Source organism: Salinivibrio sp. MA607 (assembly GCF_001996245.1).
GTDB classification, from domain to species: Bacteria; Pseudomonadota; Gammaproteobacteria; order Enterobacterales; family Vibrionaceae; genus Salinivibrio; species Salinivibrio costicola.
Genome location: NZ_MUFJ01000003.1, coordinates 115,343 through 173,013, shown reverse-complemented (window position 1 = coordinate 173,013; position 57,671 = coordinate 115,343). Strand labels below are relative to the sequence as shown.

Here is a 57,671-nt window from a genome sequence, read left to right as displayed (position 1 = left end):
AGCAAGTTGAGAGTAATCCGCAAGGCATCGTGGATGTCCTTTTAGCCCCCATTGATGGCTTTTATAATCACCAAACCTATGAAGCGGCGGCCATTGATGTCTCCCTGTTTATTCTTATTATTGGCGGCTTTTTAGGGCTGGTGACGAAAACGGGCGCCATTGATGCTGGTATTGAGCGGGTCACCAAACGCTTGGAAGGGCGCGAAGAGTGGATGATCCCTATCTTGATGGGCCTATTTGCCGCAGGGGGCACCATCTACGGGATGGCTGAAGAATCACTCCCCTTCTATACCTTGCTTGTGCCTGTGATGATGGCCGCACGTTTTGATCCTGTCGTTGCCGCTGCCACCGTGCTACTTGGCGCAGGTATTGGCACATTAGGCTCAACCATTAACCCGTTTGCGACTGTGATTGCTGCCAATGCCGCAGGCATTCCTTTTACCGACGGTATTCTGCTGCGCCTCGCCATTTTGGCCATTGGTTGGCTCATTTGTGTCGCTTATGTCATGCGCTATGCTCGGAAAGTACGCGCTGACCAAAGCCAATCCATTGTTTATGACCAGTATGAAAGTAATAAAAAACATTTCCTTGGCGAGCACGATGATAATCAAAGCTTAGACTTCACCGCCACACGTAAGGTCATCCTTACCGTTTTTGCCGGTGCATTCGCAGTCATGATTTATGGCGTCTCCTCGCTCGGATGGTGGATGGCCGAGATCTCAGCCGTGTTCTTAGGGGCCGCCATTATCATTGGTCTTATTGCGCGCATGAGTGAAGAGGAAATCACCACCAGCTTTATAGATGGGGCGAGAGACCTACTTGGTGTAGCGCTGATCATCGGTATTGCGCGCGGTATTGTGGTGATCATGGACAAAGGCATGATCACCGACACCATACTGAATAGCGCGGAAAGCCTAGTATCGGGCTTGTCGTCATTTGTGTTTATCAATGTGATGTATTGGCTTGAAGTACTTCTGTCTTTCTTGGTGCCCTCATCATCAGGACTGGCTGTTCTAACCATGCCAATCATGGCGCCCCTCGCTGATTTCGCCAACGTCGGTCGCGAATTAGTCGTCACCGCTTACCAGTCAGCCTCTGGCTTGGTCAACCTAGTGACTCCGACGTCTGGCGTGGTCATGGGCGGCTTAGCCATTGCGCGTGTACCCTATGCGAAATGGATAAAATGGGTTGCTCCCCTGCTTGGCATTTTAACTATCATGATTATGGTTATGCTCAGCGTCGGTGTCATGCTGTAAACACTATCACCGCAACACACGCGCACTTGCGATAAGCAAGTGCGCTTTTTTTTGCCTAAAAACGACCTTGACCTGCTTTATTTTTTGTCGCTTTGTATTTTTCACAATAAAACAACATTTTTAACAACAAGCCGTATAATAATGATCACCGTCACAATTCAAACCAAAAAATCGCCTGTACTTGTTAAATTAAAAAAAATCAAAAGATAGTCATTCATTAATGACGCATAAGCTTTAATACACGCAAAATAAAATAGGCATAAAACAAACACAAAGTCCGCGCAAACTCTGAAGATAAAAAAATAAAAACGCTAAGCAATCATTAAAAGTGATTAATTATTAAAGACCACGTAAATCATCTGCCATAAATATCATTAACACAGGGTAAAAACCGCTCTCTAGGATGTATTGAGTCAATGTGATCCAACTTCCAGTTCCATTATCACGCCGCGTTAGAATGAATTTGTACCCAATAATAAATCTGCACTTTTTATTTATCCCTTCCGATGAAAAGCCAAGCAGAGATATACGGAGAAAGAAAGATGAACAACTTCTATGTCGGCTCAGAAATTGGTCAATTACGTACAGTGATGTTACACCGTCCTGAGCGTGCTTTGACACACCTCACTCCCTCTAACTGTCACGACCTGCTTTTCGATGATGTACTTTCCGTTGAACGCGCAGGTGAAGAGCATGACAAGTTCGCACAAACGCTTCGAGACCAGGGTGTGGAAGTCTTATTGTTGCAAAACCTGCTGGCTGAAACGCTGGATGTCCCTGAAGCCAAAGCTTGGCTGATGAACCTAAAAATATCTGACTATACCTTTGGTCCGTCGTTTGCGAACGATATCCGCTGCTACTTAAATGATCTTCCTCATCATGAGTTAGCGTCGATGTTCTTAGGCGGGCTCGCCTACTCTGAGCTTCCGCTGGCGACAACATCGATGTTGCAAGCGATGCATGCCCCTTCAGACTTTATTATCGATCCACTGCCTAATCACTTATTTACGCGAGATACCTCGTGCTGGTTATACGGCGGCGTATCGATTAACCCAATGGCTAAACCGGCGCGTAAACGTGAAACCAACCATCTACGCGCCATTTATAGATGGCACCCACGTTTCGCCAATGGCGACTTTATTACCTACTTTGGTGGCGAGAACATTGATTATGACAATGCCACTATCGAAGGCGGCGATGTCACTGTCTTGGGTAAAGGCGTGGTCCTCATTGGGATGTCTGAACGCACCACGCCGCAAGGGGTAGAAAACCTCGCATCCAGTTTGTTCAAACACGGACAAGCCAAGCAAGTGATTGCGATGGAGCTCCCTAAACACCGCTCATGCATGCACCTTGATACCGTGATGACCCATATGCGCGAAGATACCTTCTCGGTATACCCAGAAGTGATTCGCAAAGACATCAAATGCTGGAGCCTCACCGGTGATCGCACTGGCAAACTCAATGTTCGCGAAGAGGATTACTTCCTGACCGCGATTGAAAAAGGACTTGATGTCGGCCCACTGAATCTGATTACCACAGGCGGTGACAGCTTTGAAGCCGAGCGTGAGCAATGGAATGATGCCAACAACGTACTCACCGTTCGTCCTGGTGTCGTGGTGGGCTATGAACGGAATACCTATACCAACGAAAAATACGATAAAGCGGGTATCACTGTCTTGTCGATTCCCGGTGACGAATTGGGCCGCGGCCGGGGTGGCGCGCGCTGCATGAGCTGCCCTATCCATCGTGATGGTATTTAAAACGCATTGGGCTGAGCCTGCTTGCGCTCAGCCCCAACGACTGTAGAGAGTATGATTATGAATAAACCCACTGTCGTGGTTGCATTAGGTGGCAACGCCCTCCTGCGTCGAGGCGAACCTTTAGAAGCCGACATTCAACGTGCCAATATCGCCAAAGCGGCAAAAACCATCGCGGCGATTGGTGAGCAATATAACGTCGTTCTGGTTCATGGCAATGGCCCACAAGTCGGCTTATTGGCACTGCAAGGGTTAGAGTATAAATCTGTGACCCCTTATCCGTTGGATGTGCTCGGCTCTGAAACCCAAGGCATGATTGGCTACATGCTGATGCAAGAGCTACATAACTTAGCACCGGATCAACATGTGTCTTGTATGCTCACGCAAATGACGGTTGATCCCAAGGATCCGGCATTTGCCAATCCGACCAAACCGATTGGCCCCGTGTATGACCAACAAGAAGCGAATCAGCTTGCTGACAAATATGGCTGGGATATCAAACCGGATGGCCAATATTTCCGTCGGGTGGTACCTAGCCCGCAACCCACTGGCATTATTGAGGATGATGCCATTGCCAGCTTGATCAAACAGGGGCATTTAGTGATTTGTACCGGTGGTGGCGGTATCCCAGTCATTAAAGAAGGTGATCAACTCAAAGGCATTGAAGCGGTGATTGATAAAGACATGTCAGCCGCATTCTTAGCCCGCCAAATCAATGCCGACGCTCTGCTGATTTTGACCGATGCCGAGGCGGTGTATCTCGACTATGGTCAACCCAATCAACGGGCCATCGCCGAGACAACGCCCGAGGATCTAAGCCAATACACCTTCGATGCAGGCTCAATGGGGCCTAAAATTGATGCCTCGTGCGAATTTGTGCGCCAAGGTGGAAAACTGGTTGGCATCGGCGCTTTAGAAGATGGTTTAGCGATTCTAGCCGGTCAGGCGGGCACGCGTATTCGTCCACATTCAGTGAATAAAAACAATATTTCTCACGGCCAACCTGCTCCTGCACAAGCCTGAGACCAATAACGAAGAGGATTTCCCATTATGGCTTTTAACCTACGCAACCGTAACTTTCTGAAACTACTGGACTTCACGCCTCGTGAGATCCAACACTTTATCGACATGGCTATTGAACTCAAAAAAGCCAAATACAACGGTTATGAAACGCCGCGTCTAAAAGGTAAGAACATTGCTCTGATCTTCGAAAAAGCCTCAACACGCACCCGCTGTGCCTTTGAAACCGCTGCGTTCGACCAAGGCGGCCAAGTCAGCTACATCGGCCCAACCGGCTCTCAAATTGGTCATAAAGAGTCGATGAAAGACACCGCTCGCGTACTCGGCCGCATGTATGACGGTATTGAATACCGTGGCTTTGGACAAGACATTGTCGAAGAGCTCGGTGAGTTTGCCGGGGTACCTGTATGGAATGGCCTGACCACCGAGTTTCACCCTACACAAATCTTAGCCGATTTAATGACCATGCTCGAACATGGCCGTGGTAAGCAGCTTCATGAAATGCGCTTTGCTTATCTAGGCGATGCTCGCAACAACATGGGAAACTCCCTGATGGTCGGTGCAGCGAAAATGGGGATGGATATTCGCTTGGTTGCACCAAAAGCATTCTGGCCGGAAGACGCATTGGTGACACAATGCCGTGAAATTGCAGAGCAAACCGGCGCGCGCATTACGCTCACCGAAGACGTACAAGAAGGCGTTAAAGATTGTGATTTCTTGTATACCGACGTCTGGGTTTCCATGGGCGAGTCTAAAGAGGCTTGGGACGAGCGCGTCGCGATGATGAAACCCTATCAAGTCAATATGGATGTAGTGAAAGCAACCGGTAATCCACATGTAAAATTCATGCATTGCTTGCCCGCGTTCCATAATAACGAAACCACCGTCGGCGCCGAAATAGAACAAAAATACGGCCTAAAAGGGCTAGAAGTCACCGAAGATGTGTTTGAGTCAGACTGCTCTATCGTTTTTGACGAAGCAGAAAATCGCTTACACACCATCAAAGCGGTGATGGTCGCCACCCTCGGCGATTAATCCCCTAACAGGGCGTCACACGGCGCCCTGCTTCTCCTCTTGATACCACGCAGTGACACGCATCAAGGTTTCCCTTTACGGCAACTGATAGCATATGCGATTGAATCGCTAATCATCAGTTTTATCTACTGATATTAAAGTAAAGTGCCGTTAATTATAAGGGGTTGCCCGTGGTTGATGATGCAATTCTATCGGTAACAGCCGCCACACCAGAGGACGATATCCTTTCAACGTGCCGGCATTTACTCCAAACCCAAAGCTTTACTACCCAAGATGCTGTGCGTCAGCAACTGGTGGATCTTGGCTATCTTGATGTCAGCCAATCGACTGTCTCTCGGTTATTATCCAAGCTGGGGGTCGCCAAAGTACCCAATGCGCATGGACAAAAAGTCTATACGCTGAGTGGCGAGATGGAGCCTGTGTATGCGATCTCTTCGGTTGGATCACAAATTGACGCGATCACCTGTAGCCACGCCATGGTGGTGGTAAAAACACATCCAGGCGGTGCCCAACTGATTGCACGCTTAATCGATCTTCACCGGCACCCCTTAATTTTAGGCACGGTAGGCGGCAACGACACCATTTTGGTCGCCCCTCGCCGCTTAAGCGATCTCAGTGCCTGCGAGCAAGTGGTCCGTGATCGCCTTGTCCCCGTGTAAACGGCTTTACCTGGCTGGATAACCGTTGCAGACTATAGGTGTTGCGTTTTAACAAAGGAATAGACAATGATCCAAGTACTGCAAACTGAACAAGCGCCAGAAGCGATCGGTCCTTATTCACAAGGGGTTGATCTTGGCAATATGATCCTTACTTCTGGCCAAATCCCGGTTAACCCGGTAACTGGACAGATTTCACCAGAAATTACGGCGCAAGCACGCCAGTCGCTGGATAATGTTAAAGCGGTTGTCGAAGCGGCAGGACTGAAAGTGAACGATATTGCTAAGCTCACTGTGTTTGTGAAAAACATGGAAGACTTTGCCGATATCAACAAAGTGTATGGTGCATTCTTTGACGAGCACGGGGTAGAAAACTATCCAGCACGTTCGTGTGTTGAAGTGGCACGCCTGCCCAAAGATGTTGATATTGAAATTGAAGCCATCGCAGTACGTAGCGCTTAAAGAAGAAAAGCGGCGTCGACGACGCCGCTTAATTGTCACGCAGCCAATCTCGGTTTATATCTGCGAGGCGGTTGGCAACTCAACCATCGCATGAATCCGGGTCAGTACCTGCTCAAACCATGCTGTAAATCGCTCAGGGCTCTCTGCGACTGCCTGCCTCACCTCACTTTCCGGCCACCAGCGACAATCTTCTACCTCATCTGGGTTTAAGATCATATCGACGCGATTCACCTCACAGGCAATGACTTGATCCAACTCGTGTTCAATCAACCCATTGCCCAGTTCTGCGCGATATTCAAACCAAGGTCCCATCATAAAGTTGAGTGGACGCGCAATACCTAACTCTTCGTAAAGACGCCGCTTTGCCGCTGCGGCAATCGGTTCATCCTGTTTGGGGTGTGAACAACAGGTGTTAGTCCACAACCCGCCACTGTGATATTTATCTGCCGCCCGACGTTGGAGTAGATACTCACGTTCCCCATTGGCGTTGCATCGAAATAACATAACGGAGAAGGCCATATGCAGCCATCCTTGCTGATGCGCCTCCAACTTTTCAGCGATCCCTTGTGGTTCACCATTAGGTGATACCAACACAACATGGTGGCGCTGGGTTGAAGTCATAGCTGAATCCTCAATTAGCGGTCGCGTTGATTACGTTCCGCAACTTCTGCATCAAGCTGTTCTAACTTGCTTTTCATCACCTGGTGGCAGTGTTTAGCAAGCGCACGAACATTGTCTTTATCGTAGCCCTCAGATGAAATCGGTGCCATCACTTCAACAATCACATGACCATTGTTCCAACGATTGGCTTTTAAATGATGCGTTGAGCTACATACGATCGGGATCAAAGGCACGTTGGCACCGATGGCGGCGTGAAACGCGCCGGTTTTAAAAGGCAATAACCCACGCCCGCGAGAACGTGTCCCCTCTGGGAATAACCATACGCTCAGTTGCTTGGCACGGATCTTTTCCGTCACCTGCGCAATGGTCCCCATCGCTTTACTGCGGTTCGCTCGATCAATCAATACGTTGCCGGTTAGCCAATAAAGCTGGCCAAAAATCGGTACCCACAAGAGGCTTTTTTTACCAACGGTGACCGCGCCAGGCATTAATGCATTAGATAAGGTCACCATATCCCAGTTACTTTGGTGGTTGGCAATACAAACACTGGCACCGGGCTCGCGCGGTGCGCCTTCGGCAAATCGCAGTTCCAAGCGAATCCCAAATAAACGAGAGAGGCGCCCAAACCATTTACTGATATGATAGCAATTACGGGGGTTACGGGGGCTTAATAAGCAGTAAAGCCCGCCAAAGACAAACAGCAACACAGCGGCAATTAATAATGCCAGCAGTCGCACGACAAAAATCATTTCTCTCTCCAAAGAGCCAGCCTAGAAGGCGAGTCAGTATACGGATTCAGCACAAAAATGCACCCACGCCGCCCTTGATCACAAGGGCGGACGTTGTGTTATTCATCAGTGAGAATATCTATCTCATCGACGCGCTGAAGGCCTCGAGGCAGCATACTCCCTCGACGACCACGCTCGCCACGATAATGGGCTAAATCGTCTGGCTTTAACGTTAATTTCCGTTTACCTGCGTGCAGAGTAATCCCTACATCGTCGGGCACAACGTAGAGCTGACTTAACACTTCTTCACGCGATTTCGCGCGTGCGCCAGGGATATTAATGATTTTATTGCCTTTGCCTTTGCTCAACTGGGGAAGTTCATGCACAGGAAAGACCAGCATTCGCCCTTCATTAGAAATAGCCACAATCAAATCCGTTTCTAGCTGGCTGATTTGACGAGGCGGCATCACCTCTGCATGCGTGGGCACCGTTAACAAGGCTTTGCCGCTGCGGTTTTTTGACAACATATCGGCTTGTTTACACACAAAGCCATAGCCCGCATCGGAAGCCATCAGCATAAACTGGTTTTCATCTGCCATGAGTACATGACGAATCGATGATCCTGGCGTGATATTAATTCGACCCGTAATCGGCTCGCCTTGGCTTCGTGCTGACGGCAAGGTATGCGATTCGATCGCATAACTGCGCCCATCTGATCCCAAGAACACCGCAGGTTGATTACTCTTACCCGGTGCGGCATCGAGGAATTGATCCCCGGCTTTGTAATTTAGGCTGCTGGCATCAACATCATGGCCTTTGGCATGACGAATCCAACCTTTGTCAGATAACACCACAGTGATGGGCTCACTGGGGACTAAATCACGTTCCGTTAACGCTTTGGCCTCGGCACGCTCGATCAAAGGAGAACGGCGGTCGTCACCATATTTTTCTGCATCCGCTAGGATTTCTTTTTTGATCAAGGTGTTTAACCGACGATCTGATCCCAGCAATGTTTCGAGTTTGTCGCGCTCTTTGCTCAGCTCATCTTGCTCACCGCGAATTTTAATCTCTTCTAACTTGGCCAACTGGCGCAACTTGATCTCAAGAATGGCTTCGGCCTGTTTCTCACTCAAACCGAAGCGCTGAATCAACTCCGCCTTTGGCTCATCTTCACTGCGGATGATCTCAATCACCTCGTCAATATTGAGGTAAGCGGCGAGTAAGCCCTCCAAAATATGCAGGCGAGCGAGCACTTTTTCCAAGCGATGCTCAAGGCGACGTCTTACGGTTTGGCGTCGGAAGGTTAACCATTCAGACAAAATGCCGTGTAAGCCTTTGACCTGCGGCCGACCGTCCAGGCCAATCATATTGAGGTTAACGCGATAGCTTTTCTCTAAATCGGTCGAAGCGAATAAGTGATCCATCAGCTGATCACAGTCAACACGATTCGAGCGCGGAACGATGACAATACGCGTTGGATTTTCATGATCCGATTCATCGCGTAAATCATCCACCATCGGCAGCTTTTTCGCTCGCATCTGATTGGCAATTTGCTCTAATAATTTGGCACCAGAGACTTGATGCGGCAACGCTGTGATCACAATTTCATTGCTTTCTTTATGCCACAAGGCGCGCATCTTGATGGATCCGCGTCCGCTGGTATAGAGCTTTTTCAAATCTGATTTTGGCGTGATCACTTCAGCTTCGGTCGGATAGTCAGGGCCTTGAACATACTCAAGCACGCCGTCTAAATCCATACTGGGCTTATCAATCATCGCCGCCAGCGCATTGGCGAGTTCCCGGGCATTGTGCGGGGGAATGTCGGTGGCCATACCCACTGCAATCCCAGTAATACCATTTAATAAAATATGCGGTAAACGTGCCGGTAAGGTCTTCGGCTCTTTCATGGTGCCATCAAAATTGGGGCCCCATTCAACCGTGCCCTGGCCAAGCTCTTGCAGCAACACTTCTGAAAAGCGTGAAAGACGTGATTCGGTATACCGCATCGCAGCAAAGGATTTAGGATCGTCCGGTGCACCCCAGTTCCCTTGCCCATCAACCAGTGGGTAGCGATAAGAAAACGGCTGCGCCATTAACACCATGGCTTCATAGCAAGCCGCATCCCCGTGGGGGTGGTATTTACCCAACACATCGCCAACGGTACGGGCCGATTTTTTATACTTTGCGGAGGCGGAAAGCCCCAACTCGGACATCGCGTAAATAATCCGGCGCTGCACTGGCTTTAAGCCATCGCCGATAAACGGCAGTGCGCGATCCATGATGACGTACATCGAGTAATTGAGGTAAGCGTCCTCAGTGAACTGGCGAAGGGCAAGCTGCTCTACGCCATCATAAGTCACCTCTGTCATGCGAATAAGATCCCGTTATAGTTATTTAAATATCGATAAGTTCGGCCATATCGCCTTTTTGCTGCAGCCAATGGCGGCGATCTTCCGCTCGCTTTTTCCCCAGCAACATATCCATCAGCTGTTGCGTTTGCTCTTCGTCATCGATAGTGAGCTGTACCAAGCGCCGAGTATTGGGGTCCATGGTGGTCTCACGCAGTTGTAAGGGGTTCATTTCCCCTAACCCTTTGAAACGTTGAACATTGATCTTGCCGCGCTTATTACTTAAACGCTCCAAGATCCCGGCCTTTTCATCCTCGTCCAATGCATAAAAGACCTCTTTTCCACAATCAATCCGGTACAAAGGCGGCATCGCGACATAAACGTGGCCACCTCTGACCAACGCGTGAAAATGTTGCATAAATAATGCGCATAGAAGGGTCGCAATATGCAGGCCATCTGAATCCGCATCGGCCAAGATACAAATTTTATCGTAACGCAGGTGAGATAAATCGCTCGAGTCCGGATCGATCCCCAGCGCGACCGAAATATCGTGTACTTCTTGCGAGGCGAGTACTTGGTCTGCTGAGACTTCCCAGGTATTCAGGATTTTTCCTCGAAGCGGCATCACCGCCTGGAATTCTCGATCGCGCGCTTGTTTGGCCGACCCGCCTGCAGAATCCCCTTCGACCAAAAAGAGCTCGGTACGACTGGAATCTTGCATGGCACAATCCGTTAACTTGCCAGGTAATGCAGGGCCAGACGCCACTTTTTTACGCACCACTTTCTTGGCAGCACGCATCCGTCGATGGGCGCTGGCGATACAGACTTCTGCCAAGCGCTCAGCCAAATGCGGGCGCTCATTAAGCCAAAGGCTGAACGCATCTTTTACCACGCCAGAGACAAACGCCGCACATTGGCGCGATGACAAGCGCTCTTTGGTTTGTCCGGCAAATTGCGGGTCTTGAATTTTAACCGAGAGCACGTAGGCACAACGCTCCCAAATATCGTCCGCGGTCAGCTTGACCCCGCGAGGCAATAGGTTGCGAAATTCACAAAACTCCCGCATTGCTTCCAACATACCTTGTCGTAAGCCATTAACGTGGGTACCGCCCTGTGGGGTTGGAATTAAATTCACATAACTTTCGGTGGTTAACTCTCCCCCATCTGGGAGCCAAATCACCGCCCAATCAGCGGCTTCACTTTGGCCACTAAATTCACCGATAAAAGGCGTCTCGGGCAGTACCTCATAACCTTTCACACTGTGTGCTAAGTAGTCTTTGAGCCCGTCTTCATAGCACCAAGTAATGGTTTCATTGGTGTTTTTATCCGTCAGGTTCACCGTCAAGCCCGGACACAATACAGCCTTGGCTTTTAAAATGGTTTTCAAGCGCGTAAGCGAGAACTTGTCCGAATCAAAAAATTGGCTATCGGGCCAAAAATGAACGCGGGTACCTCGATTACGGCGTCCACATGTTCCGGTGACAGTCAAGTCTTGTACTTTATCGCCATTTTCGAACGCGATGTCATACACCTGACCGTCGCGTTTAACGCTGATCTCGACCCGATGAGACAAAGCGTTAACAACCGAAATACCCACCCCATGCAGGCCGCCACTAAACTGGTAGCTTTTATTGGAAAACTTACCGCCAGCATGGAGTTTACATAAAATCAGTTCGACCCCAGAGACGCCCTCTTCTGGGTGGATATCAACCGGCATCCCTCGCCCATCATCAATCACCTCTAATGACTGATCTGCATGAAGAATGACATCAATTTTACTGGCGTGACCGGCTAGCGCTTCATCGACACTATTATCGATCACTTCTTGCCCCAAATGGTTGGGACGGCTGGTATCTGTGTACATACCCGGACGTCGGCGCACTGGCTCGAGCCCATTGAGGACTTCTATCGATCCTGCGTTATAGTTTTGTTCTGTCATAATCGATTAGCTTAATAAATGTGATGACATGGTCAGCAAGGGGGATCCGCTTGTCAAGCGCGACCCCAGATTGCCACGAGTTTCTGTGAACTGCCATCCGAGTCATAGTTGGTTTAAGTATCCGCTTAGCAGAGCGCTTTGGCAGATAAACATGGGTGGACAAGGCATTGGTCAAAGCATGAGTGGACAAGCATTGGCGTGGTAAGCAGATTAGACGCCGAGAAATTGCAGTATCTCCTCGCAATAGCGTTCAAAGCCAATAAAACTATGATCGCCATGAGGCTCAACGGTCTGTTTGCTCGCGTTAAATTTCTCCACCGCCTGACGGTAATCTAATACTTCATCACCCATTTGTTGTAATAACCAAAAGCGAGAAGGCTCAGACAGCGTGGGCACATCAAGCTCACGCAGGGCGAGAATATCAGCGGCATCCAAGTAGTAATGTTCTTGGGTATAAGGGTTAACCTGCTCGCCAATATAGTCTTGCAATAACTCATAAGGGCGAACCGCAGGGTTCACCAGTACAGCAGGCAATTGATAACGTTCACTCAACCAAGTGGCGAGGAATCCCCCTAATGAGCTTCCGACCAATCCAAGTTGATGCGTTTCCCTGTAGGCCTCTACCCGTTCAGAAAGTAAATCGATAGTCGGCGCGGGATGGCTAGGGAGTTGCGGGACCAATACATCAATATCAGGCCGGTAACGATGGCAAAACTCACGCATTTGCGTGGCTTTTAATGAGTGTGGCGAGCTATTAAAGCCATGTAAGTAAAGTAACGCAGATGCCATGTTGATTAATACCCGCTCGAGTCAAAGTCAGGACGGAAGTAACGTCCGGTGACACGTTCAACTTGCGTGTCAATGTGTCCGTCAGGATAAAGCGTCAGCCAGCGCCAACCCGGGTTTTGGTTATCGAGGGCAAAATCATGCGAATCGGGCATAAACTGGATACAGGTTGAAGGCGCTGCCATCACACGCGCGCCTTGATGACGAATATCTAACGCCTGATGAATATGGCCACACACCACCACTTTCGCTTGAGGATGGCGAGCCATAATCTGCCAAAACGCCTCTCGATTGACCAGTTTATGCTGATCAAGCCAAGTGCTTCCTGCCTCCAAAGGGTGGTGATGCAATAGCACGAGCGCGTGTCGCTCTGGATAAGCACTTAAATCCGCATCTAAGCGTTTGAGTTGATCGTGAGATAATTCACCGTGCGGCACACCCGCGACCTGGCTGTCGAGCAAGATCATTTGCCAGTGATCCCCTAATAAGACCTGCGAACGGGCCATCAAGGTGTTCGAGTGCAGCACCGCGCGCATTTCAGGCTGAAAGTCATGGTTGCCTGGCAGCCAAAAGCAAGGCTGCTTCCAGCGCTGAATCCCGTCGACAAAACGACGATATGACAATGCAGAGTGATCTTGCGATAAATCGCCCGTGGCAATAATGGCATCAAAAGGCTTAGATGTCGCACTGATTGCCTCTAACACGGCGTGATAGCTTTGAAGTGTGTTGATACCCAGCAAACTGCCCTGCTCATCGGCGAACAGGTGCGTGTCGGTAATTTGCAAGAGACGAATGCAATCGCCGTGGGCGTTATCTATCTGACAAGGCTGCAACGTTGAAAGTACCTTTGCTGGTTTAGTTTAACGATGATTTATACATAGGATTAGACGCGCTAATGCCACGACGCAAACAATGGCCGAGCCAATCCGATAAAAATGCATTCACTTGATGCTTTTCATCGCGCTGATGCATGCGCGGATTTGGGTAATCATAACGTGGTTTCAAACGCGAAATCTGCTGCGTGGTACACACTTCCGCCACGCGTGCGTCGTGATACAAGCGTACAGTCAGGTTAGCATGTAAATACGAAGGTGCGTCTCCTGGACTAAGCTGCGCGATATCAAGCAAGGTGGTATAACGCGTCGACTCGCGTACCACCAGCGCATATTCCTGACCATGAATATCGTATCGGCAGACGCGACCTACCTCATCCGGCTGTGGCATCAGACGAACAAGCTTGGCGTAATTGGTTTCATAAAGGCGCATCATCGCCGATAAGTCGACACGATAATTAGTTTTCACGGGTACCTACTTGTTATTCGAGCCTGCGCAATGCGTACACGATCGGTTATCGGTTTTAACGATTATAACTCTGACGCAATCTCGCCGCATTGAGTTCCAACCATTGTAAAGCAATGATCGAGGCTGCATTCTCAATTTCACCATCGACCACTTTTTGATACGCCTGCTCTCGAGAAAAACGATGAACAAGAATGTCTTCATTCTCAGTGTCTAGACCATGAATCCCCTCGGCATCACTCGCATCCACAATGGCAACAAATACATCGAGTTGCTCAGAGCACCCACCGGAGCTGGATAAATAACGGGTGACATGTTCCATTTGCTGCAACAACAATCCAGCTTCTTCTCGCGCTTCACGGTGTGCCACTTGCTCTGGTGATTCATCGCTATCGATCATGCCCGCGACAATTTCTAACTGCCACGGCGTCGCTCCCGCTGCCATCGCCCCGACGCGGATTTGCTCAAGCATGACCACCTCATCTCGCCCTGGATCATACGGCAGTACCGCGACGGCGTGTCCACGCTCAAATAGCTCTCGTACCACCGTACCGCTCCAGCCGCCCTCAAATAGACGATGACGAAACTGATAGCGTTGAATAGAAAAGAAGCCTTGATAAAGTGGTGAGATATCTTCAATCACGATATCGTCGCGACCAAATTGTCCGGGCGGATGGTCTGACATGCTAGTTCCTTATGATAGGCTGTCGCGGCGCAGTCTTATCACTGGCCCTGATTCACTGCAAACTTTAAACTTAACTTTTTTGATAAAAGTTACAACTATTTTTAAGTCCCATTTACAAATTGGATAGTTTACACTCAATGTCCTCACAAATTGTCAGTTTCACGCAAGCATAATTGCGTTAAGCTAGTAGCTGTATATTTATCGAATAGCACAGATTCAGGGATTCTATCTATGAAAAAATTGCTCCCTCTGGCGTTAGGTTTGGCACTCGGCAGCGTAAGCAATGCAGCCTTTGCCGATGATCTCGCCCAAATTTACCAACAAGCGAAGCAAAGCGATCCCACTCTTAATCAAGCGGCCGCTGAACGTGACGCGGCGTTTTCCGCCGTGGATGCTACCCGCGGCACCTTGCTGCCTCAAATTGCACTTAACGCCAGTTACGCGATCCAACGCAATGACAGCGACGATGGAAGTGATAACGATGTCACTTCCGCCGATATCAGCCTGAGCCAACAAGTATTTAAGCGTGATAGCTGGGTGAATCTGGATATTAGCGAAATGCAAGCGCGTCAACTGGATGCCGCCTATGCTGCCCAGCAACAAGGGTTGATGCTGCGCGTGGCGCAAGCGTATTTTGATGTCCTACGTGCGATGGACAAGCTTGAGTTTATTCAAGCAGAAAAAGCGGCGGTGGGCCGTCAGCTTGAACAAACCAAGCAACGTTTTGAAGTTGGCTTGTCGGCGATTACCGATGTGCACGACGCTCAAGCGCAGTATGACGCTGTGCTCGCCGATGAGATCTTGGCAGAAAACGCTCTCACCAACAGCTATGAAGGCTTACGTGAGATCACCGGCCAAGCGCCGAGAGACTTACGCGTGCTCGATAAAGCGCGTTTTAGTGCCAGCAACCCGCAACAGCAACCCGCTGCTTTGGTGAAGACCGCAGAAGAGAAAAATCTGCAACTGCTGGCTAACCGCATTGCGCGTGACACCGCCAAAGAGCAGATTAAGCTCGCCAAAACCGGTCATCTGCCTACGTTGACGTTTAGCGCCAAATACGGGATGACGGATGTTGATAACCAACACACGCCAGGCTCTGTTGATTCTAACGAGGGGACGGCTGCGCTCAACTTTAGCTTACCGCTCTTCACCGGTGGCAGCACCTCCGCCAATGTTGAAAAAGCACAACATGAATATGTGGCCGCCTCGCAGGGGTTAGAGTCCACTTACCGGAGCACAGTGAAAGATGTGCGTGCGTTCTATAACGACATTAATGCTTCGATTGGCGCGCTGCGTGCTTATGAACAAACGGTGATTTCAGCTCGCTCGGCATTAGAAGCGACAGAAGCCGGCTTTGAAGTGGGCACCCGTACCATTGTCGATGTGTTAGACGCGACACGCCGTTTGTATGACGCCAACCGTAATCTATCAAACGCACGTTACGATTACATTTTAAGTCATTTGCGTTTACACCAAGCGGTCGGCACCTTGACCGAGCAAGACTTACTTGATATCAACCAAGGGCTGGTGAAACAAGATTAATTCACGCTTAAGGCTCGAGAACGCAAAAAGGTGCCGACGGGCACCTTTTTTATTGTTTTCAATTGATAGGGCAAGAGGCGCTATTGACCACGCCGAATCGATTCAATGATCTCAGTCGTTGAGCATCCTTCTTCGAAGTTAAGCACCTTGACCTCACCGCCATTGGCAAGCACCGCTTCAGCTCCGGCTATTTCACTGACCTGATAGTCGCCGCCTTTCACCAATAAATCCGGTAACACCGCACTAATCAGGCGCGCAGGCGTTTCTTCGCCAAAGGGTACCACCCAATCCACAGCGCCAAGCCCCGCCAAGACTGCCATGCGTCGATCGGTGGGATTAACCGGACGGCCTGGTCCTTTTAAACCTTGTACCGACGCATCAGTATTAACCGCGACAATCAGGCGATCGCCCAATTTAGCGGCTTCGTTTAAATAGGCAACATGACCGGCGTGCAAAATATCAAAGCAGCCATTGGTCATCACCACTTTCTCACCCCGTCCTTGCGCCACCTTAACCGCGTCGATCAGTTGCGATTCTGTGGTGACCCCAAAGCCGGACTCGTGAGAGCCGTGTATGGCTTCGGTTAACTCAATGGTTGATAGCGTTGAGGTGCCGAGCTTGCCGACCACCACACCGGCAGCGGCATTGGCCAGTGCACATGCGTGTTCGATCGGTTTGCCGGCAGCTAACGAGGCCGCCAGCACCGAAATAACGGTATCGCCAGCGCCGGTGACGTCATAGACCTCTTTGGCCAGCGTCGGCAAGTTAAGTGGAGCAGCATCAGGACGAAGCAAGGTCATGCCGTGCTCACTGCGGGTGACCAACAACGCGCCAAGCTCATAGTGTTCAATCAACGCTAAGCCTTTTTCTTCCAAGCTTTGATCGTCTATCACCGTACCAGCCACGGCTTCAAATTCGCTCAGGTTTGGCGTAAGCAGACTGGCGCCACGATAGCGCTCGAAATCCGTCCCTTTGGGATCCACCAAGGTGGTCACGCCGGCTTGATTGGCGGCTTGGATCAGTGACTGCACCTGCGCCAATGCGCCTTTGGCATAATCCGATAAGATCATCGCCTGCGCCTTGGGTAAGGCCGCTTTCACTTTTACGAGCATCGGGGTGAGATCCACGCCCGCAAATCCCTCTTCGAAATCGAGCCGGATCAGCTGCTGATTGCGGCTCATCACCCGTAACTTAGTGATCGTCGGATGCGAGTCCAGCGCCACAAAGTCACAATTGACGTTTAAAGAGTCCAGGGTTTGGGTCAGCGCATCCGCTTGTTCGTCCTTGCCTGTCAAACCAATTAACTGGGTATGTCCCCCTAAAGCAGCGATGTTCATCGCCACGTTGGCAGCCCCACCAGGGCGCTCTTCCGTTTGATTGATTTTGACCACGGGCACGGGGGCTTCTGGTGATATACGTCCGGTGGGGCCATACCAATAGCGGTCAAGCATCACATCACCGACGACCAGAACATTGGCTTGGTTATAATCAGGCAGGCTGAGTTTCATCTGGATCTCCGAATACTGTCGTTACCGAGCGATAGTAGCATAGCCAAAAACCAAATGGGGCGCGTACAGGCGTGCGCTGCGCACAATCTCAACATCCATCTGGCAGACAAGCACAGGACAGCCCCTGCAATTTACTCTACAATGTGGCGCCTGCCTGACGGCTGGTTTCATTTTTGTTTTCACGAGTCATTGACACTATGAGCGATTTTTCACCGCCAAAATTTCACATTGGATTTCTTCACCCTCGCTATCTTCACACTTGGCTCGGTGTGGGGCTCATGTACCTAGCCAGCTGGCTTCCCTATCGCGTTCAGTTCTACGCGGGGCGCGGGCTTGGTCGACTGATGCATACGCTGATGAAACGGCGAGTGAAGATCGCCGATCGTAATCTGGCATTGTGTTTCCCTGAAATGAGTCCTGCCTCGCGTCAGATGATGGTGAAAGAGAACTTTGCCAACTCTGGCTTGGCCCTTTTTGAAACCTGTATGGCATGGTTTTGGCCTTCTTGGCGCATCAAAAAACATGTGGTCTATGAAGGCCTAGACCAACTTAAACACCTAGAAAATCAGGGGCAAGGGGTACTCGTTATCGCTGTGCACTCGATGAACTTAGAGTTGGGTGCGCGAGCCTTAGGTGAGGTCACTCCTGGCGTGGGTGTGTACCGTCCTAACAATAACCCTGTTTATGATTGGTTCCAGCACCGTGGCCGTACTCGGCACAACTGGGCCATCGACAGGAAAAACGTTAAAGCCATGATTCATCATCTCAAGCAAGGCGATAGGATGTGGTATGCACCGGATCATGACTACGGCCGACGCCGTTCAACCTTTGCGCCATTATTCGCCGTTGAGAAAGCGTGTACGACCACAGGAACGAGCTTACTCGCACACGCAGGTCACGCCGCCGTGGTGCCGTTTTCGATTGTGAGAGATCGACGCGGTGGTCAGTACCGGATAACCATCCATTCTCCGCTGCAAGATTTTCCCAAGGACGCCGATGCGGCTGCCGTTGTCACCAATCGCGCGGTTGAGCAGTTAATCCTACAAGCGCCGGAGCAATATATGTGGTTACACCGACGCTTTAAAACACGCCCTGAGGGCGAGCCATCGCTTTATTGAGCATCGCACGCGGATCGCTGATTTACGACGCCTTTTCTGTCGCTAGCCATTGTTGCCAAGCTTGCATCACGGCATCGCGTTCGTCGAGGAATGCACTGGCTTCGACCTTGCCACTCTCTCCGGCCAAGTGGCTACGATGCAATGCATTGCGCATGCGGGTATACGCCGATTTCAGGCGCTCTGCTTGTGCCATCGTCATCACGCCAAGCTCGCCAGCTTGCTCAAAAATGCGTGCGTTATCGCTGTAACGGGTTAACGCAGGTTGTGTGGCACTGTTGCCGAGCACCAGGTATTGCGCTAAGAACTCGATATCCGTGATCCCACCAGCGTCTTGTTTGATAGAGAAGGTATCGTTTTGCCCTGTCGCTTTATGCTGCCGCATTTTTTCACGCATACCACTGACTTGCTCGCGCAATATGTCCTGATCGCGCGAGGCCGATAAAATGCGATGCCGCACCTGTGCAAAGCCAGACTCAAGGTCGGGGTCGCCGTCGATCATCCGCGCGCGAACTAACGCTTGGTGCTCCCACGTCCAGGCTTCGTTTTGTTGATAATCCGCGTAGGCCTCTAACGTGCTCACCAGCATCCCTGAGGTACCTGATGGGCGAAGGCGCGTGTCGATTTCATACAAAATCCCAGACGGAGTGCGGGTGGAGAAAAGATGCACAATGCGCTGCGCCAAACGCAGATAAAATTGCCGGCCATCAATCACTTTTCGCCCATCAGTCTCAACATCCGCCGGGCAGTCATGGAGAAAAACCACGTCGAGATCGGAATTGTAACCCAGCTCCCAGCCTCCTAACTTGCCGTAACCAATCACCGCAAAGCCACGTCCCTCTCGCTCGCCTAAGTGTGTCGGTTGGCCATATTTTTCCACCATCTGGTGCCAGGCCTGATTGACCACCGCCTCTACAATCGCCTCGGCCAAGTAAGTCAAATGATCACTGACCCGCATCACCGGTAAGACACCGGCAATATCTGCGGCGGCAATTTTTAATAGTTGCACTTGCTTGAACTGACGTACGGCCTCCATCTGCTGCTCCATGTCCTCAACCGGGATCCGTGCCAGATAATCGCGCAATTCGCTGCGATACGCATCAGGCGCAAGAGGTTGATACAAGTGGGTCAGATCCAGCAGCTCGTCGAGCAACAAGGGATAACGTGCCAGCTTTTCCGCCACCATGGGGCTGGCGGTACAAAGCCGAAGGACTTGATCAATCGCCCCCGGATGTTCATCTAATAACTCTAAATACGTTGTCCGAGTGGCAATATTTAATAATAAATGGGTAATGTGCGGCAGAACCTGTTGAGGCTCAGGCAAGGTTAATAATTTACTTAACAACACCGGCATCAGACGATTGACCACCTCACGGCCACGTGGGCCAACGGTCCGTTTCGCCAGCTCCTGCTTAAACGTTAATAATTGCTCAGCAATATTGGTCTCCGGCACATCCAACCCTGTGAGGATCAATTTAGCGTTGTCGACATCGCGCGCCATCGCCCATAGATCGTGATACTCACTATCAACATCCATGTCGTTATCTTGTTCATCTTCGCCAATTAAGCCAGAGAAAACCTGATTGACCGCCTGCATGTGCCGCGCGATCTCCGCGTGTAAACTCGCCCAATCTTTACTTCCCATTGCGAAGGAGAGACGATCCCGATCAAGCGCGTTATCGGGCAAGGTCTGCGTTTGTTTGTCATCTATGGCCTGCAATAAGTTCTCGACCCGACGCAAATAGCAGTAGGCTGCTTTTAACTGACTGACTTCAGCGGCTGGCAGTAACGCCAGTTCTTCTATCGCATCCAAGGTTTCCAGTAAGCCACGCTGACGCAAGCTGGGCTCTCGCCCCCCACGAATTAATTGGAAAGATTGTGCAATAAATTCAATTTCTCGAATGCCACCCGCACCCAGTTTAATATTATCCGTCAGTCCACGCCGACGTACTTCTCGTTGAATTAACTGCTTCATCCGCCTTAAAGCTTGTATCGCGCTAAAATCGATATAGCGTCGAAAGACAAAAGGACGCAGCATTTTTCTAAGCGTTTGATAACAGTCGTATTGCTCTTTGCCCATCACCCGTGCTTTAACCATGGCGTAACGCTCCCAATCACGCCCTTGTTCTTGGTAGTAATCTTCCAAGGCAGAAAAGCTCATCACCAAAGGCCCACTGTCGCCAAATGGGCGCAATCGCATATCAACGCGATAGCAAAAACCATCGACGGTAGGCTGATCGAGCGCTTTTATCAGCCTTTGACCCAGTCGCGTAAAGAATTGGGCATTGGCGATACTGCGCCTTGCTCCCTGAGTATCTCCATTTTCGGGATAGGTAAAAATCAAATCGATATCGGAAGAAAAATTGAGCTCACCGCCTCCCAATTTCCCCATCCCGAGTATCAACATAGGCTGAGGGTCGCCATCTGGGCTCATTGGCGTGCCCCAATCATGGCAACAACGCTGATATAACCAGTGATAAGCACTGAGGATCTGCGCCTCAGCCAAGGCCGATAAATGCTGTAAACTCGCCTCTACTGGCCACTGCTGATGAATATCGCGCCAAGCAATCCACACAAGTTCACGTTGCCGACACAGACGTAGTTGACGATGGAATTCATGCTCATCATTCACCGTCTCAAGCGCTGCCGTCAGTTCTGGCTGATAGCAGGCCTCGCGTGATACATCGCGGTGATGTTGATAAAGCCATTGCAACAATCCGTCAGTGTGCGTGAGCGCAGAGGCAATAAAATCGCTGCATACCAATGCCTTTTCCAGCTGGTCGCGGGCGGGTCCTTGCCATTGGTCAAGTGCTTGGGGGGCGAATTCAGCCAATTGTGTCCAATGTTGATTCAGGTTGGCGGAAAGGGAGTCAGACAGCACCATGAGCATTCCTTTTGATAATTCCTTCATTTGACACTAACAAAAACGGCTCACTAATGCAGTGAGCCGTTATCTTTATCGGGATGTGAAGGGACAACGATTACACTTTAAAGGCATCGATCTTGTCTTTCAGTGACTGAGCACTTTGCTCGACCATTTCAGCCGTTTCATGCAGCTCGCTCGCCACCGTCACTGACGCCTGAACCAAGTCTTTAACATTGGTGAGGTTTTGATTCATTTCACCGGCCACCGAGGCTTGTTGCTCTGCCGACGAGGCAATTTGGAAGTTCATATCATTCAGTGATTGGATTTGAGTAACAATTTGCTCTAACTCGCCACCTGCCTGACTCACCGAGTCTACCCCGGCACTCGCCTCCGTCACACTGCGATCCATCAGTCCCACCGCTTTTTGTGCACTTTGCTGCAGTTGGGTGATCATATCTTGAATTTCAACCGTCGCTTCTTGGGTATGTTGTGCCAGCTTACGCACTTCATCCGCCACAACCGCAAAGCCGCGTCCTGTATCCCCCGCCCGGGCAGCTTCAATCGCGGCGTTAAGCGCCAATAGATTGGTTTGCTCTGAGATGCCTTGAATGGTCACCACCACAGTACCAATTTTCTCCACTTGCGCGTCGACCTGACCGACGACTTGTGATGACTCACTAATGTCATTTGACAGCGCATTGATGGTATTAATGGTGGTGCTAACATGCGCTTGGCCACTGCTGGCTTGCTGACTGGAGCTTTCAGTCGCTTTAGCTGCTTCTCGGGTATGCTCTGCGACCGTTTGCACGGTGGCGCTCATTTCACTCATGGCTGACGCCAGTTGATCCATTTCATCGAACTGCTCTTTCGACGATTCTTTGGTTTCCGACATGCTGATGGTCATGATCTCGGCCAGAGACGACAGATCGTCTGACGCTTGTCGCTGCGCTTGAATCACGTCGACCAATTGCCGACGAGACGTTTCCAGCTCGCGCGCAAGATCGCCAAACTCGTCTTGGCTATTCATTTCAATCGGCTCACTCAAATCGCGATTCGCCAACGCACGAATCCTATCGGTCAGGTAGTTGATTTGGCGCAGCATGATGTTAGATCCACCCAGCAAGATCACCATAAAAGACACAATCATTACCGCAGTCTGCCACGCCACTTTGATGATATAATCTTGGTAATACGCTTGCGCTTCAGATGTGGGTTGCGAGGCCACTAACCACCAGTCGCTGTTGCCTACAGGCACGGCATACCCATGTCGCCCGCCATCATAGACGGTGTAACTGAACGGCTGTGACTGATTGATAAAAAGCTCAGTAATATCAGCGCCTGAGGTGTCATCCGGCACACGCAATTGATCAAATTGTCTCATGGAGGGGTGCGCCCAAATCTGACGCGTCTCGCCATTGACTAAAAATAAATACGCGCCTTCACTGAACTCATTGTTCATGGTGTCGACCGTCTCTCGCATCAGACGCTCTCCGTCCGGTTGCTCGATTAATGTGCCAGTCATTGCGGCACTGGAACGGGCAAGTTCTTGGGTCTGGCTTAAGGTGAAATCAATGACGGATTGGCGAAATGTATTGGCGTCCCACATCTGCTTACCGACCAAAATAATGGTACTAAATACCATAAGAATCACGAGTTTTGGAATCAAGCGCAGATTGGTAACGGGTTTTTCCCACGCATAGAAGGTATGTTTAGCCATAATCCTGAAAGCTCCATGACCGCTATCAAGCCAACTGAGTGACCCAAAAAAACGGGCGATTATTGATACTAGGTGATGTTATATCGACAAACACCACGCAGGCTGAATCCTTGTTTACCGTATTTGTGAAATTTAACCACAAACATTGCCCATAATGATAACTTAGTCAAATTATCATGTGACGCGTAAACCGTTTATAACGCAAAAACCACCAACATAGATTGATCTTGACTGGGTTTTTACCGAGTCAACGTCGAGACCAAAGGCGCCATGGCGATGCATACAGAAACATCTTATTTGCATAATCGATTCGGCTAAAAAAAGCAGCCATCTGGCTGCTTCTACTTATTCTCTTACACTTTTTAGCGTCGCTTATTCTTGCCAATAAGGCGTGAGGCGTAAGCCTGTTTGGCGGCTTTGCGTCATCGCATGAAAAAGTGATTCTTCTTTTCTCGCTAACCACTTTTCCGCTTGTTGCTTATCGTCGTCATCGTCAATCGCTGCAACTAAATCACGTACTGGCTCAAGTAGCCGAAGTTCCTCTATACCTTGCAGTAAATCCAGCCAAGGCAGTCGAAACGCTTTACGGCGACTTTTATCAAAGAGTGACGCCAAGCAGGTCCCTAACACCAAGTTGCGTTGCAGACGTGGATACTGATCAAAATACTCATGCCTTGTCAGTGTCTTACTCTCGTCAAAGGCATCAAGGAGCTCATGCCAAGATTCAGGTAATGCCTTATCGGCCAGGGTTTGAATCGGTAGCGCCAATTTATCCGCTGCTTTTTCATCTAAAAACGGCTGCCAACCTTTAGAGAGAATCCAACGACTTAAATCAAGCAACAGATTGCAGTAGCGAGAGGTATGAAGTAACGCCACGATATCCTCGCGCTCCGGCAACTGAGTTTGCTCAGCTTTCAGCGTTTTGACCATCATTTTTCGGGCATTGAGTTTGCGCAGGTATTGGCCCTTATCTTCACACAAGCGTGCATTCGCCCACGCATCATCCAGCCAAGCGAGTTCGCCATCAAACCATTGCAACTCTTGACGCAATAATGTGCTCGCTCGTCTCGGCAACACGCTGCCGAATAGAACGAAGGCTTGGCGGATCAGTAATACCGCGTAGCGAATTTCCTGCAGCGCATCAAGCGACTCTCGCTCTATGTAGATTTGTTCGTGGTAATGCCAGTGGCTGAGCGCGTGCTCAAGAATTCGGATGAGCGCTTTCTCTTGCGTATCGTCGGCGCTCAGTTTGACGATAGACAGCGCTTTGACCGGGTCGCCTTGATAGCCAGTGGCTAAGCGGTAGCCTCGCGCGGCTTTACTCAAATTTCCCAGTCGCAGTCCTCCCTCATCGGCAAGGTTGCGCGCCAATGAAAATAAGGCATCGGTTTGACCCGAAATAAGCTCTAGCTCGACCTCAGAAATCACATCTTTATCACCGGCTTCGGTTGAGACTTCACCCTGATCGCTGGCTAACTCTATTTGACTCCCGTCGTCAGTGGCTAAGAGCCACTGTTGGCGGACAAAGTCGGTGGAAAAGAGCGGCTGAATCGACTGACTCAGTGCATCAATATTGACACTATCAGGCCATGCATCGACCGGGATCAAAGAAAGGTCGGGCTCAGGTCCATTAAGCTCAGCGTTGTATTCTGGGCGCTGATGCAGCCCAGCTACCACCCGGCCAGCGGTTTTGAGCGTTTGAATATAAACACCATCAAAACAACGCACACGCAAACCGATATCGTGTTCGCGTAGGGTAAAATCTGGCGTATCGAAGTAGATGTTGCCCAGCTCACGCTGGCTTTGCTGTAGCTGCTTTACACTGACAATCTTATCGCGGATGCGGTGAGGAAAGTCAGAAGAGACAAAAAATTTGAGCTCTATCTCAGTGTCCATACGGGTACCTATAGCCAATTGCCTGACAAGGATATGAACAATTGATCTTGTCGGCAAGGACTATAACCACCAGTCTTGATCAAACGCACTGCGGCATAGATCACAAAAGCTGTTTCTTTAGCCAATGTTCTGCGCTACCATTCGCCGCTCCGATATACCATCGTTGAACGTTTAGCCTCCACTCTTTGCCCTTTGGGCGTGAGGCAACCAGGTAGATTACGGCTATGCCAGTCAATACAATTGTTGGGCTATTCGCAAAAAGCCCTATAAAACCTCTGCAACGCCACGTCAATCGTGTCAATGATTGCTGTGAGCTACTGATCCCGTTTTTCCATGCTTGCGAACAGCAAGATTGGGAAAAGGCGAATCAACTCCGTCACCAAATCTCTGAGATAGAGAAAGATGCTGACACCCTGAAGCGCAATATCCGACTCAAGTTGCCCCGCGGTTTGTTTATGCCCGTTGATCGGACGGACATGCTCGAGTTACTGACTCAGCAAGACAAATTGGCAAACTTATCCAAAGATATTGCCGGCCGAGTGATCGGCCGCCAGCTTCGTATGCCCCCAACAATGAATACCGCTTTCATTGCTTATGTACAACGGTGCCTAGATGCAGCCGCTCAAGCACGTCGGGTGATTAATGAGCTCGAAGAACTGCTTGAGACTGGATTTAAAGGACGCGAAGTCACCTTAGTGGCCGAAATGATTCATCAGTTGGATGTGATTGAAGATGATACTGACTCAATGCAAATCCAGCTTCGCCAGGCATTGATGGCGGTGGAACAGGAATACAATCCTGTCGACGTCATGTTCTTGTACAAAATCCTCGAGTGGGTCGGCGAAATTGCTGATCAAGCGCAACGTGTCGGTGCGCGCTTAGAGGTCATGCTTTCCCGTTCCTAACCGAGTGATGTAACAACAAGGTATTACAATGGAAATCCTGATGAATCACGGGACCATTCTTATTATGGTCGCCGCGGCTTTTGGTTTTTTAATGGCAATTGGTATTGGTGCCAATGATGTCGCCAACGCAATGGGCACGTCTGTGGGCTCTAAAGCGCTAACCATCAAGCAAGCCATTATTGTTGCCATGATTTTTGAATTTGCCGGCGCTTATTTAGCTGGCGGTGAAGTCACAGATACCATTAGAAAAGGTGTTATCGATACCAGTCTCTATGCCGATCAACCGTTAGAATTGGTCTTTGGCATGATGTCCGCTCTGCTCGCGGCGGGTACTTGGCTGCTCCTTGCCTCCTATATGGGCTGGCCAGTCTCCACCACCCATTCGATAATTGGCGCGATCATTGGCTTTGCTTGCCTATCGGTTGGCTCTGAGGCCGTCGATTGGCATACCGTCCAAGGTATCGTTGGCAGTTGGGTGATCACCCCCTTTATCTCCGGTCTTTTTGCCTACTTTATTTTTCTTAGCGCCCAGCGCCTCATTTTTGACACTGACCGCCCCGTACTCAATGCAAAACGTTTTGTCCCCATTTATATGTTCCTCACCGCGTTTATTATTGCGATGGTGACCATTAAAAAAGGGCTCAAGCATGTTGGCTTGCATTTGACCACGTTAGAGTCAGTCAGTGCGTCAATTGTCTTGTCTGCACTGGTGATGTTTTTTGGCGTGTATTACATCTCTAGAAAATATCGCGGCGATGAGAGCCAAGGTTTTCAAGGCGTTGAGCGGATATTCAGCTTACTCATGGTCGTCACGGCGTGTGCCATGGCCTTCGCGCATGGCTCAAACGACGTTGCCAATGCCATTGGTCCCCTTTCAGCGATTGTCGCGACCGTGCAAAACCTCGGTACTGTGGCAGAAAAAGCACACATTGCTTGGTGGATTCTTCCGATGGGCGGTGCCGGCATTGTCATCGGCCTTGCGACCTTGGGGCATCGTGTCATGGCGACCGTTGGCTCAGGAATAACAGAACTCACACCAAGCCGCGGATTTGCCGCGCAATTAGCCACCGCGAGCACAGTCGTTTTAGCCTCGGGAACAGGCTTACCGATTTCGACCACGCAAACATTAGTCGGTGGCGTTCTCGGCGTTGGATTTGCCAGAGGCATTGCCGCACTCAACCTCGGCGTGGTGCGCAATATTGTTGCCTCGTGGCTCATCACGCTTCCAGCAGGCGCTTTATTAGCTGTGATCTTTTACCAAGTAATGATCACCTTCTTTGCCTAACAGTCGGCAGCGATGTCAAATCACGGTTAAAAAAAGGGGGGCATGGCTCCCCTTTCTTTTTAGCCTATGGCACTATGCCTAGCAAAGCCGATGTGTCCCACACTGAATAATGCAAAGGACCCCAGACGTGAAACACCTGTATTCTGCTCTCATATTGCTATTCGTTCTCGTCACCGCGCCGCRAGCCATGGCGGAGAACTATATTTCTGATGAATTATTTACCTATATGCACTCTGGCCCTGGTACACAATATCGCATTATCGGCAGTGTTGATGCAGGCGATAAAATCACTGTACTCAAGCGCGACCAAAATGCGGGCTATTCGCAAATTGTCGATAGTCGCGGCCGTAAAGGCTGGGTGAAAAGTGACTTCGTCACCACTCAACCTGGCTTGAAAGAACGTGTACCTGCGCTTGAAGCCGAGCTCAAAAAAGTAAAAACAGCCTTATCGAGTGCACAGGATGATGCCAAAGCGCAACAAAAAGGGTTGGTTGAGTCGCTTAAAAAGCGTAATGCGCAAATCGAGAAGCTAGAAACACACAGCAGCGAACTCAATAAAAAACTGATTGATGCACAAAATGAAATTCGTGCTTTGCGTGCAAAAATTGATACGCAAAAAGATGACTTATTAATGCGCTGGTTCACCTACGGCGGCATGGTGGCCGGCGGCGGCTTACTGTTTGGCCTTGTGCTGCCACATCTTATCCCACGTAAAAAACGTCGCCGTGACGGCTGGGCATAATCAATCTCCGATAAATAGGCTGCGTTTGCAGCCTATTTTATTTAGATCGCCACGTTTATATCGTTTACGTTTTATCCCGCGTTTTTTCTATCTCGTCGTTGATGAGCAATCCCGTCGTTGATGAGCAATCCCATCTTTCATTGGTTAGCTAACGATTAGCCATCCAACGGTAACCATTATCAGCACACGGTGGGCGTGCTGCTACGCTATATGTATACTTCTATGAAGGTATGACTCAGCATCTTTGCTGTTTCTTCACTTTCTGCAACCAAGGAGCTTTGTGTGAAACACTATCTTGTCGGCGGCGCGGTACGCGATGCGTTGTTAAGTTTACCGGTCACGGACAAAGATTGGGTCGTGGTGGGCGCGACAGTGAAGCAAATGCAAGCCTCAGGCTATCAACAAGTTGGCCAAGACTTCCCAGTCTTTTTGCATCCAGAAACGCATCAAGAGTACGCATTAGCACGCACAGAGCGTAAATCGGGCCAAGGCTACACCGGTTTTGTGTGTGACTTTTCGCCAGATATCTCGTTAGAGGCCGATCTTCAGCGGCGTGATCTCACTATAAACGCCATTGCCCAAGATGAAGATGGCACCTTGATTGACCCTTATGGCGGTCAGCAAGATTTACACAACCGGATGTTACGTCATGTCTCGCCCGCCTTTAGCGAAGATCCATTGCGCGTGCTACGTGTGGCACGATTTGCCGCCCGCTTTGCGCCTCTCGGCTTCACCATTGCCGACGATACATTGGCGCTGATGAAAACGATGGTCGCCAACGGCGAACTTGCCCACCTCACCCCAGAGCGAGTTTGGCGGGAGTGGGAGAAAGCGCTTGGCAGTGATCGTCCCGATGTGTTTCTTGCTGTGCTGCGCGATTGTGGTGCACTTGCGGTAGTAATTCCTGAAATCGACGCCCTGTACGGCGTGCCGAATCCTGCCAACTGGCACCCTGAGATCGATACCGGCATCCACACTGAAATGGTCAGCCGTTATGCCGCCTCGTTGACCGATGACAAATGCATTCGCTTTGCTGCACAAGTCCATGATCTCGGTAAAGCTCTCACCCCTTCCTCCATCTTGCCCGGCCATCGCGGCCATGGCGATCGCGGGCTGCCGGTGATAAAAGAGCTGTGCGAGCGGCTTAAAATTCCCAATCAATGCAGAGATTTAGCCTTGGTAGTCAGTGCACATCACTCTAAGATCCATAAATGCGATCAACTCAGCCCCGAGCATTGGGTGGCATTATTTAATCAAATTGATGCGTGGCGAAAACCTGAACGGGTTGAGCAATTGGCCTTGGCATGTTTAGCCGATGTGCGTGGCCGCAAGGGACGTGAAAATTATCATTACCCGCAAGCCGATGCCTTACGTGAGCGCTTTGCCTGTGCCGAGAACGTCGATGTAAAGCCGATTGTCGACGCTGGCTTTAAAGGGGCAGCGATTCGTGATGAGCTTCATCGCCAACGTATTCAGGCGATTGCGGCATGCGCTGCGCCAAGCGATCAGCAAATCGCGGGCACACCCTATTAACGAAACTCACGCGACGTAACCGACAAGGTGGTGAGCTTAGGGGTAAGGTCAATCAACTTACCGGCAATTACATGCACCACCTCGCCCTGACGCTCGACAATGCCATGCACTTTCAACACCTTGGCTTGCATAAAAGCACGGGATTGCGCCCGTGCCGTCCCCGCCCAGACCACCACATTAATATTGCCGGTATCATCTTCCAAGGTGACAAAGGTTACACCACTGGCGGTACCTGGTGATTGCTTGCCCGTCACCACGCCCGCCACCGCGACCCAGCTTTGCGGCGCACACCGTGATAACTCAACGCCGCGGGTAAAACGGCCCAGCGTGCCGGCTTGCGCCATCAAACGAATAGGATGATCGGTGAGCGACAGCCCCATGGACGCATAATCTTCAATCACGTTCTGCCATTGGGAAGGCGAATGAGGCAAGACAACCTCATCGTCACTGGTGGCCAGTAGCGGCAGTTGCCGCTGCTGATCCATCAGTGCCCAGCGCGCCTGATAGCGATTGCCAGCCAGCGCCGCCAATGCGCCACTGCTGGCTAGGGCTTGATAGGCATCGCGGTCAAGGTTAATTTCTTGCAGTGCCGACAAAGACGCAAACCCCGACTCTGGACGATGGACCAGCAATCGGTCTATCGCCGCCGCACTCAACCCTTTGACTAATCGCAATCCCAGCCGCACGCCCCAGTGATCGTCGACCTTTTCTAAGCAATGATCCGCCCCCGAGTGTTGCACACAAACCGGCAACACGGGTACCTGATGGCGCGTGGCATCTTGCATCAGTTGTGACGGCGAGTAAAACCCCATCGGCTGGCTATTGAGCAAGGCGGTATAAAACGCGGCGGGATAATAATGCTTCAGCCACGCCGATACATAGGCCAAGACCGCAAACGACGCCGAGTGGCTTTCTGGGAAACCATAATCACCAAAACCACAGATTTGCCGGTAAAGCTGCTCGGCAAAGTCGACGCGATAGCCACGCGCGGTCATCCCAGTAATCAATTTGTCGCGAAACGGCGCTAGTCCACCCTTTTTCTTCCATGCGGCCATCGCACGACGCAGCTGATCCGCTTCGCCACCAGAAAAACCGGCTGCCACCATCGCCAGTTTGATCACCTGCTCTTGAAAAATGGGCACTCCAAGCGTACGCGCCAGCACTTGCTCAACCGCTTTGGACGGGTAGCTCACCACTTCTTCCCCATCACGGCGCTTTAAATACGGATGCACCATGTCACCTTGAATCGGGCCGGGGCGGACAATGGCAATTTGGATCACCAAATCATAATAACAAGCCGGTTTGAGCCGCGGTAGCATACTCATTTGTGCCCGTGACTCAATTTGAAATACCCCTACGGTATCGGCGTTCTGAATGCGCGCAAACACCGCCGGATCATCGCCTTGTTGAGTGATCGCCGCCAAACTCAAGCGAGGGCCACCGGTTTGGGCAATCAAATCAAAGGTACGTCGAATCGCGGTGAGCATACCCAGCGCCAGTACGTCGACTTTCATCAGATGCAGTGTTTCCAGATCGTCTTTATCCCACTGGATCACCGTCCGCTCTGCCATCGCCGTATTTTCCACCGGCACCAACTCATACAAAGGCCCATCTGCAATCACAAAGCCACCGACATGCTGAGAAAGGTGGCGCGGAAAGCCGATCAATGTCTGGGTAAGCGACAGCCATTGTTGGCTTTTCGCGCTTTTAGGATCCAGGCCCAACTGCTGAAGTTGCTGCGTCCAAGGCTGGGTTTTATCGCGCCGATTGAGGTTTTGAATAAAAAAATCAATCTGGCTAGCGGGGATCGCCAACGCTTTGCCCACATCACGCAGTGCACTTTTAAGCCGATAACGGATCACGGTTGCCGCTAAGGCAGTCCGCTCACGGCCATATTTTTGATACAAATACTGGATTACTTCTTCACGGCGCTGGTGCTCAAAGTCCACATCAATATCCGGCGGCTCGTCGCGCTCTTTGCTAATAAAACGTTCAAACAGCACATCGACTTTGCACGGATCCACCGCGGTGATCCCTAAGCAATAACACACCACCGAGTTCGCCGCCGAGCCGCGCCCTTGGTATAAGATCCCACGCGATTGAGCAAAGCGCACCAGATCGTAAATGGTCAAAAAGTAATACGGGTAATCGAGCGCCTCGATAAGCGCGAGCTCTTTTTCAATGATGGCTCCCACGTCACTGGGTACCCCCTTGGGGAAACGCTGCTGTGCGCCTTGCTTGACCGCGTCACGCAGATACGCCATCGCAGACTCGCCGGTTGGCACCACTTCTTTGGGGTAGCTGTATTTGAGGCTCGCCAAGGAGAACTGACACTGAGCGGCAATCTTGGCACTTTCCGCTAGCCACTCGGGTGGGAATAGAGTCTGTAACTTAGATAGCGGGCGTAAAGCCCGCTCTGCATTGGGCAATAAAGTCTGCCCCAATTCAGCCACAGGCTGACGATGCCAAATCGCGGTTAAAGTATGATGTAATGCTAGTCGCTCAGGGTGATGCATCTGCACATCACCACACGCTGTCACACGAAGCTCATACTGGCTTGCCAGCATGCGACAGTGCGCCAGATACGGATGATCGTGTTCTGCTAAATCGCGGCGCACAGCCAGATACAAGCGCTCAGCATGATAACGCAGCAGCCACGTCGCCCAGTGATGATCACTCTCCGCGCCACTGGGTAGCCATAGCACCAAGCCATGACGTATCGACATCAGATCCCACTCGCTCAGCTGGTAATCGCCTTTGTGACTGCGCCGCCGCGCATTGGTGATAATCCGACACAGCTCTTGGTAAGCCGCTTGGGTGGGACACAGCAGAACAACATCTAACGCCTGCAGACGAAAGCGACTGCCAATGATCAGCGAAAGCTGCGGATAACCACGCTGAGCTTGATACGCACGCACCACGCCTGCGACCGAGCATTCATCGGTGATCGCGAGCGCTTGATAGCCCAATGCCGCCGCTTGCGCCACCAGCTCTTCCGGGTGTGAGGCGCCCTCAAGAAAGGAGAAATTGCTGCAACATACCAGCTCGGCATACGTACTCATCGCTTCACCGTCTAACTAAACCAACCGTGTAAAAACCAAGTTTGCTCTGGCGTGCGAAATACCCATAGCCATTGTTGCTGAGCGTTTTGAGCAATAAAGTAATCGCGCTGGATAGGCGCACCTTCCCACCAGCCCGTGACAATCCGCTCCGGCCCTTCACGTAAAGTGACCTTACCCACCAGTGGCGTAGGCTGCGGCAATAATAAACTTGGACGCGGGCGCGTCGGCACCGACGTTGGCTGAGTAACGCGTTGATGATGCGGTAGGTGCTGACTCGCGGCCTCGGGACGGTGATGATCCACATACGCTAACCGCATGACCGCTTCCTCCCCTAATCGGGCCGCCAGAGTCGCAACCAACTCATCGCGGCTTTGATCACCTTGCTGCGGGCTAAACAGATTCACTTGGCCGGGTTGGTGGCAATCGATGTGCGTGGCAGCCACACTCACCGCCGTTACTGGCTGGCTTACTTGCCATGACGCCAGGCGTAAACGCACCAACGCCATCCAGCGATCGGGGTCTTTCTCACCATGCGCGGCCACCACGGAAAGGGTTTCTTCGCGATTATCACGCAAGCTAAACCCCAACGTCAGCGCAGGCGTGCAGGCACTACGCTGCTCAAGAAAGTGGCACAGTGCCGAGACGAGATTCTCGATAATGGGCAATAAATGGGCTTGCTCACTGAGCTCAAACAACAAAATCCGTTGCTGAAAAAATTGCAGCGGTGGCTGAAAATAATTCAGTGGCGTCGGCTTATCGCCACTCACTTCGGCAAGATAATCCACCACTGTGCGGGGAAAACGTCGCATCAGCGAAGCGGTAGGCAAGGCGATAAGCTCACCTAACTGAGAGAAGCCTAGACGCGTAAACTGGGTTTTCACCGTCTCCGGTAAAGGCGCTGCGGCCAACGGCAATTGCTGCAACGCTGCCTGCAAATGCTCGGGGTCGGTACTGATCTTGCCCGCGTGGCCATACGCCATAAGCTCGGCGGCACGCGGCGTTTGGCCCACACCAGCCTGATAACGGATGCCATTTTCAACCAACGTTTGAGTCACTGCCTGCCATAGCGGGGGAAACCCTTGATATAGCGCTAACATCGGTGACACGTGTAGCCATAAACCTTTAGGCGGATTAAGGCTGATTTCCGCGACCAACGGATAAAGCTGTGTGGCGATCTGCTCAAGGGCCGACTGCTCTTTCTTCGCGCAATAAGGGTAGACCGCAAGCTGATGACAGTTAACTGCCGCCGCCCCTAATCCCATACCGGTATTCAGACCGTGTGTGTTAGCCGCCMCAGAGAGCTGCACTAAACGGCCTTCTTGCTCGTTGACCAGCCCCACTGCCTGCTCAGGTGACGGCACATAGAGGCTATCTAACAACAAGCTCGGGCAATGCAGGTACAGCCACAGAGTCATCACGCTTGCTCCCGCTGTTGCCGTGAGGGAAAGGCGAGCAAATTATCTGCGCTGCTCGGCCAAGTCACCAAAGCGGACCATTGCTCGCGCCAATCGAGGGTAAACGGGGCCGGTGGCCATTGGCCGCGACAATAGCGCACCGTGACTGTCACGCCACACGCAGAAGGGGCCAGCGCCACACTTAAATCAACCGGCAAGCTCAATGAATACGATTGCTGACGGCGCAACAACACCACCGCACATTGACCATGTTCGGCCGCCAGTTTTAAGCGTTTGACTTGCCCAATCGTGAGCGAAGATGGCCATAACACTACCGCCTGACACGCACCACTGCGCGCCGCTTGCTCGGCTGCCCACAGCGCATGTTGATCGCTATCGGGATATACTAGCAAGGTGTTTTCTGTTGGATAACCTTGCTGATGTAACATTGCCGCATTAATACCGACCGGAGGACGGATCCAGGCGATCTCTTTACCGGTGGCGCGATACAGCGCAGGCAATACTAACCGCAGCTCACCAACGCCAAAATCACTGATGATATCCGTAACCCCTGGCGTAGGGATCCCACCCAGACGCTGATCAAACGCGGCATAACCGGTCGCTTGCTTATCGGGTAACTCAGCCATTAGCGGACGCTGACTAGCACGCCATAGGCCGTGTTGTTGGGCTAATTGTTCGAGCGTTTTCATCATTAAAATACCTGTATATACATACAGTATATTTAACTTTCGTCGCGCTGCAAGAGAAAGAAAAAGAAAAAACCGGTGCACGCCCTATAACCGCTTGATAAAAAAACGACCCCTAAAAAGGAGCCGACTTTCTTGGTGGGATGTTGTGTCTGATAAGGTATAACGCGCTAAGGGGATTACATCGCTGAAATAGGCGTCTTCACCGATTGAGACGAGGCGAGCATTACTTGGTTACGTCCTCGGTGCTTAGCGCGATACATCAACACATCTGCCGCATGAATCAAAGCATCAAGCTCTAACGCGTCCATATCATCGGTAACATCACTGGCAATGATTGCACCGATACTGACCGTTACCCGTATCTCAGCACCGTCAAACTCAAATACACTATCCGCCACATCGCAGCGAATATGGTTCGCTATTTCAATCAAGGCATCTAAATTTGGCGTTGGACAGAGTACACAGAACTCTTCGCCTCCCAGACGTGCTGCAGCGCCTTTTTTGACTAATCGCTTTAGGTAGCTGGCAAGGTGTACCAACACTTTATCGCCTTGCATATGCCCGTAGGTATCGTTGACTTGTTTGAAATGGTCAAGATCAATCAGGATCAATCCCATTTCTTGCTGACGGCTAAGTTTGGGCTTTTGACGTGAAAAGTAAGCGTCTAAACCACGACGGTTTAACAGCTGCGTTAAAGGATCCGTATTAGCAAACTCTCGCAGACGTGAATTGGCTTGGCGCAGCGCAACAGTCCGCTTATACACCATACGCTTTAGAATAAAAATATAGGTCACCGCGCCTAATAACACCGCAAGAGCGACACTCGGGATAAGCCAAGTGGGGTAGGCTTCGACGCGTTCGGTATTAATCCATTTTTGTTTAATACGCAGTAGCTCTTGTGCGGGGATGTTATCAATGCCGGCACGTATCTCGCTCAGTAGTGCTTGATTACCTTTAGGTACCGCCGCATAAATCGGACGCGTATACAGCACTTGATCGGCAACAAACGCCAGCGGCTTACCTTGCGTCAAAAAATAAAAGTTTGCGGTTTGGCTATCGGCAACGAGTGCACTGATTTCGCCATCGAGCGCGGCACTAAATAACGTTTCATTACGCCGAAAGCGTCTTTGCTTCACATTAGGATAATGTTCAGCTAAAAACCAAGATTCGTAGCTGCCAGCCACCACGCCAACCACTTTGTCTGCGGCTAACGGATCTTTACTAACTTGTCCCGCCTGATTTTGCACATATAAAGACCCATTCGTATTGAAGATAGGCGCCACATAATCCAAATAGGCTTCACGTTCGGGAGACTTGAGTAATCCCGCGTGAACGCGATTGCCTCCCTCTTTCATATACGAAAGGGAGTCAGCCCAGTCGAGCAGCATAAACTGAATCGATTCGTGATTGTATTTAGCGTAAGCCTGCCAAAAATCAATCAATAAGCCTTTGGGTTGACCATTACCCGGTATGTAGCTGTAGGGTTTCCATTCAGACGAATGCGCAACGACTAGTATGTCTTTTTCTTCTGACAGATACGCGTCGTCAGCCCATGCAAACGTACTTGCATACGTGCAGGCTATAAGCAGCATCCCTGTCAAAAACCGTAAAATACGCGCAAACATTGTTAGGCAGCCCATGAAAAGAGTCTTGATGGTAGATAAATTCTTACAGAACGCAAAAGACTTAATAAAAAAGCATGATCCAGTTCAAATTGGAAGCCAGATCACACCATATAATGTCAAGTTAGACATTAACGGTATAGAAACTAATCAAAAAGGAATACGTCGTATGGTAAAGGAGCGCGCGTCAACAGAAAGCGTAATCAATACAAAAATATCTTACCCCCCTCATTAACCTGTCATGCTGTTGTAATGATTTAAATCGGTAGTTGTGGTAAATTTACGCGCCCAAATGGAGAAAGGGGCTTGGATATTCAGATCGCGTGCTTTAAGTCTTCTAATCGATAGCGGCTTTATTGCCCGTGATCAACATAGAACACCGCAGACCATCTATACTCACAGGCGATAAACAGTGATGTTACCCCAGCTATCCTAGTTGCGGTAACGCCATTGAAAAATGCAGAGGTTTCGCTTTCACAACTACTTGAACAAAAAGTGCGTGGTAAAATTACACTTTTTCAGTGTGTTGTGAGAAAGCACCAAGCTTATGTTTCAATTTTTGACCGGAGAAATGTGTCGATGAAAAAGACCAAAATCGTATGTACGATTGGCCCAAAAACCGAATCTGAAGAGATGCTGACTCAGCTTGTTGAAGCTGGTATGAACGTTATGCGCCTTAACTTCTCACACGGTGACTATCAAGAGCACGGTGCTCGTATTGCTAACCTACGTAACGTGATGAAGCAAACGGGTAAACAAGCCGCTATCTTGCTGGATACTAAAGGTCCAGAGATCCGTACGGTAAAACTAGAAAATGGCGACGATGTCATGCTAGAAGCCGGTCAAACCTTCACTTTCACCACAGATACCTCTGTCGTGGGCAATAAAGATCGCGTTGCGGTCACTTACGAAGGTTTACCTCAGGATTTAAAAGCGGGTAATACTGTCTTAGTCGATGATGGTCTGCTTGAGATGGAAGTACTAGAAACGACTGAAAAAGAAGTGGTTTGTAAAGTACTGAACAATGGCGAGCTAGGTGAAAACAAAGGCGTTAACCTGCCAGGCGTTTCCGTTAGCCTTCCGGCATTGGCAGAAAAAGACAAGTCTGATCTTAAGTTCGGCTGTGAGCAAGGTGTTGATTTTGTTGCCGCCTCATTTATCCGTAAAAAAGAAGACGTGGAAGAAATCCGCGAGCTACTAGCCCAAAACGGTGGCAGCGACATCAAAATCATCTCTAAAATCGAAAACCAAGAAGGTGTCGACAACTTTGACGCTATCTTAGAAGCTTCAGACGGCATCATGGTTGCTCGTGGTGATCTGGGTGTAGAGATCCCGGTTGAAGAAGTGATCTTCGCGCAGAAGATGATGATCGAAAAATGTAACCGTGCTCGCAAGCTGGTTATTACCGCAACACAAATGCTGGATTCGATGATCAAAAACCCGCGTCCAACCCGTGCTGAAGCCGGTGACGTGGCGAATGCTATCATGGATGGTACCGATGCCGTCATGCTGTCAGGGGAATCTGCAAAAGGTAAGTACCCATTAGAAGCGGTAAGCATCATGGCGCAAATCTGTGAGCGTACAGACCGTCAAATGTCACCTGCGTTGGGTTCTCGTCTCGATAGCAGCCGTCTGCGCATCACCGAAGCGGTCTGTAAAGGCGCTGTCGATACCTCTCAAAAACTGGGCGCACCTTTGATTGTCGTTGCGACCGAAGCGGGCAAATCAGCACGCTCAGTACGTAAGTACTTCCCAACGGCTAATATCATCGCGGTAACCACTAATCCGAAAACAGCCGCACACTTGTGTCTGACTAAAGGGGTGACGCCTGTGATGATCGAAAGCATCGACAGCACGGATGAGTTCTACCGTCGCGGTAAAACCATCTCTCTCGAATCAGGCTTGGCCAACAAAGGCGATATCGTCGTGATGGTGTCCGGTGCTTTAGTTCCTTCAGGCACAACCAATACTACATCAGTGCACGTGCTGTAATTGATCATACTTATATAGTAAAAGCGATAACAAAATTTACGCCTCGACTATGTCGGGGCGTTTTTTTATCTGCGCTTACCAGTGGACAATTTCTTTGAAGTGCGTTTTGATCAATACCGCTAACGGCACCAAATAAATCGCGCTAAGCTTTAATGCCAATACCGCGAGCGTCAAGGTGGTCATGCGCACTAGGCACTTGTTGATGGTTTGTACGACAGGGTGGCTCATCATCATTTCAGTCTAAAAAGGTCGTTGTTCAAAAATCAGGCTGTAGTTTACAAATTAATCAATAAATCGCAAGCGCCAATCACGGCTGTTATCATGACAGGTAAAGGCGCTGTGTCTAAGCCACTGATTTACCGCTATCACAGAGAAAAAGATGACAAAACCATTAACCATTTTGGATATTGCCCGCTTAGCCGGGGTCGGGAAATCGACCGTATCCCGTGTGTTAAACAATGACGCACGTGTTAAAGACAGCACACGCGCTAAAGTGCAAGCGGTGATCGACCAACACGACTTTCTCCCTTCTAAATCCGCGCGGGCGATGCGAGCACAACGCAGTGGTGTTGTGGGTGTGATTGTAGCTAAGCTGAGCTCCAACTCGGAAAATACCGCGCTGACTGGCTTGCTCAATACCTTGTATGCCAGAGGCTATGACGCCGCGATTATGGAAACGCAATTTTCGCAACAAAAAGCACAAGCCCATTTGGACGTGCTAAAACGTCGTAATGTGGATGGTATTATCTTTTTTGGCTTTTCGGGGTGTGATCTCTCTGCTCTGGCGCCTTTTGCTCCCCATTGTGTGGTACTCGCGATCGATAGTAACGACTATGCCAGTGTGAGTTATGACAACCAAGGCGCTGTCACACAAGTCATGGCGCATTTCTATGCCCAAGGACTGCGCCACATTCACTTTCTCGGTATTGATGAACACGATGAAACCACGGGGCGTGCTCGGACCCATGCCTACCATTCTTTCTGTGATCGCCACCAACTACCTGCCCGTCTGCATCGCTGCGAAATGAGCCTACATGCTGCCTATAAGGCAACCGACTCACTGATTGATAGCCAAACTCAGGCGGTTGTATGTGCGTCTGATACCCTGGCGCTTGGCGTCGCTAAGCGATTACAAACCCTTGGCCGAGAGGACATTGCTATTGGCGGCATCGGCAATCATGACATGCTACGCTTTATGTTCCCACGCGCAGTCAGTGTGGAGCTGGGTTACCATCAAGCGGGTCAGCATGCAGCCGAGCTATTGCTCAAGCAGCTTGATGAAACGCCTACTGAGATCACGCATTGGACACAACCGTGTCATCTCGTGGTGCCCTAACCTTTTCTCTACACGATGAATCAAGCAGTTAAAAAATTCTGTGTGATGGTTTTCAAATAATGGGAACGATTCCACTGATAAATTAGATCGTACGATCCATAATCAGTGGGAACGTTACCAATGAATACCCTACAGCAATACAGGATTGCTTATGAGCCAGATAGATAAAAAAGCCGTTGACCAATTGGTTACTCATATTGGCGGCAAAGACAACATTGCAACCGTAAGCCACTGCCTCACCCGTTTACGTTTCGTGTTAAACGATCCGGAGAAAGCCGATGTCGCAGCGATTGAAGCGATCACCATGGTGAAAGGCTGCTTTACCAGTGCCGGTCAATTTCAAGTGGTGATCGGCACCAGCGTCGACCAAGCTTTCGCGCTGTTACAACAAGCCACCGGCGTCGAGGGCCAATCAAAAGACGAAGCCAAACAAGCGGCTCGCCAAAATATGACCCTAACTGAACGTGCGATTTCACACCTCGCGGAAATTTTTGTTCCCCTTCTTCCCGCGATCATCACCGGCGGTCTGATCCTCGGCTTCCGTAATGTGATCGGTGATATCCGCATGTTCGATGGCAAAACCCTGACCGAGATCAGCGAGTTTTGGGCTACCGCTCACGGCTTTTTATGGCTGCTTGGCGAAGCCATCTTCCACTTCCTGCCTGTCGGTGTCTGTTGGGCGACGGTGAGAAAAATGGGCGGTACGCCAATCTTGGGTATCGTGCTCGGTATTACCCTGGTGTCGCCTCAGTTGATGAACGCTTACCTTATCGGTAAAGAAATCCCCGAAGTGTGGGACTTTGGCTGGTTCTCGATTGAAAAAGTCGGTTATCAAGCGCAGGTGATCCCGGCGATGTTTGCGGGGATGGCGTTGGCGTTTATTGAAACCCAGTTAAAACGCATTATTCCGGATTATTTGTATTTGGTGGTGGTGCCTTTTATCGCCCTGCTCACTTCCGTGATCTTGGCACACACCTTGATTGGCCCATTTGGCCGCGAAATCGGTAATGGTGTCGCCTTTTTAGCCCGTTCGGCGATGACCGGCGATTACGCTTACATAGGTGCGGCTCTGTTCGGCTTCCTTTATGCACCTTTAGTGATCACGGGTGTTCACCACACCACCAACGCGGTGGACTTGCAGCTGATGCAAGAAATGAACGGTACCCCTATTTGGCCACTGATTGCCCTGTCCAACATTGCACAAGCCTCGGCGGTGGTCGGGATCATTTGGATGAGCAAAAAAGAAAACGAGCGCGAAATATCGGTGCCTGCCGCGATTTCTGCCTACCTTGGCGTCACGGAGCCGGCCATGTACGGGATTAACTTACGTTACAAATTCCCGATGCTATGCGCCATGGTTGGCTCGGCCCTAGCGGCGATTGTGTGTGGTCTTTCCGGCGTGATGGCCAACGGCATTGGTGTGGGTGGCCTGCCAGGTATTTTATCCATTCAGCCACAGTTCTGGGGGGTTTATGCGGTCGCGATGCTGATAGCCATTATCGTGCCCATTGCACTCACCGCCTTTATGTATCGCCGCCAAGCCAGCAAAGGCAAACTGGCCGTCATCTAATTCCCCTTCAGTCTGCGGGGAGGGAACGCTCCCTGCTTTATTCGCGTTGAGAGAGACATTATGCACGCACATCCCTGGTGGAAAACGGCCACCATTTATCAGATTTATCCAAAAAGCTTCCGTGACACCACACAAACAGGGACAGGTGATCTGCCGGGCATTATCGAAAAACTGGACTACTTTTCGGCTTTGGGCATCGACGCCTTGTGGCTCACCCCCATTTATGTATCGCCACAAGTCGATAATGGCTACGACATTGCCGATTATTACGCGATTGACCCAAGCCTAGGCACCATGGACGACTTCGACATCCTGCTCGCCGAGGCACACAAACGAGATATCCGTATCATCATGGATATTGTCATTAACCACACTTCAACTGAGCATCCTTGGTTTCAATCAGCGCTTGCCAGCAAAGACAGCCCCTATCGCGATTACTATATCTGGAAAGACCCGGTTAACGGCGGCGCTCCGAACAACTGGCAGTCAAAATTTGGCGGCAGCGCCTGGCAATGGCATGAACCGACCGGTCAGTATTACCTTCATTTATTTGCCACCGAGCAAGCCGATCTTAACTGGGAAAACCCAGCGGTGCGGACCGCCGTCAAAGACGTGATGGCCTTTTGGGCAGAAAAAGGCGTGGATGGCTTTCGACTCGATGTGATCAATTTGATCTCCAAAGATCAGTCGTTCCCCAACGATTACCAAGGCGATGGTCGCCGTTTTTATACCGACGGTCCCCGCGTTCACGAATACTTGCAAGAGATCAGCCGCGACATTTTCCAGCGTTACGGCAGCGTCACCGTGGGCGAGATGTCTTCGACCACCTTAGAGCACTGTCAGCAGTATTCCGCGCCAGATGGCAAAGAGCTCTCCATGGTGTTTAACTTCCACCACTTAAAAGTCGATTATCCGGGCGGTGAGAAGTGGCGACTGGCGCCATTTGATTTCTTGGCCCTAAAACAGCTGTTCCGCACTTGGCAGCACGGCCTGCATAATCAAGGCTGGGGCGCATTATTTTGGTGTAACCACGACCAACCACGTGTGGTCAGCCGCTTTGGTGATGACCGCCGCCATCGCGTTGCATCCGCCAAAATGCTCGCCACTGCGATTCATATGCAGCAAGGCACGCCTTACGTGTATCAAGGGGAAGAAATTGGCATGACCAACCCTGGCTATCAACATATTGATGACTATCAAGACGTCGAAAGCCGCAACATGTACCATCTGCTTTGCGAACAAGGCATGCCTGAAGAGGAAGTGTTGGCCATTCTGGCGGCACGTTCACGCGACAATTCACGCACGCCCATGCAGTGGGACAGTTCAGCAAACGCCGGTTTTACCACAGGTGTGCCGTGGCTGAAGCCTGCGCCTAACTATGTTGACGTCAATGTCGACACCGCACTGGCGGATAAAGACTCGGTGTTCTATCACTACAAGCAGCTGATTTCCCTGCGCAAAACCTTACCCGTCATTCGTGAGGGAGATTATCAGGATTTGCTGCCTGACCACCCACAATTGCTCGCGTATCGCCGCGACAACGGCGACAGCCAACTGGTGGTGGTGTGTAACTTTTATGGCGAACCGGTGACAGCGACCTTGCCTGTCGCGCCTGCCCCAAACGCAGACTTGGTGAGCCATAATTACCCAGAAGCCAAGCCCTTGATGCCAGAAATGCAACTGGCACCCTATGAAGCCTTGGTGTATTTGATTAATCCCGCCTGACCGACAAAAAATGGCACGCCAAAGCGTGCCATTTTACTTACAACGACCAGTTGCTTTATTTACTGGCGCAGCGCTCGCTCGCCACGTGCAATGCCCACTACGCCACTGCGTGCAACTTCAATAATCTCGGTAATCTCACCGACCGCGCGAATAAAGGCATCCAGTTTGTCACTGTCACCGGTCAGCTGCACGGTATACAGCGAGTTCGTGACATCGACAATCTGACCACGGAAAATATCGGCGGTGCGTTTTACCTCCGCGCGGGCAAAGCCGCTGGCTTTTACTTTCACCAACGCCAGTTCACGCTCAATGTGATCGCTTTCGGTGACATTGCTCACTTTCAGCACATCAATCAGCTTATGCAGGTGCTTTTCGATTTGCTCGCGGTCCGCGTCGCTGACCACCGAGGTGGTGATATTCAAGCGCGATAAGGTCGCATCATCGGTGGGTGACACCGTGAGCGATTCAATGTTGTAGCCACGCTGAGAGAATAAACCCACAACCCGCGACAAGGCACCTGGTTCGTTTTCCATTAAAACCGATACAATACTGCGCATTAGGTTCTCTCCGTTTTGCTCAACCACATTTCATTCATCGCCCCACCGCGTACCTGCATTGGATATACATGCTCGGTTTCATCAACATGGATATCGACAAACACCAAACGATCTTTCATTGCCAGCGCCTTTTCTAGGCCGGCTTCCAGCTCGGACGGATGACTAATACGCATTCCCACGTGACCATAGGCCTCAGTAATCGCAGCAAAGTCCGGTACCGAGTCCATATAAGAGTGCGAGTGACGGCCTTGATAAATCATGTCCTGCCATTGTTTGACCATTCCGAGGAAGCGGTTATTGAGGTTCACAATCACCACCGGAATGTCATATTGCAACGCGGTGGAGAGCTCCTGAATGTTCATCTGAATACTGCCATCACCGGTGACACACACCACCTGCGCGTCCGGTAGCGCAAACTTGACCCCCATGGCGGCGGGAAGCCCAAAGCCCATGGTGCCTAAGCCACCCGAGTTAATCCAACGACGTGGCTTATCAAACGGATAATAAAGTGCGGCAAACATTTGATGCTGGCCGACATCCGAGGTCACATACGCATCACCATGAGTGAGGCGGTACAAGGTTTCAATCACCTGCTGCGGTTTAATCCGCTCAGGATCAGCAACATATTTCAAACACTGGCGCTCACGCCAAGTTTGAATATTGTGCCACCAGGTACTGATCGCATCGCTGTCGTTGCTGCCTCCCTGCTCCACCAGCAATTTGAGCATGCTACTGAGCACAGCATCGGCAGAGCCGACAATAGGAATATCGGCCGAGACAGTTTTGGAAATGGTCGAGGGATCCACATCAATGTGCATGATGGTGGCATCGGGACAGTACTTTTCGAGGTTATTGGTGGTGCGATCGTCAAACCGGACACCAATACCAAAAATCAGATCGGCTTGGTGCATCGCCATGTTGGCTTCGTAGGTACCATGCATGCCCAGCATACCCAGCGAATGTTCATGGGTGCCGGGAAAGGCCCCCAGCCCCATCAGGGTGCTGACCACCGGGATGTTCAAGCTTTCTGATAGCTGGCGGATTTGTTCGCCGCAATCGGCCATGATAGAGCCACCGCCGACATACAGCACCGGCTTTTTCGCCGCCAGTAGTGCTTTTAGTCCGCGCTTAATCTGCCCTTTATGGCCGGTTGTTGTCGGGTTGTAGGAGCGCATGCGCACACTATCAGGATACTGATACGGATGCTTTTTAGCCGGATTAACCATGTCTTTGGGGATGTCCACCACCACAGGGCCGGGACGTCCAGTCGAGGCAAGATAAAAGGCTTTTTTAACAATATTGGGAATATCTTCAGCGCGCTGGACTAAAAAGCTGTGTTTCACCACAGGACGAGAAATCCCCACCATATCGCACTCTTGAAAGGCATCATTGCCAATCAAACCACTCATCACCTGCCCAGAAAAAACTACCATGGGAATTGAGTCCATGTAGGCGGTGGCGATACCGGTAATCGCATTGGTTGCGCCTGGGCCTGAAGTCACCAGCACCACGCCTACTTCACCGGTTGCGCGCGCGTAACCATCCGCCATATGCACGGCCGCTTGTTCGTGACGCACTAACACATGATCGATACCACTTTTTTCATGCAATGCGTCGTAAATATCCAGCACCGACCCGCCTGGATAGCCAAAAATATGTTTTACGCCTTGATCGATCATGGAACGCACGATCATCTCGGCACCAGATAACATTTCCACTCTACGCCTCCCTGTTTGCATAGTTAGGACTTACTTTTAGCCTAATCCAGCTCCTTACACTTGGATGTACTGGTGGTGTGATCACACGGACATCAAAACCAAATACTGGCGATAAGGTAGCGTTAGATTGTTCGTTGGCCCGCCTCGACAGAAACGACCTCCAATGTAACGTTTTATTTGCAAAACTGTCCATTGGCTAACCAGTATTTACATTTAATCACTAGATGTTGAGTGTATGTTGCTGGATTACGCTGATGAGAAGGGAGTAAATCGACAACATTCACTAAAAAAGCATCGGCTTGCGAGATTTGCTATTCCGATAAAAGGCGATAAAGAGGAGAAAAGGGATAAAAACAGCGTATGAGGAGGCTCACCAATGAGCCCCCTAGCTAGAAACCGTCAACGCTGGTACATGGCGTCGATATGATGCTGGTAACGCGACAGGATCACTTTACGACGCAACTTCATGGTTGGCGTAAGCTCACCACTGTGCATACAAAAGCCCTGTGGCAACAAGGTAAAGCGTTTGACTTGCTCAAATTTGGCCAATTCATGTTGCAAGCTCTGTAAACGCTTTTCAAACAAGGCCACCACATCAGAATGTTTTAACAGCTCTTTGCGATTTTGATATTCGATGTTAGCCGTTCGCGCCCACTCTTCTAAGGCATCAAAGCAAGGCACAATCAAGGCAGAGACAAAATGACGCGCCTCGGCCACCACCGCTATCTGATCGATAAAATGATCACGCACCAAAGCGCCTTCTACCCGCTGTGGTGCTATATACTTACCGCCTGACGTTTTCATCAGCTCTTTAATTCGGTCCGTGATAAATACATTGCCGTGAGCATCGAGATACCCCGCATCGCCGGTTTTCAAAAAACCATCCGCGGTAAAGGTGGCCGCCGTCGCATCGGGCTGATTGAAGTAGCCACGCATCACCATCGGCCCACGCACTTGAATTTCATTATCCTCACCGATGCGCAATTGGGCGCCGGGCATCGGAGAACCAATCGACTGGGGGTCAAAGCAGGTATCATCCCAACAAGACACGGTGGCCGTGGTTTCGGTCATGCCATAACCGAGCTTCACGTTAATACCGATTGCATGGAAAAACGCGCCAATGTCAGGATCAAGACGCGCCCCACCGCATGGCATCAAGCGCATCTTGCCACCCAGCAACGCACGTAACTTACTGAGCACCAGCTTGTCGGCCAACACCAATTGCCATTGCTGACGCCGCGACAGTGATTGGCCTGCGCGTAACTGACTGGCATGACGCTCGCCTTGGCGCAGGGCCCAACGGAATAAATGGGGTTTAACGCCGGTGGCTCGACTGAGTTTGTCGTGAATAGCTCCATGGATTTTTTCGTAAAAGCGCGGTACGGCCGACATCACTGTTGGCTGAACCGACGCCAATGCCGATCGCACCTTTTGCGGGTCTGAGAGATAGGCATTGACCGCCCCACGATGTAAGACGTAATAGCTCCAGGCGCGCTCAAAGACATGTGATAAGGGCAGAAACGCCAAAGAGACGTCATGCGGTTCAATGGCGAGCACCTGATCATGTACATCAAGCTGCGCCGCGACGTTGGCATAATCGAGCATGACCCCTTTGGGCTCCCCAGTAGTGCCTGAGGTATAAATCAAGGTGATCAGATCGTCCATGCAGCGTGCGTCAATGCGCGTCTCTAATTCGGCTTGATAGCCACGATCGTCTTGCAATAACCAACTCGCCCAATCCCACACTTTAGGGTGTGCTGGCACCGGCGTCTCTTGGCTTAACGCCACCACACCTTTGATGTTTGGGCATTGCTCCAACGCCGCTACCGCCATTTCCAATTGATCGTCACCCGCGAAAATCCATTGCACATCGGCATCGTTAATAATGTATGCCGCTTGCTGGGCCGTGCTGGTCGCGTAAATCGGCACCGGCACAGCGCGAATTTGCAGTGCGGCATAATCTAACATTGCCCACTTTTCACTGTTTGGCGCGAAGATAGCGACGGTTTGCTGAACCTGACAGCCGGCTTTGAGTAAACAGCGAGACAGTTGATCAACACGCTCGCCGAGTTGACGCCAGCTAATACTTGTCCACTGGTTGTGTTGCTGGAAGCGAATCGCTTCTCGCTGATGCTGAGTGCGAATTTGCTCACGAAGGCGGGTAACAATATGGTATTGGGTGTTCACTATGCTTCTCTTGGGCTCACCTTTAGGCGAACACTTGTACGCTCAAATAATAAAGCGAGTCTACTGACCGCTCGGGTAAAAACAAGCAAAATCGAGCGAATACTCTAGTGAAAATGTAAAAACGTGATTCAGCGGCGTTGAGGCGTTAATCAGTCACCTTGTGCATAACGGATCCTATTAACGGTTCAACCGCTGTAACCTCAATCGGTTCGGCTCAACGCGTGTTGATAAGCGGTTGAAGTCTAAGATCGACTCTTCGACTGTTTCCGGATAATCAACCTGAGCCCACAAATGGTGAAATAGGCTGCGCGTCTGGCCCAACTCACCTTTGACTAGCCATTCCGCCAGAGCTTTAGCAACATCTGGGTATGCAATCGCGCCCACTGCAGGTGTCTGTAGCCATTCTCGGACAGCACGCGCATCCAAGCTATTCATAGTGTGCGCCAAGCCAAGCTGGGCGAGTGTCGCGACATTACTTAACTGCTCAAACTGACCAGACAGTGGTTTTAATAACAGTTTTTTACCCAACGTCAGCGCTTCAGACGGAAGTTCAAAGCCCCCATTCGCTATTACCCCCTGGCACTGATGTAGCGCCGAGTGAAAGCTTTCTTTGCCCAGCGGCATAAGCGTAAGGTTTTCTCGCTGCTCGAGCGCGCTTACCTCGGGGTGAAAGCAGACAAAAGGCTGGCTAAAGCGCAACAACAACTCACTGACCGCAGATAAAGATTCAAAGGGTAAATAGACCAGTACCGCCTTTTCTGCAACGAGCGACACCGTTGTTGCATTCGGCAGGCTGGTATCAATAATCGGAGGTAAAATCGCTTGGTTAAAGTGATACCAATGCAGGCCAATGGCATAGTCGGTTGGCGCAAAGTGGCGCATAATCAGACGATTAATCCAAGTTTCCCCGTGTTTGGGCACCGCGTGAGAAAACGCCGCTTGGTGACTGATGGCCACCGAGGGTATTCCTTGTTGGCGCGCCGCCCACGCACTGATGGGTTCAAAATCAGAGATGACCTTATCGTAGCCTGATACATCAAGCTGGCGAATATCCCGTCGCAGCTGCGCCAAGTGATTGTGTCTCGCCGTGGCCAACATATCAATTTTACCATCACGGCTCACAAAGCTCATCCCGGTAAAGGTCCGATAGTCACCGAATGGCGTCATATCAAAATAGTGCTCTGCCGGCCGACCAGAAAAAATAAAATCAACCTCGACATCGTACTCTGCCAAAGCACGCGCCATCGCTCGGGCTCGCGATATATGGCCGTTACCGGTTCCTTGAACACCGTATAAAAGCTTCATGAAAGACCTGCCATTCCGTAAAGATCCGCGGTGATGCTGTGCGCCACGTTGGCACACATTATCCCTAATCCTGCGCCCACAATAATGTCGGTCACAAAATGCACACCCAGTAACACCCGAGAAATGCCAATCAAGCTCGCCCAAATAAATACAAACAGCGTGAGCGATGGGAAAAAGATGCTCAGCAAAGAGGCCATTAAAAAGGCACCTGCGGTGTGGCCTGATGGCATACTGTATAGGTCAGACGGCGTGATAAAGGCGGGTAGCTGCGAAGGACGTGTGCGCCGGAAACTGCGTTTTAATACCCAGTAAATTGGCAGCTCAATGGCAAATGCAGTGAGCCCCGTGAGTAAAAACCAGAGCCCCACGGCTTCTTGCAGCCACCAAGCAGCTAACCCCACCACGATATAAAGAGGCCCATCGCCCGAGTGGGAAACGGCACGGGCCACTTTGGCGGTGTCAGCGCTAAAGCGATGCGATAGGCAAAGTGTCGATACCGAGTGGTCAAAGCGTTGAATCGCAGCAAAGCGTCTCATGGTATCTCCCAATACAGCGAGCTGATGATTAAACATTAGCCAGCCGGTGTGACAGGTCGGTGACGTTATTGGGACATCTCAATGAATTTACTCTGCCCCGTTGCCGCTAAAGATCAGCTGTATTGGCGTAATTAAAATAATGCAGGGTGGACAAAGCCGCCCCAGACCACAGCACAAAAGTCTAACTTTTAGTGTAAAAAGCAGTTTAATTAACCGGTTTCTCGCCTTTGTATTGCGCAGAAAACGGGTTTTGTTTTTTTCAGATTGACGCTTTCCCCATCGCTCTGTTATTTCTGGTAACAGAATATTTACTGACGGACATCAGCATGACACTGTTTCACCTACGCCTCATTCTCCTCCTTATCGTGACCCAGTCGCGCGGGTAGGTTTTGGGCAGAAAACAGTGAATGCCAAATCTCAAAAACCCGCGCCAGACGCGGGTTTTTTTGTATCTAATGTCGCCAAAATAAAACATATCGCCAATTAAAGAGCCATGACGGCGGCCAGCAAACACAACAGGGAGTTACTCATGAGCGAGAACAGCCAAGTCATTCTGTTTGACACCACATTACGTGACGGCGAACAAGCGTTGTCAGCAAGCTTAACGGTCAAAGAGAAACTGCAAATCGCGCAAGCTTTGGATCGTTTGAAAATAGACATCATTGAAGCTGGCTTTCCTGTGTCCTCTCCGGGCGACTTTGAGTCCGTACGTACCATTGCTCAGCATATGCAGCATGCCCGTGTCTGTGCTTTGTCTCGCGCTGTTCCTAAAGACATTGATGTGGCAGCGGAATCGCTCAAAGCCGCCGATGCTTTTCGTATCCACACCTTTTTGTCCACCTCTACCATTCATGTCAAAGACAAGCTTCGCCGCAGCTACGATGACGTAGTAGAAATGGGCGTGCGTGCAGTCAAACATGCGCGCCAGTATACGGATGATGTGGAGTTTTCCTGCGAAGATGCCGGACGCACCCCGATTGATAATTTATGCCGCATGGTCGAAGCGGCAATTGATGCTGGCGCCACCACGGTCAATATCCCAGATACAGTCGGCTATACGGTCCCCAGTGAGTTTGGCGATATCATTGCCAACCTGTTCAACCGCGTACCCAATATCGACAAAGCGGTGATTTCTGTTCATTGCCATGATGACTTGGGGATGTCGGTCGCCAACTCTATTGCCGCTGTACAGGCCGGCGCCCGCCAAGTCGAAGGCACGATTAATGGCATCGGCGAGCGCGCCGGTAACTGTGCGCTGGAAGAAATTGCAATGATCTTAAAAACCCGCGCTGACTTGTTAGGCGTGGAGACAGGCTTAAACCATACTGAAATCGCCCGCACCAGTAAGCTGGTTAGCCAACTTTGCAACATGCCAATCCAGCCCAACAAAGCCGTGGTCGGTACCAATGCCTTTAGCCACTCTTCTGGCATTCACCAAGATGGCATGCTGAAAAACAAAAATACCTACGAAATCATGACGCCAGAGTCGATTGGATTGGGTAAAAAATCATTGAATCTCACCAGTCGCTCCGGCCGCGCGGCGGTGAAAAGCCATATGGATAACCTTGGCTACAACGAGCAAGACTATGATTTGGAGACCTTGTATCAATCATTCTTGCAATTAGCAGATCGTAAAGGTCAGGTGTTCGATTACGACTTAGAAGCTTTAATGTTCTTCAACAACCTCAAAGAAGAGGACGATTTTTATAAGCTCAATTATTTAGGCGTGCAATCGGGTAGCTTAATGGCGACCACCAGCATCAAGTTGCAATGTGGCGATGAAGAAAAACGCGAAGCGGCGATTGGAAACGGTCCCGTCGACGCCTTGTACCAGTGCATATACCGGATCACCGGCTATGACATTGAGCTGGATAAATTCGATCTGACCGCCAAAGGAGAAGGGGAAGATGGCCTCGGCCAAGCCGATATCATTGCCAACTACAAAGGCCGTAAATATCACGGCACCGGGGTATCAACCGATATTATCGAGGCCTCCGGCGAAGCTTTATTAAACGTGATCAATGCTATTTATCGCGCCAACAAAATTGCGCAGATTAAGGAACAATCCCATTTAAAACAGGAGACAGTATAACCATGGCTAGCGCACACCAAATTGCAATTTTACCCGGCGACGGTATCGGCCCCGAAGTGATGGCGCAAGCCGAAAAAGTGCTTGATGCGGTTAGCGAGCGATTCGCTGTCACCTTTGAACGTCAGCATTATCCGGTTGGCGGTGCTGCAATCGACGCCCATGGCTCGCCGCTGCCCGCACACACCTTGGCTGGCTGTGAAAAAGCCGATGCGATTTTATTCGGCTCAGTCGGCGGCCCTAAATGGGAGCATTTACCCGCGACCGAACAACCGGAGCGCGGTGCTTTACTGCCGCTACGCAAGCACTTTGGTCTGTTTTGTAATTTGCGTCCGGCACAAATCCATACTGGTCTCGAAAGCTTTTGTCCGCTGCGCGCCGATATTGCCGACCAAGGTTTTAATATCGTGGTGGTACGAGAGCTGACCGGCGGGATTTATTTTGGTGAGCCCAAAGGGCGCGAAGGCGAAGGGCGCGAGGAAAAGGCGTTTGATACGGAAGTCTATCATCGCTATGAAATTGAGCGCATCGCACACATCGCCTTTCAATCCGCCCAGCTTCGCCACAAACAAGTGTGCTCAATCGACAAAGCCAATGTGCTGCAAAGCTCGATGCTGTGGCGCGAGGTGGTAGAAGCGGTGGCAAAAGATTATCCGGATGTCAGCTTAAGCCATATGTATATCGACAACGCTACCATGCAGCTGATTAAAGACCCGTCGCAATTTGATGTGATGCTGTGTTCAAATATTTTCGGCGACATCATCTCTGATGAGTGCGCGATGATCACAGGCTCTATGGGCATGCTGCCCTCAGCCAGTTTGAACGCGAGTAAATTTGGCTTGTATGAGCCAGCCGGTGGCTCCGCGCCCGATATCGCCGGGCAAAACATTGCTAATCCAGTGGCGCAGATTTTATCGGCGGCACTTATGCTGCGTTACTCGTTGGGCGAAGAAAACGCGGCCTGTGCAATTGAACACGCAGTGAGCCAAGCGCTGGCAGCCGGTGAACTGACGGCCGATCTGGCCGGTAACCATCCAGCACTGAGCACCGAGCAGATGGGCGATCGTATCGCCGCCTATATCCGCCAAGGCGCATAATCATTACCCGTAAGGATACGAGCTATGTCGAATGCAAACACCCAGCAAGGCGCCAAGACCTTGTACGAAAAAATTCACCAGTCTCACGTGGTCACTGAGCAACCAGGCGAAGCGCCGCTGCTGTATATCGACCGTCACTTGGTGCATGAGGTGACCTCACCACAAGCGTTTGACGGCCTGAGAGAGAAAGGCCGTCCGGTGCGCCAAGTGAGCAAAACCTTCGCCACCATGGATCACAATGTTTCCACCGAAACCAAAGACATTAACGCGTCAGGGGAAATGGCGCGCATCCAAATGGAAACCTTGGCTAAAAACTGCGAAGAATTTGGCGTCACCCTGTACGACTTGAATCACCCCTACCAAGGCATTGTCCATGTGATGGGTCCCGAGTTAGGGATTACTTTGCCTGGCAATACCATCGTCTGTGGTGATTCTCATACGGCAACTCACGGTGCTTTTGGTGCACTGGCCTTTGGTATTGGTACTTCCGAAGTCGAACACGTACTGGCCACCCAAACGCTCAAGCAATCCCGCGCCCGCACGATGAAAATTGAAGTCACGGGCAAAACCGCCCCCGGGATCACCGCCAAAGACATTGTCCTAGCGATTATCGGCCAAGTCGGTCATGCCGGCGGCACCGGACACGTGGTGGAATTTTGCGGTGACGCCATTACCGACTTGTCCATGGAAGGGCGAATGACGGTCTGCAACATGGCGATCGAATTGGGCGCGAAAGCTGGCCTGATCGCCCCCGATGAGACCACATTTGCCTATTTAAAAGACAAGAAATTTGCTCCTAAAGGTGAACAATGGCAGCAAGCGGTCGATTTTTGGCAAACCTTGCACTCGGATGCCGATGCGCAATTTGATCGTGTCGTGACACTCGATGGCAGTCAAATTCATCATCAGGTCACCTGGGGGACCAACCCCGGCCAAGTGGTTAGTGTGCACGATAGCGTGCCGGCCCCTGAGCACATGGCAGATCCGATCGCGCGCCACTCGGCGGAACGCGCGCTGAAATACATGGGGCTAACCGCAGGCCAAGCCATAACAGATATCCAAATTGATAAAGTCTTTATTGGCTCATGCACCAACTCTCGAATTGAGGACATGCGCGCAGCCGCGGCGGTCGCCAAAGGTCGGCACGTCGCAGATAGCGTCCATGCCATGGTGGTGCCAGGCTCAGAGCAAGTGCGTGCCCAAGCAGAGCAAGAAGGGCTGGATGTGATTTTCCGCGAGGCGGGCTTTGAGTGGCGCTTACCCGGCTGCTCAATGTGCTTGGCGATGAACAACGATCGCTTAGGCCCCAAAGAGCGCTGTGCATCGACCAGCAACCGTAACTTTGAAGGCCGCCAAGGCCGTGAAGGCCGTACCCACTTGGTCAGCCCAGCCATGGCCGCTGCTGCCGCCATTGCCGGTCACTTTGTTGACGTTAACCAATTATAAGGAGGCCTTATGTCAGGCATACACACTCATACCGGCATTGTTGCCCCATTGGATGCGGCAAACGTCGACACCGATGCGATCATCCCCAAACAGTTTTTGCAAAAAGTCACCCGCACCGGATTCGGCCAGCACCTGTTTCACGATTGGCGCTTTTTAGACGATGCGGGCAAACAGCCGAACCCCGAGTTTGTGCTCAATCAAGCGCGCTACCAAGGGGCGAGCGTGTTACTCACCCGCGAAAACTTTGGCTGTGGCTCGTCACGCGAACATGCTCCTTGGGCGCTGGATGATTACGGTTTTAAAGTGATTATCGCCCCCAGTTTTGCCGATATTTTCTATGGCAACTGCATTAATAACCAAATGGTGCCGGTGACCCTTGAAGAAGGCCAAATCGATGCTTTATTTACGTATGTGGCCGAAAATGAAGGTGCGACGGTAACGCTAGATTTGCCCGCCCAAACCATCCGTGCCGGTGAACACTGCTTTAGCTTCCAGATGGATGATTTTCGCCATCATTGCTTACTCGAAGGTTTGGATAGTATCGGGCTGACGTTACAGCACGAAGCGGAAATTTCGCGCTTTGAGCAGCAAATACCTGATTTTTTGGTGTAATACCATCCACTCATCTCTCGCCAATAAGTGCTGATTATTCCGCATTTATTGGCGTTCCTTCCCATTTTTCTATCCTCAATGAAACCAACCGCTGACTCGCTTGGTCTAGTCTCAAAGAAGGTTTGATCGCATTAAGGACTGACAATGCAAAAACATTTGATACTTCTGTTCGGGCTAGTGTTTCCGCTCATCAGTCAAGCCGCGCCCAAAGCGGACTACTGGGCAATGTGGGATGCACATAATCCTGACAGCCAAGCCACCTTCACGCATCACAGTTGGCAAGTATTACTCGATAAGTATTTACAGCCTCAGGGGCAGCACACCTTATTTAACTACGCAGCCGTCACCGAGGCCGATAAAGCGACCCTCGATCATTACATTCGCATGCTTACCAAGCGCGATCCGCGCACCCTGAGCAAAGACGAACAATATGCTTACTGGGTCAACCTTTACAATGCGGTCACGGTGACGCTGATTTTGGACGCCTATCCAGTCGGTTCTATCACCAAACTCGGTGGACTCTTTAGCTTTGGTCCGTGGGATGATGACGTAGTGACGGTGGCGGGCGAAGCCCTCACGCTCAATGATATCGAACACCGTATTTTGCGTCCGCTATGGCAAGATCCGCGTACCCACTATGCGGTCAATTGTGCCAGCCTTGGCTGTCCTAACCTGCAACCGCAAGCCTTTCAAGCCGACACCTTGGATGCGCAATTAGAACAAGCTGCCTACACCTTTATTAATAGTGATAAAGGCGTGAGTCAGCAGGGTAATCAGTGGCAGCTTTCTTCTATCTATGAGTGGTTTGAGACTGACTTTGGCGGCAGTGAACAAGGGGTGATCACCCATATCAATCAATATAGAGACATCAAGCTTCCCAAGGATGCACGCTTGGATTATGACTACGACTGGACGCTTAACCAACTCGCGGACTAAAAGGCTTGGTGAACACTAAGCCAATCAGTACAATAGCACCGTACTCATTGGGGAGCCTCATGGCTGAGATTGCGCGCGGCGCTAAACCCATCGAACCTGATCCAGCTAACACTGGCGTAGGGATTGAGACTTGATGTTGCCATCAACTTGCCTCAACACCCACGCCCAACTTAGGAGCGTGCTGTGAAAGTTATGATCTCTGTTCTCACTCTGGTTTCTTTATCGCTGTTATCACTCAGCGCCCGTGCCGCCGACCCTCTAACGGTCTATACCTATGATTCTTTTATCGCCGATTGGGGCGCAGGGCCAAAAATCAAAGCCGAATTTGAAAAACGCTGTGACTGCCAATTAGAGTTTGTGTCTCTTAGTGACGGTGCTGCTCTGCTTAATCGCTTACGTATCGAAGGCAATACTACCAAGGCTGATATTGTACTCGGTATGGATACTAACTTGATGAAAGAAGCTGAGCGTAGCGGCATTGTCGCCGAGCACGCGGTGAATACGGAGCGCCTACAGGTACCCGGCGGTTGGGATAATCCCTACTTTATCCCCTACGATTACGGCTACTTTGCCTTTGTGTATGACACCACGCGTTTGCTCGACCCGCCCAAAAGCTTGAAGGCTTTGATTGAGGAGCGTGACGATATCAGTGTGATTTACCAAGATCCACGTGTGTCAACAGTTGGCCAAGGCTTGATGCTGTGGATCCAAAAAGTATACGGCGATCAAAGCCAGCAGGCATGGCGCGACCTTGCCGACAACACTATTACCGTGACCAAAGGCTGGACCGAAGCGTACAACATGTTCCTCAACAAAGAGGCAGATATGGTGCTTTCATACACCTCTTCGCCCGCCTATCACCTGGTCGCTGACGATGATGACCGCTTTGCCGCCGCCATGTTTGAAGAAGGCCATTATATGCAAATTGAAGTGGCGGCGAAGTCTGCTTATACCGACCAACCAGAACGCGCCGATGCGTTTCTACAATTTATGCTCAGTGACACAGCACAGTCTGTGATCCCAACCACGCAGTGGATGTACCCGGTCACCGATGTTAGCTTGCCTGACGCCTTCTATACGCTGAACAAACCAGAAGAGAGCCTGTTGTACCAGCCCGATGAAGTGATGGGTAACCGTCAGCAATGGGTGCGCGATTGGCAAACCGCTTTGGTTGAATAACGTCGATGCTCAACCCTTCTCGAACCTGGCCGGGCAGTCTCGCGGCCAGCTTGGTCGTGTTATTAATTGGCAGCGCACTCTGGGCGCTGTTCTTACACAGTCAAGACTTGAAGCTGTCCGCCCTGTGGCAAGATGCCTATCTGCGCCATGTCACGCTGTTTAGCTTTAAGCAGGCTACCTTATCTGTGGTGCTCAGCGTTGGGCTCGCCATTCCTGTGGCCCATGCGCTGGCTCGGCGACAATTTCCAGGGAAAGCTTGGCTACTCAAACTGTTTGCCATGACCCTGGTGCTGCCGGTATTGGTGGGCGTGTTTGGATTGGTTGCCATCTACGGCCGTAGCGGTTGGATTGCACAAGCCTTCGCGTACTTTGATGCTGCGATGCCATTTTCTCTCTATGGCTTAAGCGGCATTTTGCTTGCGCATGTTTTCTTTAACCTGCCTTTTTCGGCCCAATTGATGGTGCAGGCCTTGGAAGGGATCCCGGCGGATCAAAGGCGCCTGGCAACCCAGCTTGGTCTAAGAGGCTGGCAACGTTTTCGCCACCTTGAATGGCCTTATCTGCGGCAAAGTCTACCCCATGTCGTCGGACTGGTATTCATGTTGTGTTTCACCAGCTTCGCCACCGTGATGGCATTAGGCGGTGGCCCCAAAGCGACCACCATTGAATTGGCTATCTATCAAGCCATTCATTTTGATTTTGACTTACAAACCGGTGCCGCTCTGGCGCTGTGGCAAATGCTCTTGTGCGGCACCTTTGCTTTTATTGTGCAAACACTGACTCGGCCGATTGCCAACACCCCCAGCGAAGTGCAACCGCTTCCATCGGCACTCGATAGTCGCACGGCGAAGTGTTGGGACAGTCTCTGGATTGCGCTGACTTTATTGTTGGTTC

General features: G+C 50.8%; 45 protein-coding genes and 1 riboswitch (2 of these 46 running past the window's edge). Of the genes, 23 read left to right on the top strand and 22 right to left on the bottom strand.

Annotated elements, in window-relative coordinates; genetic code table 11:
- The 6 genes from BZG81_RS02815 to BZG81_RS02790 all read left to right on the top strand — a co-directional run.
- A protein-coding gene (locus BZG81_RS02815) for a YfcC family protein (protein WP_021023409.1) crosses the window boundary here: on the top strand, positions 1–1,256 show its 3' portion. It extends 187 nt beyond the left edge of the window; the window shows 1,256 of its 1,443 coding nt (coding positions 188–1,443); its start codon lies beyond the left edge, outside the window; its stop codon occupies positions 1,254–1,256.
- A 542-nt stretch (positions 1,257–1,798) separates the two neighbouring features.
- Complete coding sequence (gene arcA / locus BZG81_RS02810; RefSeq protein ID WP_025674807.1) at positions 1,799–3,019, top strand: arginine deiminase; 1,221 nt, start codon at positions 1,799–1,801, stop codon at positions 3,017–3,019.
- A gap of 57 nt (positions 3,020–3,076) precedes the next feature.
- A complete protein-coding gene (gene arcC / locus BZG81_RS02805) occupies positions 3,077–4,039 on the top strand; it encodes a carbamate kinase (RefSeq protein WP_021023407.1) in 963 nt (320 codons plus the stop codon).
- 27 nt (positions 4,040–4,066) lie between these two features.
- On the top strand, positions 4,067–5,071 hold the full coding sequence (argF, locus tag BZG81_RS02800) for an ornithine carbamoyltransferase (RefSeq protein WP_077459922.1): 1,005 nt from the start codon (positions 4,067–4,069) through the stop codon (positions 5,069–5,071).
- Between the two features lie 170 nt (positions 5,072–5,241).
- Positions 5,242–5,730: an arginine repressor gene (locus tag BZG81_RS02795; protein ID WP_077676691.1), complete on the top strand. Its 489-nt coding sequence runs from the start codon at positions 5,242–5,244 to the stop codon at positions 5,728–5,730.
- A gap of 66 nt (positions 5,731–5,796) precedes the next feature.
- Positions 5,797–6,189: a RidA family protein gene (locus BZG81_RS02790; RefSeq protein ID WP_077459924.1), complete on the top strand. Its 393-nt coding sequence runs from the start codon at positions 5,797–5,799 to the stop codon at positions 6,187–6,189.
- 54 nt (positions 6,190–6,243) lie between these two features.
- Here BZG81_RS02790 and idi read toward each other — a convergent pair whose 3' ends face one another.
- The 8 genes from idi to nudF all read right to left on the bottom strand — a co-directional run bounded on the left by idi (position 6,244) and on the right by nudF (position 14,595).
- Complete coding sequence (gene idi, locus BZG81_RS02785; protein WP_021023403.1) at positions 6,244–6,810, bottom strand: isopentenyl-diphosphate Delta-isomerase; 567 nt, start codon at positions 6,808–6,810, stop codon at positions 6,244–6,246.
- A 14-nt stretch (positions 6,811–6,824) separates the two neighbouring features.
- Complete coding sequence (locus BZG81_RS02780) at positions 6,825–7,559, bottom strand: 1-acylglycerol-3-phosphate O-acyltransferase (RefSeq protein ID WP_077646057.1); 735 nt, start codon at positions 7,557–7,559, stop codon at positions 6,825–6,827.
- 98 nt (positions 7,560–7,657) lie between these two features.
- On the bottom strand, positions 7,658–9,907 hold the full coding sequence (gene parC / locus BZG81_RS02775) for a DNA topoisomerase IV subunit A (RefSeq protein WP_077669249.1): 2,250 nt from the start codon (positions 9,905–9,907) through the stop codon (positions 7,658–7,660).
- Between the two features lie 25 nt (positions 9,908–9,932).
- The gene (gene parE / locus BZG81_RS02770) at positions 9,933–11,825 is read right to left on the bottom strand and encodes a DNA topoisomerase IV subunit B (RefSeq protein ID WP_021023400.1); all 1,893 of its coding nucleotides are present in this window, start codon (positions 11,823–11,825) and stop codon (positions 9,933–9,935) included.
- A gap of 210 nt (positions 11,826–12,035) precedes the next feature.
- Complete coding sequence (yqiA, locus tag BZG81_RS02765; RefSeq protein WP_077669248.1) at positions 12,036–12,614, bottom strand: esterase YqiA; 579 nt, start codon at positions 12,612–12,614, stop codon at positions 12,036–12,038.
- A gap of 5 nt (positions 12,615–12,619) precedes the next feature.
- Positions 12,620–13,444: a 3',5'-cyclic-AMP phosphodiesterase gene (gene cpdA / locus BZG81_RS02760; protein ID WP_077669247.1), complete on the bottom strand. Its 825-nt coding sequence runs from the start codon at positions 13,442–13,444 to the stop codon at positions 12,620–12,622.
- Positions 13,445–13,466: 22 nt separating this feature from the next.
- On the bottom strand, positions 13,467–13,913 hold the full coding sequence (locus BZG81_RS02755) for a DUF1249 family protein (protein ID WP_021023397.1): 447 nt from the start codon (positions 13,911–13,913) through the stop codon (positions 13,467–13,469).
- A 55-nt stretch (positions 13,914–13,968) separates the two neighbouring features.
- Positions 13,969–14,595: an ADP-ribose diphosphatase gene (nudF, locus tag BZG81_RS02750; protein WP_077676690.1), complete on the bottom strand. Its 627-nt coding sequence runs from the start codon at positions 14,593–14,595 to the stop codon at positions 13,969–13,971.
- Positions 14,596–14,826: 231 nt separating this feature from the next.
- On the opposite strand from nudF, the gene tolC reads away from it, so the two are divergent.
- Positions 14,827–16,137 carry an outer membrane channel protein TolC gene (gene tolC, locus BZG81_RS02745; protein ID WP_077676689.1) on the top strand — a complete coding sequence of 437 codons (1,311 nt, stop codon included), beginning with the start codon at positions 14,827–14,829 and terminating at the stop codon, positions 16,135–16,137.
- Between the two features lie 80 nt (positions 16,138–16,217).
- Here tolC and hldE read toward each other — a convergent pair whose 3' ends face one another.
- Complete coding sequence (gene hldE, locus BZG81_RS02740; protein WP_077676688.1) at positions 16,218–17,645, bottom strand: bifunctional D-glycero-beta-D-manno-heptose-7-phosphate kinase/D-glycero-beta-D-manno-heptose 1-phosphate adenylyltransferase HldE; 1,428 nt, start codon at positions 17,643–17,645, stop codon at positions 16,218–16,220.
- Between the two features lie 197 nt (positions 17,646–17,842).
- Between hldE and lpxL the strand changes: the two genes are divergently transcribed.
- Positions 17,843–18,763, top strand: a complete 921-nt coding sequence (gene lpxL, locus BZG81_RS02735) for an LpxL/LpxP family Kdo(2)-lipid IV(A) lauroyl/palmitoleoyl acyltransferase (protein WP_077676687.1) — start codon at positions 17,843–17,845, stop codon at positions 18,761–18,763.
- 22 nt (positions 18,764–18,785) lie between these two features.
- Here the strand turns inward: lpxL and glnE are convergent, their stop codons facing one another.
- The 3 genes from glnE to BZG81_RS02720 form a co-directional block, all read right to left on the bottom strand.
- The gene (glnE, locus tag BZG81_RS02730) at positions 18,786–21,644 is read right to left on the bottom strand and encodes a bifunctional [glutamate--ammonia ligase]-adenylyl-L-tyrosine phosphorylase/[glutamate--ammonia-ligase] adenylyltransferase (protein ID WP_077676686.1); all 2,859 of its coding nucleotides are present in this window, start codon (positions 21,642–21,644) and stop codon (positions 18,786–18,788) included.
- A gap of 97 nt (positions 21,645–21,741) precedes the next feature.
- Positions 21,742–23,343: a methyl-accepting chemotaxis protein gene (locus BZG81_RS02725; RefSeq protein WP_077660492.1), complete on the bottom strand. Its 1,602-nt coding sequence runs from the start codon at positions 23,341–23,343 to the stop codon at positions 21,742–21,744.
- Between the two features lie 372 nt (positions 23,344–23,715).
- A complete protein-coding gene (locus BZG81_RS02720) occupies positions 23,716–25,239 on the bottom strand; it encodes a CYTH and CHAD domain-containing protein (RefSeq protein ID WP_077676685.1) in 1,524 nt (507 codons plus the stop codon).
- Between the two features lie 224 nt (positions 25,240–25,463).
- On the opposite strand from BZG81_RS02720, the gene BZG81_RS02715 reads away from it, so the two are divergent.
- From BZG81_RS02715 to BZG81_RS02700, 4 genes are all read left to right on the top strand, one after another.
- Positions 25,464–26,144: a TIGR00153 family protein gene (locus BZG81_RS02715; RefSeq protein WP_077660493.1), complete on the top strand. Its 681-nt coding sequence runs from the start codon at positions 25,464–25,466 to the stop codon at positions 26,142–26,144.
- A 28-nt stretch (positions 26,145–26,172) separates the two neighbouring features.
- Positions 26,173–27,429 carry an inorganic phosphate transporter gene (locus BZG81_RS02710; RefSeq protein WP_077576469.1) on the top strand — a complete coding sequence of 419 codons (1,257 nt, stop codon included), beginning with the start codon at positions 26,173–26,175 and terminating at the stop codon, positions 27,427–27,429.
- Between the two features lie 127 nt (positions 27,430–27,556).
- Positions 27,557–28,171, top strand: a complete 615-nt coding sequence (locus BZG81_RS02705; RefSeq protein WP_077676684.1) for a TIGR04211 family SH3 domain-containing protein — start codon at positions 27,557–27,559, stop codon at positions 28,169–28,171.
- Positions 28,172–28,453: 282 nt separating this feature from the next.
- Positions 28,454–29,704: a multifunctional CCA addition/repair protein gene (locus tag BZG81_RS02700; RefSeq protein ID WP_077676683.1), complete on the top strand. Its 1,251-nt coding sequence runs from the start codon at positions 28,454–28,456 to the stop codon at positions 29,702–29,704.
- Here BZG81_RS02700 and BZG81_RS02695 read toward each other — a convergent pair.
- The 4 genes from BZG81_RS02695 to BZG81_RS02680 form a co-directional block, all read right to left on the bottom strand.
- Positions 29,701–32,766: an error-prone DNA polymerase gene (locus BZG81_RS02695; protein ID WP_077676682.1), complete on the bottom strand. Its 3,066-nt coding sequence runs from the start codon at positions 32,764–32,766 to the stop codon at positions 29,701–29,703. The two genes, BZG81_RS02700 and BZG81_RS02695, sit on opposite strands and share 4 nt — an antisense overlap.
- Positions 32,767–32,777: 11 nt before the next feature.
- Positions 32,778–34,181, bottom strand: coding sequence for a Y-family DNA polymerase (locus tag BZG81_RS02690; protein ID WP_077676681.1), 1,404 nt, complete (start codon positions 34,179–34,181; stop codon positions 32,778–32,780).
- Positions 34,181–34,873, bottom strand: a complete 693-nt coding sequence (gene imuA, locus BZG81_RS02685; protein ID WP_077676680.1) for a translesion DNA synthesis-associated protein ImuA — start codon at positions 34,871–34,873, stop codon at positions 34,181–34,183. The genes BZG81_RS02690 and imuA overlap by 1 nt, the downstream gene beginning before the upstream one ends.
- 173 nt (positions 34,874–35,046) lie before the next feature.
- Positions 35,047–36,510, bottom strand: coding sequence for a transporter substrate-binding domain-containing diguanylate cyclase (locus BZG81_RS02680; protein ID WP_077676679.1), 1,464 nt, complete (start codon positions 36,508–36,510; stop codon positions 35,047–35,049).
- A 561-nt stretch (positions 36,511–37,071) separates the two neighbouring features.
- Here BZG81_RS02680 and pykF point away from each other — a divergent pair.
- Positions 37,072–38,484, top strand: coding sequence for a pyruvate kinase PykF (pykF, locus tag BZG81_RS02670; RefSeq protein ID WP_021023382.1), 1,413 nt, complete (start codon positions 37,072–37,074; stop codon positions 38,482–38,484).
- A 75-nt stretch (positions 38,485–38,559) separates the two neighbouring features.
- Here the strand turns inward: pykF and BZG81_RS15680 are convergent, their stop codons facing one another.
- Positions 38,560–38,712, bottom strand: a complete 153-nt coding sequence (locus tag BZG81_RS15680) for a hypothetical protein (protein ID WP_021023381.1) — start codon at positions 38,710–38,712, stop codon at positions 38,560–38,562.
- 151 nt (positions 38,713–38,863) lie between these two features.
- Between BZG81_RS15680 and treR the strand changes: the two genes are divergently transcribed.
- The 3 genes from treR (at position 38,864) to treC (ending at position 43,115) form a co-directional block, all read left to right on the top strand.
- Positions 38,864–39,820 (top strand): trehalose operon repressor TreR, encoded by a 957-nt coding sequence (treR, locus tag BZG81_RS02665; protein WP_077676678.1) that lies wholly within the window; start codon positions 38,864–38,866, stop codon positions 39,818–39,820.
- 151 nt (positions 39,821–39,971) lie between these two features.
- Positions 39,972–41,390, top strand: coding sequence for a PTS trehalose transporter subunit IIBC (gene treB / locus BZG81_RS02660; RefSeq protein ID WP_077676677.1), 1,419 nt, complete (start codon positions 39,972–39,974; stop codon positions 41,388–41,390).
- Positions 41,391–41,450: 60 nt separating this feature from the next.
- Positions 41,451–43,115, top strand: a complete 1,665-nt coding sequence (treC, locus tag BZG81_RS02655) for an alpha,alpha-phosphotrehalase (protein WP_077676676.1) — start codon at positions 41,451–41,453, stop codon at positions 43,113–43,115.
- Between the two features lie 59 nt (positions 43,116–43,174).
- On the opposite strand, the gene ilvN is transcribed toward treC, so the two are convergent.
- From ilvN to BZG81_RS02630, 5 genes are all read right to left on the bottom strand, one after another.
- Positions 43,175–43,672 (bottom strand): acetolactate synthase small subunit, encoded by a 498-nt coding sequence (gene ilvN, locus BZG81_RS02650; protein ID WP_021023377.1) that lies wholly within the window; start codon positions 43,670–43,672, stop codon positions 43,175–43,177.
- Positions 43,672–45,390, bottom strand: a complete 1,719-nt coding sequence (locus BZG81_RS02645) for an acetolactate synthase 3 large subunit (RefSeq protein WP_077676675.1) — start codon at positions 45,388–45,390, stop codon at positions 43,672–43,674. Before BZG81_RS02645 ends, ilvN begins: the two co-directional genes overlap by 1 nt.
- Positions 45,391–45,789: 399 nt before the next feature.
- Complete coding sequence (locus BZG81_RS02640) at positions 45,790–47,577, bottom strand: AMP-dependent synthetase/ligase (RefSeq protein ID WP_101494548.1); 1,788 nt, start codon at positions 47,575–47,577, stop codon at positions 45,790–45,792.
- Positions 47,578–47,754: 177 nt separating this feature from the next.
- On the bottom strand, positions 47,755–48,882 hold the full coding sequence (locus tag BZG81_RS02635; protein WP_077669230.1) for an MJ1255/VC2487 family glycosyltransferase: 1,128 nt from the start codon (positions 48,880–48,882) through the stop codon (positions 47,755–47,757).
- Positions 48,879–49,418 (bottom strand): phosphatase PAP2 family protein, encoded by a 540-nt coding sequence (locus BZG81_RS02630; protein WP_077676674.1) that lies wholly within the window; start codon positions 49,416–49,418, stop codon positions 48,879–48,881. The genes BZG81_RS02635 and BZG81_RS02630 overlap by 4 nt, the downstream gene beginning before the upstream one ends.
- Before the next feature lie 529 nt (positions 49,419–49,947).
- Between BZG81_RS02630 and leuA the strand changes: the two genes are divergently transcribed.
- From leuA to thiP, 7 genes are all read left to right on the top strand, one after another.
- A complete protein-coding gene (gene leuA, locus BZG81_RS02625) occupies positions 49,948–51,510 on the top strand; it encodes a 2-isopropylmalate synthase (RefSeq protein ID WP_021023371.1) in 1,563 nt (520 codons plus the stop codon).
- A 2-nt stretch (positions 51,511–51,512) separates the two neighbouring features.
- Positions 51,513–52,604 (top strand): 3-isopropylmalate dehydrogenase, encoded by a 1,092-nt coding sequence (gene leuB / locus BZG81_RS02620; RefSeq protein ID WP_077676673.1) that lies wholly within the window; start codon positions 51,513–51,515, stop codon positions 52,602–52,604.
- Between the two features lie 24 nt (positions 52,605–52,628).
- Positions 52,629–54,050 carry a 3-isopropylmalate dehydratase large subunit gene (gene leuC / locus BZG81_RS02615; RefSeq protein WP_077660508.1) on the top strand — a complete coding sequence of 474 codons (1,422 nt, stop codon included), beginning with the start codon at positions 52,629–52,631 and terminating at the stop codon, positions 54,048–54,050.
- Positions 54,051–54,059: 9 nt separating this feature from the next.
- Complete coding sequence (gene leuD, locus BZG81_RS02610; protein WP_077676672.1) at positions 54,060–54,662, top strand: 3-isopropylmalate dehydratase small subunit; 603 nt, start codon at positions 54,060–54,062, stop codon at positions 54,660–54,662.
- A gap of 144 nt (positions 54,663–54,806) precedes the next feature.
- Positions 54,807–55,598, top strand: a complete 792-nt coding sequence (locus BZG81_RS02605; protein ID WP_077676671.1) for a DUF547 domain-containing protein — start codon at positions 54,807–54,809, stop codon at positions 55,596–55,598.
- Positions 55,599–55,636: 38 nt separating this feature from the next.
- A riboswitch (TPP riboswitch) is annotated at positions 55,637–55,738 on the top strand.
- A 52-nt stretch (positions 55,739–55,790) separates the two neighbouring features.
- Positions 55,791–56,777, top strand: coding sequence for a thiamine ABC transporter substrate binding subunit (gene thiB, locus BZG81_RS02600; protein WP_108743458.1), 987 nt, complete (start codon positions 55,791–55,793; stop codon positions 56,775–56,777).
- A 5-nt stretch (positions 56,778–56,782) separates the two neighbouring features.
- Positions 56,783–57,671 carry the 5' portion of a thiamine/thiamine pyrophosphate ABC transporter permease gene (thiP, locus tag BZG81_RS02595; protein WP_077669225.1) on the top strand. Its footprint extends 701 nt past the window's final position, so the window shows 889 of its 1,590 coding nt (coding positions 1–889); its start codon is at positions 56,783–56,785; its stop codon lies off the right edge, out of view.

Excerpts from the sequence above, each read along its gene's own strand:
- arcA (WP_025674807.1), top strand. The coding sequence starts at position 1,799 with ATGAACAACTTCTATGTCGGCTCAGAAATTGGTCAATTACGTACAGTG.
- arcC (WP_021023407.1), top strand. The coding sequence starts at position 3,077 with ATGAATAAACCCACTGTCGTGGTTGCATTAGGTGGCAACGCCCTCCTG.
- argF (WP_077459922.1), top strand. The coding sequence starts at position 4,067 with ATGGCTTTTAACCTACGCAACCGTAACTTTCTGAAACTACTGGACTTC.
- BZG81_RS02790 (WP_077459924.1), top strand. The coding sequence starts at position 5,797 with ATGATCCAAGTACTGCAAACTGAACAAGCGCCAGAAGCGATCGGTCCT.
- idi (WP_021023403.1), bottom strand. The coding sequence starts at position 6,810 with ATGACTTCAACCCAGCGCCACCATGTTGTGTTGGTATCACCTAATGGT.
- BZG81_RS02780 (WP_077646057.1), bottom strand. The coding sequence starts at position 7,559 with ATGATTTTTGTCGTGCGACTGCTGGCATTATTAATTGCCGCTGTGTTG.
- parC (WP_077669249.1), bottom strand. The coding sequence starts at position 9,907 with ATGACAGAGGTGACTTATGATGGCGTAGAGCAGCTTGCCCTTCGCCAG.
- parE (WP_021023400.1), bottom strand. The coding sequence starts at position 11,825 with ATGACAGAACAAAACTATAACGCAGGATCGATAGAAGTCCTCAATGGG.
- yqiA (WP_077669248.1), bottom strand. The coding sequence starts at position 12,614 with ATGGCATCTGCGTTACTTTACTTACATGGCTTTAATAGCTCGCCACAC.
- nudF (WP_077676690.1), bottom strand. The coding sequence starts at position 14,595 with ATGTCAGACCATCCGCCCGGACAATTTGGTCGCGACGATATCGTGATT.
- tolC (WP_077676689.1), top strand. The coding sequence starts at position 14,827 with ATGAAAAAATTGCTCCCTCTGGCGTTAGGTTTGGCACTCGGCAGCGTA.
- hldE (WP_077676688.1), bottom strand. The coding sequence starts at position 17,645 with ATGAAACTCAGCCTGCCTGATTATAACCAAGCCAATGTTCTGGTCGTC.
- lpxL (WP_077676687.1), top strand. The coding sequence starts at position 17,843 with ATGAGCGATTTTTCACCGCCAAAATTTCACATTGGATTTCTTCACCCT.
- glnE (WP_077676686.1), bottom strand. The coding sequence starts at position 21,644 with ATGGTGCTGTCTGACTCCCTTTCCGCCAACCTGAATCAACATTGGACA.
- BZG81_RS02725 (WP_077660492.1), bottom strand. The coding sequence starts at position 23,343 with ATGGCTAAACATACCTTCTATGCGTGGGAAAAACCCGTTACCAATCTG.
- BZG81_RS02720 (WP_077676685.1), bottom strand. The coding sequence starts at position 25,239 with ATGGACACTGAGATAGAGCTCAAATTTTTTGTCTCTTCTGACTTTCCT.
- BZG81_RS02715 (WP_077660493.1), top strand. The coding sequence starts at position 25,464 with ATGCCAGTCAATACAATTGTTGGGCTATTCGCAAAAAGCCCTATAAAA.
- BZG81_RS02710 (WP_077576469.1), top strand. The coding sequence starts at position 26,173 with ATGGAAATCCTGATGAATCACGGGACCATTCTTATTATGGTCGCCGCG.
- BZG81_RS02695 (WP_077676682.1), bottom strand. The coding sequence starts at position 32,766 with ATGAGTACGTATGCCGAGCTGGTATGTTGCAGCAATTTCTCCTTTCTT.
- imuA (WP_077676680.1), bottom strand. The coding sequence starts at position 34,873 with ATGATGAAAACGCTCGAACAATTAGCCCAACAACACGGCCTATGGCGT.
- BZG81_RS02680 (WP_077676679.1), bottom strand. The coding sequence starts at position 36,510 with ATGGGCTGCCTAACAATGTTTGCGCGTATTTTACGGTTTTTGACAGGG.
- pykF (WP_021023382.1), top strand. The coding sequence starts at position 37,072 with ATGAAAAAGACCAAAATCGTATGTACGATTGGCCCAAAAACCGAATCT.
- BZG81_RS15680 (WP_021023381.1), bottom strand. The coding sequence starts at position 38,712 with ATGAGCCACCCTGTCGTACAAACCATCAACAAGTGCCTAGTGCGCATG.
- treR (WP_077676678.1), top strand. The coding sequence starts at position 38,864 with ATGACAAAACCATTAACCATTTTGGATATTGCCCGCTTAGCCGGGGTC.
- treB (WP_077676677.1), top strand. The coding sequence starts at position 39,972 with ATGAGCCAGATAGATAAAAAAGCCGTTGACCAATTGGTTACTCATATT.
- treC (WP_077676676.1), top strand. The coding sequence starts at position 41,451 with ATGCACGCACATCCCTGGTGGAAAACGGCCACCATTTATCAGATTTAT.
- ilvN (WP_021023377.1), bottom strand. The coding sequence starts at position 43,672 with ATGCGCAGTATTGTATCGGTTTTAATGGAAAACGAACCAGGTGCCTTG.
- BZG81_RS02635 (WP_077669230.1), bottom strand. The coding sequence starts at position 48,882 with ATGAAGCTTTTATACGGTGTTCAAGGAACCGGTAACGGCCATATATCG.
- BZG81_RS02630 (WP_077676674.1), bottom strand. The coding sequence starts at position 49,418 with ATGAGACGCTTTGCTGCGATTCAACGCTTTGACCACTCGGTATCGACA.
- leuA (WP_021023371.1), top strand. The coding sequence starts at position 49,948 with ATGAGCGAGAACAGCCAAGTCATTCTGTTTGACACCACATTACGTGAC.
- leuB (WP_077676673.1), top strand. The coding sequence starts at position 51,513 with ATGGCTAGCGCACACCAAATTGCAATTTTACCCGGCGACGGTATCGGC.
- leuC (WP_077660508.1), top strand. The coding sequence starts at position 52,629 with ATGTCGAATGCAAACACCCAGCAAGGCGCCAAGACCTTGTACGAAAAA.
- leuD (WP_077676672.1), top strand. The coding sequence starts at position 54,060 with ATGTCAGGCATACACACTCATACCGGCATTGTTGCCCCATTGGATGCG.
- BZG81_RS02605 (WP_077676671.1), top strand. The coding sequence starts at position 54,807 with ATGCAAAAACATTTGATACTTCTGTTCGGGCTAGTGTTTCCGCTCATC.
- thiB (WP_108743458.1), top strand. The coding sequence starts at position 55,791 with ATGATCTCTGTTCTCACTCTGGTTTCTTTATCGCTGTTATCACTCAGC.